We start from the raw sequence: 57,671 nt of genomic DNA, 5'->3' as shown, positions 1-57,671 counted from the left end.
GACCGGGTGCGGGCACGAAAAGTCATTCGCCTCCACCAGAAGTCGGCCGGTTGAATCCGCCTTCAGAATACGGACGTTTGATTGACATACTCGCGGCGCGCATACTCCTCCCGGAGCCTAAATCTCCCACTGGCTTAGACATTGGCCAAATGGTTGCTTGCCGTTGGAGCCGTTTGGCGGCCTTCGTCTTGGCAGTGCCGCGGCGACCTTTATCACCATGCAGCCCAAACCATAACCTACGATCTCGGGAAACATCTGTTGCTAATTCTGCATTAATTTGAACGGCTTTTGGCCGTTAGCTAGGGAGTGACCTCGCACACGCCGTACCCTATTAGCTTGACGTCCACACATCGCATGCATCCACGCCACATTCACACCTTCTATCACCATGATCAAAAATTTAAGCATTCGTGCCCGCCTAGCGTTGGCGATGGGTTTTCTTGGAATGCTGCTGGTCGTCGGTGGCATCATCGGTGTCGTTGGCGTGGCAATTGGCAACAACGATGTGAAGGAGCTGTATTCGAGCCGGCTGGCATCTTCAGAGGCTCTCGGTCAGGCAAACGTAGCACTCTCGAGAACCCGTCTATGGCTGTATCGCATCGCGCTTGATCCGGCCAGTCCAGATGTGCCCAAGGAAACGCAGACCGCCCGTGATCTGCTCACCGCATCGAAGACGGCGTGGGGCACGTATCGCACGCTGCCGTTTTCCAGCCCCGATGAAGCACACCGTGCGACCGACGCGAATACGAAGTTCGATGCATTCGTCGCAAATGGCCTGGAGCCGATGTTCAGCGCCATTGCCACTCATGATGCGGCGAAGATCCTCGAAGTCTGGCTGCATGTACCGCCGTCGTTGTTTATCGATGTGTCTGACGGCATGGATTCGCTCGAGCAGATTCAAGTCACGGCCGCGCGGGCGACGTTTGATGCCGCGCAAGCACGCTTCCACTGGTTCGTTGGTATAGCCATCGCCGGTAGTCTGGTAACGCTTGGTGCGGCGGCGCTCGCATGGTGGTCGCTGCAGCGGGCAATCGGCACGCCGCTAGCCCAAGCACTTGTCCACTTCAGGGCAATTGCCGACGGCGACCTGACCACGCTGGTCGAGGTCCACTCGGGGGACGAGATGGGGCAGCTGATGGCCGGCCTGCAGGCGATGCAAAGCAAGCTGGTTCAGACAATCGGTGTCGTGCGAGAGGGCTCGCGGTCGATCGATACCGCCGCACATGAAATTTCGGCTGGCAACATGGACCTGTCGCAACGGACCGAAGAACAGGCCGCGTCGCTGGAGGAAACCGCCTCGTCCATGGAAGAGCTGACTTCGACGGTTCGCCAGAACGCCGACAACGCGAAGCAGGTCAACCAGGTGGTGAGCAGTACGGCAATGCTGACCGAACAGGGCAATCAGGCGACGCAGGAAGTCGTGCAGACGATGCGGGGTCTGTCCGACTCTTCCGGCAAGATTGCCGAGATCACCGGCGTAATCGAAGGGATTGCGTTTCAGACCAATATCCTGTCGCTGAATGCGGCCGTCGAAGCGGCACGCGCAGGCGAGCAGGGCCGCGGGTTCGCGGTGGTCGCCAGCGAAGTGCGCTCTCTGGCCCAACGCAGCGCCACGGCGTCTAGGGAGATCAAGGCGCTCATTACGGATTCGCTGAGCCGAGTCGAAACCGGCGCGCAGCAGGCGGATCGCGCAACTCGGACGATGGCGGAAATCCTGACTTCTGTGCGAAAAGTCAGCGACCTGATCGGCGAAATTGCCGCCGCGTCCGAAGAACAGTCAAAGGGTATCGAACAGGTTAATCAAGCGGTTGCGCAAATGGATCAGGTAACCCAGCAGAACGCGGCGCTGGTCGAGCAGGCATCAGCGGCGGCGCTATCGCTCAAAGAGCAGGCGGGACAGCTGGAGACTACTGTCTCAGTATTTCGTGTCGATGCTGCCTAGGATTCCGAGGTTGGATCCGCCTCTAGAGTGAGTAGTTAGACGCCGCCGGAAGCTGGGGGCCTGCGAGACAATATGTCCCTCGAATGGCCGTTGTGCCTCGATCGTGTCGAAAAAGTCGTGGGACGCGTTTTTGCCCCGGCAAAAAAATCGACCTTCTCAGCTGGGCCTATAAGCTGCTCGCAGGCCTCATTAGAAAGTCGAACGTCCCATGAAAACCAGCCGATACGTACGGTCACGCATTTTTCAACATCATCCCTTGGAAACTGCCGCCGGAGCCGTGGTAGGTTAAACGGCGGAAACAGGACTGTTTATGCCTTCGCTTACCTGCTGGGATCAGAGATCGAGATCTGCATCGGACCGTCTCCGGCTAGCAATGGACATTCGGCCGTCCCGCCTCTCGGGCATTTTGATGTCGGCTCCCCAACGGCAAGCGGCCGTCCGATTGGCACAGACGAACGTTGCGTCGTCGCCATTTGCAGGCATTGCCCGATCATCGCGCTCACGGGCGAGCGATAAAACTTTTCATGTTTGAAGCCTGCGCGGATAGCGCGGGCTTGGCTTCGCGACGGTGTTATCCACGTTTTCATCCGCCCGCGCGCCGGAGAATTTCTTGATGTGATGTGCGCTACATTCGATCAGCGTTTGTCGGTAAAGACCAGTGACCCTGGAAGCCTTCGGATCGTTGCACCGGTCTTGAAGACATTAATACATTGGACGCGGCGGCGAACGCGGTGGCACGGACATTGGGTGGATAACCTGGAACCAGATTGACATGAATCAACGAGTCACCCGGGTTCACGCCGACAATGAGCTTTCACCGCGTCAAACCCGCGATCCCCTATTGGATTTGTGCGGCCTTTGACAACTGGAGCGAGAAATGAAACTCACCTATACACTTAAGTTTGTTAGCGCCGCATTAATCGTGGCCGCATCGATCAATGCGTGGCCCCAGACCACTGAATCAGCCGCTACATCGACAGCGCCGGCGGCCGAGGGAAGTGCAAAAGCCGCTAGACAGGCGAATCGCGCACTAAGCAAAAAAGTGCTTCGCGCTCTCTCGAAGGGCGGCGTCGCCACTTCCAGAATCAACATCATTGCAAAAGGCGGTGCAGTGACCCTCGCGGGTTCAGTCACCGACGCCAGTCATATCGACAAGGCGACCGAAATCGCGAAAACTGTTCCTGGCGTCACGTCGGTGAAAAATGCGCTGACATTGAAAGAAACGGGACAGTGATTCTCCGTGGGGTACTCGGCCCACGGAGCGCTGACTTCCCTTCGCACGCCGGTACCCGGCAACCTGAAGTATTTCCGGATCAAGTTGTACGCGGATGCCCACCAAGTCCTTGCCAGCGACCGACGGGCGAGACGGAGCATCGACTTCCTTGGCAGCGGACGTACTCACGTCCCAGACTCGGGGTCCTTCCAGCGATTGTTTAGGTAGATGAGCTGCAGGCCCCTGTGATCGGGCGAATGGCCGTTGTGCTTTGCAAGTTGCCGTCGAGTTGCTATTGGCCGAACGACGGCAAGAGGTCGTCTACAGCCGCAGCCGTTCAAAGAAAATTTGTGTCTGTCCGCTCATCAGTGAGCTTGAGCCGGTAGGTTTTCGTCGACATAGCACCACGCACTCTCAATGTCGCGCTGCTGTCAGACCAAGGTCCCATAGCACATCGCACGATTCCCTGCTAGGCTGAAGTTGCGCAAGGTCTCCTCACTGGATGCGGACTCATCGTTATATGGTCAACTCAGCCAAATCGTCGCTATAGTTGACGATGACGAGTCAACTGGCCGCGCCATTAAGTGTTTGCTGCGTGTCATCGGGATGGAGCCGGAGACGTTTTCCAGTGGCGAGGAATTTCTGGGCAGGCTTGCGTCGACAGCCTCGTACCGGCCCGCATGTGTAGTGTTGGACTTTCTGATGCCGGGAATCAACGGCCTGGAACTGATGGGTCGCCTTACCCCGAGTCGCGTACCCCAAATCTTCATCACCGCGCAAGTCAATCCCGCCGTTCGAGAGAAAGCTCTCGCGTCAGGCGCCGTAGCCTATCTCCGAAAACCATTCAGTGGAGCCAATCTGGTCGAGGCCGTGGCGATGGCGCTAGCTGCCAAGCCGATTCCCGTAGAGCGCGCTACCCCATAGAAGCCGAATGCTTGCTTCTACCCGTAAGCCAGCCACACAAGCGCAGAACATGGTGGTCCGAGGCGAGTCGAGAGCGATTCTTCAGGAAATTACAAGCGAGGGCCATGGCGTGGGCCGTCACGTATGGGCTTATCTGGCGGCGAGGAGGTGCTGCTGCATCACTGGGGGGGGCGTAGACGATCCGATGGCTGGAGCGGTTCTTCTACCAATGTGGCAGAGAATCATCACGTGATAGTCGATTCCATCACACATCCTTGAGTGTTTCGGGTTCGGTGTAGCGTGAGAGGCTGCCATGCTCAGCCGTTTGGCGTGCACATCTATAGCCTTTCTCTGATTCACTCGGGTCTTTGCTGCCTGAAATAAGAAATCGAGGTTCTATCGAAGAACCTCGGCATTAGTCTTCTCGCTTCTGCCTTGTCTCCTCGCCGATCGGTTGGCGAGTGCCGTTGCCAGCGGGGCATCTGCATTGACAACGGCGGCGGTTTCTACCGCGCAATGTCCTCCAATCATGCACGGTAGCTCACTGATAGATGGTTTTCGACCGCGTTCACGCTCGGAGCAGACCAAGCCGCCGCTTCCGCCTCGTCTCGTTCGGCCACAGATCTAACGGTCCCCTCCAGCGTCGCGGTGTGTTCACGCATTTTCACGGAAATATGGCTTGCGTCGATACGAGCGTTGCGCATGAGCGATTCGACTATCATGTCGCTGACATTCTTTGCGTCCGCGAGGTTTTTGACGACGATAGAATCGGTGACCCCTTTGACGCCATGCAAATATCGAACAGCTGCGGCCGCAGCCTCCTTCTGATAGTGCCACTGCACTGTACCCTCGAGGGTTACCCAGCCATTGCTGACGATGGGCCTTATCTTGTCCTTTGGAATGGCAACGTGCCACCTGAGAGAGTTCAACACCTTTTCCGTCAAATCGGTGTCATCGGGCTTTGCGCCGCTTAGGGTCACTTCCAGATTTTCCGCAATGCCCGTGACGCCCAAAATACGCTTGGCATCCTTAACTGCTTCCCATTTGTCAAAGTAGGTTGGCACCTCGCCGGTGAGCGTTACCACACCATTCTTGGCAAGCACTGCGATCTTACTGTGGTCGACTTGCGGATCCCACGCCAGTTGTCTCTCCACATCTTGGCGGAGTTCAAGATCTGTCTTCATAACAACTCCTGTTTCGAGTCCTTCGAGAATGGAGGACACTAAAACGTTAGTCTTCAGGGAGACTTGGGCGTTGATGCAGGTCAAATCATCGGAGTGGCACAAGTTCGCCCTAAGGCGACGTGGTTTAAGATCGCCACACCCATCATGCGTGACGGGTGCGGCCGAACGTCCAGAGGCCTTACGCAGCAAAGAGTGTCCCGACCTCTGCGTCTACTCATCGGGGCTAAGAATCACATCAAGCAACTGCAGATCGGCGTGCGTAACGAGACCGAATCTAAGGCAGCCCGACTCACTTTGGGCTGCTTTTTTTCGGAGTCGCGAGAAGGCTCAAAAAAGGCCGGCGGGTTCAGCAAGCTCGTCCCAACTGAAAATAATCACCTCCTTACGGGCCGCTTCTCTTCCGCCACCGCCCACGGTGTACTTGATGTCCACCGCCTCAATGTGGAAGCCGTCAAAGGCCTCACGAATTGCCCGATGATCATTCAGGCTAACGATCGCCCTGCCCTTCAAAGAGCGCAACCGGGCCGCCATGGCCACGTACTCTTCATAGGCAAACGGAACGCCGTAGCCTTCCGTCTCCCAGTACGGCGGATCCAGATAAAACAGCGTATGTGGCCGATCGTATCGGTCTATGCACGTCTTCCAGTCCAAGTGCTCGACGAACGTATTGGAAAGCCGGAGATGCGCGGCCGATAGGGTCTCCTCGAGCCGCAGTAGATTCAGGCCGGGCGGTGTCGTGGTTGCCGTCCCGAACGATTGCCCCTCGACTTTTGCACCAAAACAGTTGTGCTGCAGGTAATAGAAGCGCGCCGCTCGCTGGATATCGGTGAGCGATTCCGGGACCGTGTCCTGCAGCCATTTGAAAACCTGCCGGCTCGTAAGCGCCCATTTGAACTGGCGCACAAACTCCTCGAGGTGGTGCTGCACGACCCGATACAGATTGATGAGGTCTCCGTTGATATCGTTGATCACCTCGACCGCCGCCGGCGGCCGAAGAAAGTACAGCGCTGCTCCGCCCGCGAAAACTTCGACATAACACTCGTGTTTCGGGAAACGCGGAATGAGATGGTCTGCAAGCCGACGCTTGCCGCCGATCCAGGGAACGATGGGAGTTGCCATATGTGGAATCGCCTTTTCTTTTTCAGTTAGAATTCGGCCCGCCTACCGGTAGGTGTCAGGGCCTTGGCTAATTCACTGGCTGATTCAGTGGAAAGGCGACCGGGGACATGCGTCAACATGCCCCCGGTCGCCCTGTCTTTTCCCGTGCCAGGAGGCACATTCAAAGTGACTTTCTATTCGGAATGCATAAAATGCAATTCCAATCTTTGATCTGCATCAAAGATCTTTGATTCTCGTTTAGGTCATTTTTTGCAGGCGCACCGTACCAAATAGAATCGTCGAGCAGACGGTTGATCCCCGGATGCTTCGGCTCGTCCATCAGGACGGGCCATTTTTTTGTTGATCTCTTCCGCCAATAGTTTGTCCTGTCCCGCAGTTCCTGTTCTGGACGTTCTGCCATGGCCCTACACTTGCTCACCTCGGACCGTTTGAGGGAGACTTGGGTGGCGAACTCCATCCCTCAAATGCCTTAGGCCTGCCGGTGGTCCGCCGGCAGGCTGTTTTTTCATTTCTTCGCGCCCACACACGCGACCAGCAGCGCCTCAAGCTGCCCCTCCCATTGCTTGCGCTGCAGATGATCCCGCCACACCCTATCGACAGCCGAGCCATTGGGCGGTGCGAGCAACTCGCTATCAGGCAGGAAGCGAGGCGCATCCGGCACCGAGTCAATGCACGGCACTGGCACCTCGATTTCTGCCTGTACGGTTTCGGTATGCACCACCGGCGAAATCGGTGCCGGCAGCGACGTCCCACAACCGGGCACAACTAGCAGCGCGCTACAGAGCGCCGCGCAAACGATTGAATGCCGCATCGCATGTCTCCGACTGGTTGGATGGATCCTGAATCCGTTGAGAAAGTGCGTCGATCTGACGCTGGTATGACTGCGCCTGTGTCGCAGCCTTCGCCTGTGCCGCTGCTGCCGCCGCCCGAACGGCGAACGCCTCGGAGGCAGCCTGCGTCACCGAGGCCGAGCACGCCTGCACGCCGGAGGCCGCTTGTGCGAGATCTGCCTGCGACGTCGCGAGCTGCGATCGAAGCGTGCCGATCGACTGATCGTCCGCCTGCGCCTTCTGCAGTGCCGTAGCGAAGTCCGAGCGCGCGCTGCGCAACTCGAAAAACTCCACCGTGCATGCGATCGCCAGCACCACCGCGATCACGCCGACAACGACAAGCGCGATACGCCCAACAATGTCCGTCATGGTTTTTCTCCCTGAATGCGGCGAAGGCCGGCATCAAGCGCCTGATCCAGCACTCGTTTGCCGCCCCAGCTCGCCAACGTGATCACGAGTGCGGTGAGCGGCGCTGGCCACCCTCGCCACTCGCAAAAAAAGAAAGCGGACAATCCGGCAACTATCGATGCGGTGATCACACTGCCGATCTCGATCGCCGCCGAACGCGCCGGCGGATCGCTGGACGCGAAACGCTGGAACGTACTGGCCGTGCCGCCGATCAGTGCCAGCAGGATCGCCAGCACAAGCGACGCGCCCTGAATGCCTGCCAGGCCGTCAGCAAGTACCGTCTCGGTCTGCCGCACCATTGCGTACGCCGCTGCAGCCCACAGCAGCGCGCACCCTCCCCAACCCCACTGAATCAATCGGCGCACGTTATCCCCCGTTTTGCCTGCGTTTCCCGATAACCGAGCACCAGTCCGAACAGCGCCATGCCCACGTAAAAAAAGAACTGCGCCGCGTTGACGAAGTACGCGCTTGCCGCAAACAGCGGCGTGATGTAACAGGCCGCCGCTATCGCATACAGCCAGTGCCGGCGAGCCTGCGCCCAGCGGAATATGTATCTTTCCGGCAACCAGTCATTGATCGCGACATCGGCGACAACGACAAGGGCAAGCACAGCAGTCCCGGCCGTCACCGCGTAACCCCAGAAACCATCGCTCGTGAGCATCACCGACGTCGCCGAGCACGGCGCGGTAAATGCGGCCACGGCGATATAGACCGCCAGATACGCATAGATGAGTCTCGCAAGGGCATCGGTTTTCATGCGGCGACCCTCGCGTGATTTGCGCCGAGCTGGAACAGCACGCGCTCTGCTTCGCGGCGCTTGATCAACCCGGCCAGCACCTTGCCGCCCGCGAGATTCCAGCGCGCGAACTCGGCGATTGCGCCGTCCGTATCGCCGGCATTGAGCTTGCGCAAAAGCGTCGACGTGTCGAAGTTGCCGCTGCCGATATTGAATACGAGGTCAACGAGCGCGTCGTATTCCTCCTGATTCAAAGCAACTTTGACGTCGCGCTTGACCACGGCCTCGGCACTGCGCACGTCCGCACGCAGCCAGTCGACAGCCATGTCGCGGGTGATCACCATGCCGGGTCTGACGTCTGGCCCGGTATGGCCCCAGCCACCTGTCCACGGCGCACCGCTTAGCGACCCAAGCTCGAGAGGAATCGCACCACCGGCTAGCACCCGCTGCCACAGCCCTCGTGCCTGCAGGGCCTTGGCAAGCGGCGACGCTGGATCCGGATAAACGAAGAGCACCAACGTCTCCGCGTTCTCCGTGAGCGACATGCCCTGATCGGAATACTTAAGGTTTTCGTTCAAACGGTGCCCCCAATAAAAAAGGTCGCGCCGATATGCAATCGGTGCGGCCAAAAAAAAAACCGCCAGCCGGCGGTCCAGGAAACGTCTTTAAAGGATGTAGCTAACGTGTGAAACAGAGCAGCCCAACCAGACCGCCGGACAGCGTCGCTGCGAGATCCCACGCGGATACATCGCCGGCCGTGAAGTGGTCGAGCAGTTCCTTCAGGACTCCCACCAGAACCACAGCCGCAATGGCCAACTGCCACGTGACGAAGTGGATTGCCGCGAAGACAAGCACGCCGACAATGAAGTGCAGGCACTTGTCATGCGGGATCGCGCTCATGATTGCGGCTTCGATTGATTTCATGTTTGCCACCTGTATGGACGTATTCCGGATCACGCCGGACCGGCCGCCGCGATCTGCTCCTGAAGCTGCGCGATCGTTGCGTTCGCTGCCGCGAGTTGCGCCGTCAGCGGCGGCACAGCGTTTCCGAGCCACGTCGCGACCTCCGGGGATGCCAGATCAATATTTGTCGCATCTTCAAGCGAGACAGTGCCGCCAATCACCTGATCGCCGTCGACCAGGAAAGACGCGTACCAGACCGTCAAGGTTTTCAGTTCACCCGTCAGCGGATCGCCGGTCATCATGACCTGATGCAGTACCCGCTTCGTTTCAGTTGCCATATTTATTCTCCCAGTGAGTTCATCCAGGTACCCGCCTGGATCGTGACGGCCGCAGCGGTCGAGTTGAAAAGGTTATTGCGCACCGACCCACCCGCCGCGAGCGGCTTGGAGTCGATGAGAACACCGCCAACGTCTCCCGGCGGCGACAGAAGGGACTTCGCACCGAGTTGCGCGCCCGCTACGGCCACATCGAAGAAGATCCGTGTATTCGCCGGGACCGTCATGGCAAGTTGTGTCGAAGTGGCGGTGAGCTGCGTGCGGGGATCAACACTGGCACCCGCGCCGACGATGATGTCGCTCGGGTAGGTCGAGACCGAAACGATTTTCTTTGGACGTCGCGCGAGCGTGCCGCCACTGTTGAGCAACTGCAGCGTGCCGGGGATGGTGCTGGTCGACCGGTAGTCGGTGACAGTGTTAAAGCCCCACTCCGTATTGTTGATCCCATCCACAACATAGGGAGCACCGATCGTCAGCGTGTCCGAGACGTTCGTAACGTTGCCCACCGCATACGTCTTGTTTCCATCGACTTTCCATGACCTGACGTTATCGCCTGCCTGCAACCAGATGGCACGGCCCGCTCCACCATACATCTCGTTGTCGGTGATCGAGCCAGAACACGATCCGCTATTCGCAACGAAATTGGCCGTGACGATATGCGAGCCCTTATACGTCATCTGGGCAAGCGTCACAGAACCCCCAGCCTGCATCTGAGGATCGCGGCTTGTGTTGTGGTGTATGCGGGCATTGCCGCCACAGAAGATGCTTGTATTGTTGCAACGCTGTATATCGTTATCGTGGATGTTGATCGCCTCGTTACCTTCCGACACCCAGATACCCGCGAGCTGCGGAAACGGAGTATTCGAGTTCAGAGCGCAGTCCCACACCCAGTTGTGGTGGATAACAACTGACGTGTTGGAATTGTTCACGCCAAGCGCGCTATAGAACGGGTTTGCGGTTGCGCCGTCAGCGCCGAGTGGATCTACCGTGTTACGTGCCAGCTGGATGCCGATGGAGTTGGTGTACAGCACCCAGTTGTGATGCACCGAGCCGCCCATCATGCCGCCGCCGAAGATGCCGCGCTGCGCGCCGGTAATAAGCCGGTTGCAGTAGATATGCACGTCCCGCGAACGCTTGATGCCGTCGAGCAGGCCAACATACGAGGGATCATCCGCGGTGAACCATGTTACCGCGATCATGTCGTCGCCCGCGTTCTGCACCTGGTTGTCGTGGATTCTGATGTCGTAGCCACATCCCTGCATCGTGATCCCATCGGCGAGGGTGCCGCTCACGTTGCAATCGTGGATATGCACGTGATTCGAACGCCGAACCCATATACCTGCAGACCAGCTACCCTCGATTACGACATCGTGAATTTCCAGGCCATCTACACCGTCGGCGTAAATCGCGAAGTTGTTATCGACCCGCGCACCTGGCGCATTCACGAATTGAATCCTGACGTTGCAGATCCGGACATTGGCTGACGCACCAAACACGGTCGACAGCAACTGGAAGCCGTATGCCTGACTGGCACCCGTCGGAGCCGGCGCATCGATCAGCAGCGTCGCCCACTGAAAATCGATCGTTGTGTTTTTGAGGTCGGTCAGTCTCGTCAGGTTGCCGGGCTTGAAACGATACGTGGCACCGGCACGGCAGTAGACGTGCCGATTTGACACGCACGCACTGATGATTGCGTTCGTATCGTCCGCTACACCATCGCCCACAGCCCCCTTGTCCCGAAGGTTGTAGAAGTCCTGCAGCTTGTCCTGCGCGGTGCGCGCAACTGACCCCGCTCCGGATTGAAGGAAGCCGATCAACCCGGACCCGGAAGACGCCGCCAGTTCTTCGCGTGTCGCCCCCTGGTGGATCGTCAGCCGCCCCGCCGCCAGATCAGTCGGAACATCATTCGACACATAGGCCGCTGCGTTGACAGCAACGTATGCGATGCCGTTGTAGGTAACGACATCTTTCATCGCCAGCAGCATGCCGGCGGCCCACGCACCGCGGACATTAAATGCCTTCAGTGAGCTTATCGCTTTAGCCATGCTGTCGACATCGCCATTCGCGGTCGCCACTACCGTATTCGCATCGCCCTGCGCAACCGCGTGCAGAATGTCGGTTTCCACCGCCATAAGAGCCTGCGCATCACCGATCGCCTTGGCAATAGTAGGCACGGGACCGCCTTCGGTCTGAACGGTCGTGGTTTTGTCGCCGTGGGTAATCGTGTGGAGCAGATCGGCATCGGTCGATAGCCGGTCAATCTTCTGAATTGTGGAGAGTGCCATGCTTGCGTTCCCTTCAGGAATGTTAAAGGCCGCCCTCAGGCGGCCTTCCCCTACGTCCTCTACGCGTCTGCCAGTTATGCCGGACCACCGCCGTCACCGGGCCCAGTGCCACCATTGCCGCCCGGCGGAGTCGCCACCACCGCTGTGCCACGCGAGACACTCCCCCACGCGTTATATGCATAGGCGGTGTATGTCTCGCCATCCTGGCTGATCGAGCAACTGTCGGCCGCGCCGTCGTACACCACCGTACCGTCGGCATTGACGACGCGGTAACCGGCGACATCCGGATAACCCGTCACTGACATCGACAAAGTAACTGTGTCACCGCTTTCACTGGCATACACGGTCACTGTCGGCGCCGGCGGCGGCTCGCTCGTGACGGTAATCGCCCCCGGATTACCGAGACCGGCGATATTGCCGGCTGCCACCATGACGTCAAACGTCCCGGCGACGGCGCCATAGAGCTTTGCCTGATCCAGCGACCACGTGAAGTTCTGCGCCGTGATCGTCGCCTCATACTTGATGACGCCACCCACCACGACGTCGACAACAAAGTAGTCAACGTCCTGCAGTCGCTGGATTTCAACCGATAGCTGATTGCCTGAGAATGGCTCGCGCAATGTGAGCACTGGCGGTGCCGGCGGATACCTGAATTCGTCGACCGTCCCGGTCCACGTCGCGAACGGACCAGGCAGCCCGCTCGCGCCGTATGCGCGCACGCGAAATTCCCACGCGCCTAAAGCAATCGGCACGGTCAGGACGTTGCCCGCCGACGTGCCGAGCCTGGCCCACGTCGCGCCTGCGTCCAGGCTGCCTTGGTACTCATAAAGCAACGCGCCGGCGGCCGGCGACGCCGTGATCGACACGTACCCCGGCGTGATCTTCGAATTGGCGCTCACCTGCGCGATGATCGGCGCGTGGATCACGCCCGGCAGAAGCGATGGCGACACCGGCGCAGGCGGGCTCATGCCGGTCTCGGCCGTATGGGGGCTTTCCGCGTTGTTCACGAACGTCAGTTCGACCTGCCCATCGCGCGGTGTCGCCTTGATCAGCCGGACGTCCTGCGCGATCCTGTCGAGAGCAGGTCCGAACGAGAACCGTGTCGGCTCTTCCGAGTGTCCGTCGCTGAAGTCGAAAAGCTCCGGCAACGGATCCACCAACACCATCGACATGCCATCGTCTTCCACCGGTTGAGCAACCCTGAGCGCTGCAGTGGGCGCTCCGTTGCGCTGCGCAAAATACACGTAGTGCTGTGCGCCGGCCGTCCATTCGAGCTGCTCGCTGACGTCGACGCGTACACCATCGAAACCTTCAACAACGCCGGAAATACCCCACTTCGGCAGATCGTGTGAGATGCCGACCAGATCGCCATAGAGCGGGATCAGTCCGTCGAGCTCGGTGGTGATCATGACCGTCTTGCGCTGATCGCGGTTCGCATAGGCCATGTAAATGCCTTCACGCCACGCCTGTGCGCGCTTCGTCGGCCCGACCATCTGGATCCGCTTTTCGACGAGAGCCGGAGAACCCGTCGGAATGCACGCCACGTCCTGCCATGACCAGGTCGTCTCATCCATGTATTCGACCGTCACGTAGTCGGGCGAATCGACGCTGAAAAACCCGTAGTCGGCTTCGAAGGATCCCGCCACGATGTTCTGCGGCGTGTACATCGCCGTGCGCACCGTTTTGAGCTCGTCTCTCACGACGCTGATCACCCCGCCGAAGTACATCGGGATCGCGCGGCCGGCGCGGCAGATCGTCGTCAGCGCATCCCAGAACGATCCCTTCGTATCGAACACACCGTTGAATTCGTCACCACGCGAAGTCCACACTGCGTCGAGACGTTCAAGCGCATCGATGTCCAGCCGTTTATCCGCCAGGCCAAGACTGTAGTCAGCGTTACGGACCGCATCAGCGATCGCCCATGCGATGCTCTTTGTGGGCTGTGGATCGCTCCAGCCGCTGCCGGTCCATACCGGCAATTTCCGCGTCGCAATCACATGCACGTCGTGCGCGGTACTCGAATTCAGAGAATTCGTAGCGCGTGCGCGCATCGCCAGCAAAGTCACGTTGCCGTAATACCGCTCGCTCGGCAGGTAGGCGCGCAATGCCGCCCACTGGATCCGGTTCTGGGCACGCGTATCCGTATTGAGATTGGTCGTGCGCCGCATGCGAACCTCATAGCGACCCGGTGAGACGCTGTACCGGTACGAGATCATTTGCGGCTGGGATGTCGCCATGCTGAGCTCGCGCAGATCTATTTCGATCCAGTCGCCTGCCGCTGCGCCGGCAGCGTCGATAAGCCGCGCCTGCGCCTCAAACGTTAGCGATAGGTTCTGCAGCGATCCATCATCGGCCGCATAAAACAGCCCCGAAGGCAGCGTGACATCAATCCCGATGAAATTCGCCGCGCTCGCAGCCGGATTGGCAACGAATGGACCCACCCAGTCCCCGCTATCGTTCGGCGCCTGCAGCTCGATTCCGCTAACCGCATCACTCGTTACGACGTTATCGGGAAACAGCGTGACCGCCTGATTCGGCCCGACAACCTGATAGTCAATCTCGCTGAAATTGCCGATGTCCGTCGTGCCGATCAGGATCTGTTCGATCTCGATCTCGCCTTTCGAAATGCAGAACAGCTCGTACACGTACAGATCGTTACCGAGGTACTCGGTGTACGGGGTCGCGGCCAGATCAGGCGTAGTGTGTTGATAGGCACGCAAAACTGACCCACTTCAGCTAAAAGTTTGCATCGAAAATTGACCCACATGTTCAATACCTGCTTGGACGCCAGGCAGGAGAACCGGAGTGATTACGGTGAGCATGTTGGCCAAGATTCGGCGGATGCATTTCCGCGATGGCGTCCCGCTCAGGGACATATCACGACGTACGGGACTTTCCAGAAATACTATCCGTCGATGGTTGCGTGAACCATCCACTGGCGAGCCAAAGTACGCCAAACGTGTCGTTAATAGCGTCGTCGACCCATGGTCGGAGCAGCTCCGGCTGTGGCTGGTCGCCGATATGAGGCGCCCGAAGCGCGAGCGGCGCTCTGCCACGCAGATGCATGAGGATTTGCGTGCAGCTGGTTACGACGGCAGCTATGACCGCGTGTGCGCATTCGTGCGCAACTGGAAGCAAGAGCGCGATGCCGGAGCGCAGCGAGGCGCGTTTGTGCCGCTGGCGTTTGAGTACGGCGAAGCATTCCAGTTCGACTGGAGCTGCGAATACGTGTTTATCGGCGGTCTGCGGCGGCGCATCGAAGTCGCGCATATGAAGCTGGCGGCAAGTCGTGCGTTCTGGCTTGTCGCCTATCACACGCAAAGCCATGAGATGCTGTTCGACGCCCATGCGCGCGCGTTTGTGGCATTCGGTGGAATCCCGCGGCGCGGCATCTACGACAACATGAAGACGGCGGTCGATAAGGTGGGACCGGGTAAGGAGCGCGCTATCAACGCCCGCTTCCACGCGATGTGCAGTCACTACCTGTTCGAACCCGAGTTCTGCAATCGGGCAGCGGGTTGGGAGAAAGGCATCGTCGAGAAAAATGTCCAGGACCGGCGACGCCAGATATGGCACGAGGCAATTCGCACGCGATGGGAGTCGCTCGATGTGCTCAATGTCTGGCTGGCTGAGCGTTGCCGACAGGCGTGGCAGCAGCTGCATCATCCGCAGTGGCCTGAGCTGACCGTGGCGGATGCCTTGCAGGACGAGCGTCCCCGCCTGATGCAAACACCAAGGCCGTTCGATGGGTACATCGAGCAGCCATTGCGCGTTTCGCCGACCAGCCTAATTCACTTCCAGCGCAACCGCTATAGCGTACCGACTGAATACGCCCATCACATCGTCAGCCTGCGCACCTATCCGGCGTACCTCAGCGTTGTTGCTGACGGAGTAGAGATTGCGCGCCATTCGCGAAGCTTCGACCGCTATCAGACCATCTACGACTGGCGTCACTACATCAGCCTCGTCGCGCGTAAGCCCGGTTCATTGAGAAACGGTGCGCCATTCCACACGATGCCTGAGCCGATGCAGCGCCTGCAACGCCATCTGCTGAAGCAGGAAGGTGGAGACCGGGTGATGGTGCAGGTTCTCGCGGCGACACCCGTGCACGGTCTGGAAGCAGTACTGGTTGCCGTGGAGCTTGCGCTTGAGTCCGGTCGGCCGAGTGCTGACCACGTCCTGAACATACTCGCGAGGTTGAAGAGCCCTTCCGGCCGTTCAGGCGGTGTTGTTCGAACAGCGCTCACCCTGAATATCGAGCCACTGGCGAACGTGCACCGCTACGAGCAGCTTCGGATCCCACGCAATCAGGAGGACGGAAATGTCGAATGAGACTGCTGCCCAACTCAGGGGCTTGAAGCTGCACGGGATGGCTCAGGCGTGGCCTGAACTCGTCGCGCAGGCTCGCCATGACCAGTTCGAACCGGAGAGGTTTATGCAGATGCTGCTTAAAGCTGAGACCGCAGAGCGGCTGGTGCGGTCAATCAACTACCAGATGGGTGCCGCAAGGTTCCCTGCGCACCGCGACCTTGCCGGCTTCGACTTCGAACAGGCGCATACTGACGAGTCGCTCGTGCGTGAACTTCATACCGCCAGTTTCTGCGAATCGGCCCAGAACATCGTGTTCATCGGCGGTCCGGGTACCGGCAAGACGCACCTGGCCACGTCTATCGGCATTGAGGCCATTCAGCATCATGCGAAGCGGGTGCGCTTCTACACTACCGTCGAACTGGTGAATCAGCTGGAAGCCGAGAAGGCCGCTGGAAAGCCAGGGCAACTCGCCACCCGGCTCATGTACGTAGACATCGTCATACTTGATGAGCTGGGCTACCTGCCGTTCACCGAGACCGGCGGTGCGCTTCTGTTTCATCTGTTCTCGAAACTGTACGAGCGTACGAGCGTCATCGTGACCACCAATCTCAGCTTCACCGAATGGTCCAGCGTGTTCGGCGATGCCAAGATGACGACCGCGCTGCTCGACCGGTTCACGCACCATTGCCATATAGTTGAAACCGGTAACGACTCGTGGCGCTTCAGGAACAGCACGGCGGGGCAGCCCGCAAAGCGGGCTGCCCCCCGAAAACCCTCACCTAAACCAGCCAAAGAGGAAGAAATCGATACACCAGACTGACGTTTCAGCACATCAGGGGTGGGTCAATTTTAGATGCAAAAAGTGGGTCAGTTTCCAGCACAAATCAACAGCCCGGCACCATTGCTGGCGTGCACACGGCCCTGACGCCACACGCGGATCTGCTGGATCCCCTATCACCGACGCGTCGGAAACATCGGATCTCGAAACCGAACGCGCACGGTGTGTGCGTTGATCACGAAACAATCGTAAGCGGTAATTTCGGCTCATCTGGAACATGCGGGTGAGAGGGAACAAGATTGCGTCCGCAGCTTACACATTGCGGACGCAACTTATGACTGACCTACAAACTGACTTTGACTTCCTGCCCCTGCGGGTGATCGGCAAATCGGCCGACGGCAAGAACCGGTACGACCGTGAGGGCAAGCGCAAGCTGATCGAGGCGTGCCAAAAGCCTGGGGCCTCCGTGGCCGGGCTGGCGCTGAAGGCTGGAGTGAACGCCAACCAGCTTCGCAAATGGATTAGCCTGGCGCGCCAAAAGACACGTCCCCGACGTGCACGGCAGTCGGCGCCAGCCATGGCACCGGCATTCGTTCCTGTTCTGGAAGTGGTTGGTGCTGAGGCGATGCACTTGCCATCCAGGCCGGCGCTGCCCGACGCTGAGCCAGTTGCGGCACGGCGCGAGCCGATGCGGGCCTCACAACGCCCGCCGTTGCCTTCACGGCTGGTGGCGCAATTGCCCAACGGGGTAAGTCTTGAACTTGAATGTGCGCAACAGGACACGGCACTGCTCAGGGCGATGATCGACGCATTGAGGAGTCGCTGATGCTGCGCTTCGCCGATGACCTGCACGTCTACCTGTACCGCGAGCCGATCGATTTCCGTTGCGGCATCAACACCCTTGCCGCCCTGGTTGAGGAATCGATGCAGTTGGACCCGCTCGCCCGTGCCGTCTATGCATTCCACAACCGCAAATGCGATCGCATCAAGCTTCTGCTGTACGAGCGCACCGGTTTCTGGCTGCTGCTGCGTCGGCTCGAGGAAGACCGTTTCGTGTGGCCCCGGCGGAATCAGGAGGTGATCGAACTGACAACGCAGCAGCTTCACTGGTTGCTCGACGGCATCGACATCGACGGCATCGACATCGACGCGCTTCGTCGTCATCCCGTGCGCCATTACCAGCACGTCAGCTAGCCCGATGCGTTGCACGTAAACAACGGCAGGCGCGCCATTTACGAATTGACGTAAACCCACGGCGCACTGCGTTTCGCTATCCTGGAGTGCATGAAGAATGCACCCGACCTCAAACGCGTACCCAGGGCGGTCCAGGGCTATATCCACGCTCTCCAGGCACGTGTAGCCGGCGACGCGAAACATATCGGCGAACTGAACCAGCGCGTCGAGCAACTCGAGGAGCAGCTCCGCCTGCTGCAGGCCGAGCGTTTCGCACCGAAAAGCGAAAAACGCAAAGATCGCGTGTTCGACGAAGCCGAGCAGATTGCACGGACCGAACCGGGCGACGAAGACGATGACGGTGTCCAGCCTGAGCTGCCCGACACCGGATTGCCACCGGCCAGCCAGCCTGAACGACGCAAGGCCGGACGCAAGCCATTGCCGGCGTACCTGACGCGTGAACCAGTCGAATACGACCTGCCGGAGGACCAGCGCGGCTGCCCCTGTTGCGGCAATCAGCTGCATCGCATCGGCGAGGACGTCAGCGAACAGTTGCACGTCGAGGTCAAGTGGACAGTCCGCAAGAACGTGCGTTCCAAGTGGGCGTGCCGGCACTGCGAGCGGCACGCCGAACATACCCCGGTCGTGCTTGCGCCGATGCCGGTTCAGCCGATCCCGGGCAGCCATGCGGACGCATCGGTGATCGCGACGGTCGCGAGCGCGAAGTACGTCGACGGCATGCCGCTGTACCGGATGCAGGAGGCACTCGCGCGCTGGCAGATCCCGGTGAGTCGCGGCACGCTCGCCCACTGGATCATTCGCCCCAGCGAACTGCACTACAGCCGCCTGTATGATGCGCTGCATAAAACGTTGCTGTTGCAGCCGCTGATCCACGGCGATGAAACGACGGTTCAGGTACTCAAGGAACCCGGCAGATCCGCGCAGAGCAAGAGTTACATGTGGTGCTACCGCAGCGCCCAGGACTGCGCCGAGCCCGTGGTGCTGTTCGAGTACCAGCCGGGGCGTGGCCAGGAGCATCCGAAGAAGTTCCTCGGCGACTACAGCGGCATGCTGATGAGCGACGGCTACAGCGCCTGGCGCACCTTGAAAAAGGCAAAGCACTTCGGCTGCATGGCTCACGCCCGCAGGCTGTTCGTCAAGGCGGACAAGGCCGCCGCGAAAAAGACGGACTCCGGCAAGCAGAAGATGCCGAACGCTCGCGTGGCGAAGGCGCTTGAGTACTTCCAGGCCCTGTACCGTGTCGAGGCGCTGGCCAAAGGCGATCTGCCTACTGGCCTGACGCGAGCCGACTACACGTACGACCTGCGGCAAAAGCACAGTGTGCCGCTGCTTGAGTCCTTCAAGGCATGGCTCGATGAACTGGCGCCGAAGGTGGCGCCCCAGAGCCTGCTCGGCAAGGCGATTGCCTACACGCGCAACCAATGGGAATATCTCAGCCGCTACGTCACTGACGGTTGCGCCGCAATCGATAACAACGTGATCGAGCGCGATATCAGGCCGTTTGCTACTTCAAGAAAATCGTGGCTGTTCAGCGACACAGTTGATGGCGCAAAGGCCAGCGCCACGATCTACAGCCTGGTCCTCACATGCCGGGCCTGCGGCGTCGAGCCGTACGACTATCTGCTGCATGTACTCACGGAGCTGCCGCAGCGTGCGCCGGATGCCGACGTGACCGACCTGCTGCCGTTCAATTATGCGCGGCAACAACAGGCCAAGGCACAGACCGGCTGACGCACCGAACGCGCGCCGGTCATCATGACTGCGCGCGCTCCCATCACCCCGATGCAGACATCGCCGGTTGATTTTAACCGCCGAGGTGCGGCTACGCTCGGCCGTCACTTGCAAATGATTCTCGATTCGGCGTGCTAAATTCACCGCTTACAAACAATCAAGGCACCGATCTCGACGCGTCTCAAACTACATCCGGCCGAGATTCACCTGGCGCAGATCGCAGTCGGGAAGTGGATATCCTCAATTTCCTACCGCATGGGGAGCGGCTCCGGATCAAGCCCCTGCTCATGGCACGAAGGTGAGCCGACTTATCTGACGCGAGGCCAGGCGATCCGTGCAGCTGTAACCGTTTTTACCCGCAGGCTTCAGGATCCCCGCCTTGGGAAAACAAAGGAAGCGCCTGCCGTTCGTGCATGGCTCGACAAGCTATGGAGTGCACCCGATCCCGACTGGACCGAGGCAATGGCAACGGAGGTGACTAAATGATGGTTCGCCCGGCCACTTCTATCCCACATCGGCTGCCGCGTAAGCGGAAACACCGCAATAGGCGCTCACGCCATTCCCGCGCTGGCGCGGCCCTCTCGCGCGCATTGAGCGACGACGTGCAAGGCAGCGCTCTCCCGCCCCCCAAAACGATCCAGAAGGACGAAACGCCGCTCTCGCGGCACAAACCCATCAAGACGAACGAAGGCCAGTCGGATTCCCGACTGGCCATTACCGCGCGGCTCGCTTCCCTTCGCCTCGAGATCCGCCAACTGGTCGAGTGCATCGCCCTTCGCGCCGACATCGAGCTGCTCGACCTCATGCGGGACGAGTTAGGCAGCTATAGCCGGCACAAAGCCGCGCAGGAAGCCCGCACGTGGGCAGAACAGGCACGCTTGTCTATCGAAACCGGTTTGATGCAGCTTGACAGAGCACTGCACCCGTCGACATGAGAACGACCATGACAAAACAAGATTTGAGAGCGCAAGACTTCAAGGCCAACGAAATCGAGTTCGGATCGATATTAATCGAGCAGCTATGTGAACTGCCAGACCGCAACAGCCCCGCAGATGACCCTGATGCACTGGTTGCGACGCCAGCCGAGCTACGCGGCTGCATCGAGAAAGCACTCGCTAAATACTGCTTTGTCATTGCATGTGCTGGCGACGACGAGGTGCACTCATGAGCCGCGCGCCGATCAGCTCACGCCGCTATGTGCCCTTGATCATCAACGGCCAACGGCAATCGGCACGCGACCAAGTCACGTTGCACGAGAAGATTGTCGCGAGTTCGGCTTCCAGGGATCCTCGAAATGGCTAATACGAAAACCGCACTCGTCAAGCCGCTGTATCTCGATCTCGAAACTGTCTGCACGATCGTGTCTCTCGCGCCGGCAACTGTTCAGCTGCTGGTCCGTCAAGACCAGTTCCCAAAGCCGAGACTGCTGTCCGGTCGCCGCGTTGGCTGGCTGCTCAGGGAGATTGAAGATTGGGCAGAGCAGCGGCCGATCTCCGACTTGCTTCCGCCAGCGAACACCGGCGCCCGTCGAAAGAAGTCGGTTGCAGCGACTGTCAGCGACCTTCCGCCAGTTGCTCAAGCCTCTCGGACACCCGGGTAAGCCAGATTCGTCGCTCCGCATCGTAGGCGTGCCGGTTGTACACGCCTTTGATGCCTTCTTGCATGTGACCGATTACAGCCTCGCCCACTTCGTCCGGGCAGCCCATTGATGCCAGCATCGTTCGTATCGTGCGACGCAGATCGTGTGGCGCCCAGACCGTTACCGGCAGTCTCGGGCGCACCATCTCCGGCCGGGTCCTCGAATAGGGTTGATGATAGTGCACGGCTGTCTGCACAACCTTCTGCTCTATGTGCGCAGCCGATCCATTCGCCGGTGGGAACAGATAACCTTCGCCATAGACGCTCAGCCTACGTCGCACTACCGCTTCGGCGCGGCCAATAAGAGGCACTCGCAAATCGGTGGCATCTTCGTGCCGCTCGTTCTTAGTCTTCTCCTTCGGGATCGTCCACCACCAGCCGTCGCTTTCCTCAGTCACCTCGCGACCTTCCATGCTCACGATCTCGGCCCCACGTGTTGCGGTCCAGAGGTATAACGTCAATACGTCACAGACGCTTCGGCTAAAATTCGGCAGCCATGGAATCAGGGCCGTCAGTTCGGCATCTGTCAGCGTTCGCTTCTTCCCGACCCGCTTGCCCCCGATTGACTTGCCCTTGCTTTTCAGTTTGCCGCGCATGATCAGACGCCACCAATTTGGCGCGTCTTGCGACAGGCGGCCGGCATCGTGAGCATATTCCCATGCCGCTCCCAGTTCGGCACGCAGCTTCGCAGCCTGAACCGGAATATGGGCGTGCGACTCAAGAAGGTCGAACGCTTGGGCGCGAGTCAGCGTTTCGGCAGTCGCGTCGGCTAGCGGGCCGAGCATCGTGCGGAACATACGTGCAATCTCCTTCGCACCCCTCGTTTTGCGGTTGCGTTCGACGTGCCCCTCAAGGTAGTCACGGCACAGGATTCCCACCGTGTATTTCGACGTCTGCGGTACCATATCGCCGTTCGGGGCTTTACTCGATTGCCGTGACTTGGCAACGGGCTCTTGCCCCTCGTTACGCGCCTCACGAAGCTTTTCCCAAGCGACGGTTGCAGCAGCTGGTGACATCGCCGGCCACTCCCCGATTTTGGTTTGCTTCATGCGCCCGTCGACGGGCGACTTATAGCGATAGGTCCAGCTCTTCGTCCTCGTTGTCGCCACCAAGCGTAAGCCGGGACAATCGGCCACAGTGAGGTGTTGACCGGGCCCAAGTTGCTTTGCCGCGCGGGCATCAAAGTGCATGAGAGTCGGCGTAGGTTTTACCGGAAATCGGCGAAGCGACGCCGGCGTAGGTTAAAAGGAATTCTCGACGAGAAACCTACGCTAAGCACCCAAGTTTTGCAATGTGCTCTCGTACACAGGCGTACCTAGACAGAAACTCGCAAAAATGCCCCGCGCCTTGCTGGATATAGGATAGATGGAAGAAACGACCGCAAAACCTGACGTACCAAGCATCGACATTAGCAGTCACACGCCGATGATGCAGCAGTATGCTCCGCCATACGCACATTTTTCGCATAAACTCTGTACAAACAATACGTTGCAGAGTTTGATATAAAGCACGAAAAAAGTTATTTTCCACTTATTTTCCGCATTTCCACCAGACGATTTTTGGTGCATCGCACAAATACGTGAAGTTGGCGCAGAGTGACGCCCGACCTGAGCACGGCAACCCGCTCAAGAAAAAGCCCCGGACAAACCGGGGCTTTATTCATTCAGGGTGTGAGCGACAGACACTGATGCGTCATCAGCGTGTGCGGCTATCGTTCTCGTAGGCACCGAGCAGAAGACGATAGCGGGTGTCCATCGGTTCAGCGATTCCGTGACGCATGCAATACCGATGCGTGTCCACCGCCGCCAAGCCTTCCGCGAGAAAGCGTTTAAGTCCGCCCTCGATTTCGCGTATCGCCGTGCGCTCGAGAAAAAACTCGTAAGCGGCGAAGTCGTCTCGTTCCTCGGTCATCTTTTGCACCACCACTGTATTTTTATACAGTATAGGCGACCTTCGCCGAAAACACGACCAACAAGAAGCAAAAAGCCCCCGGGGTTACCGAGGGCAGTGTCAGCGTTGCATCGCCTGATGCTCAGGCTTCGTCAGTGACCGGGTCCGTTTGGCGGGTCAGTCCCAGTGCCTTGTCGACGGCGGACTTGTCAGCCGAAGTGAGGCGCTTCGTGAACTTCGCAAAGTCACCGTCTGCTTCAAAAAACGAACGCAGCACTTCCTCGATAAGTTCGCCCTTGTCGACGGGATGGCCGTACGCTTGTGCATAAAACAGGCGGTACTGCTCAATCGCGGTACGTGTGGAAAGTTTGAGGCTAATGTTCAGGCGGTCAGTAGGGTCGATGACAGTAAATTGCTTCAGAGCGGGCATTTTGGCACCTTTGAGAGAGTGTAGTTGTGGTGTGCTGGCTGGCGCGCGTTGCGTTCACCTTGTACACATAACTTATAGTCACCACGAAAAAACTGCCCTCCCCGACCATGCACGGGTCCCGTGTTTTCCATGAAGCAGAAAGGCGCGCAACGTGCGCGCCTAAATTCTCCGCTGCAAGGAGAGCTGCTTGCGCAGCTCCGCTGCGCTTGTTTTCAGCTCACGTCGACCGCCGCGCTCAATTCAGACTCAGCCGCGAACAGCTCGAGTAGCGTCAGCTCGGCGCGCAGTGCGCACAGCAGCGCGCGGTCGTGCCGTGCGGCGGTGACCCCTTTAGCCGTGCGGGCGTAGTCAATGGTGCCCGAGTACGTGCTGCACAGATTGCGGAACTCAGCCAGGCTCACTTCCGCGGCCGTGATGCAGCCGGCACGCGCGGAGTCGAGACGCTCGATAGCAACGCCAATCGGGGGTGTCTGCCGTGATGCAGAGGGTTTCAAAGAGTGCGCAACGGATGTCGCCGGTATCGAGCGCGTGGCCTTCGCCATGAATAACGAAGAAAGCGCGTTCGAGTGCGTCGAGAGCGGAAGAGAACATTGTCGAGCCTTTGCGAGAGAGTGGTGTATTTAGCACCCCGCAGGCCGTTCTGATGACGTGCTCATTTCGGGTATGAAGCCTATAGCTATAAGTTTTATATGGCCCCGGCTAAATACACCGCTCACAGCTCAACCCGCAGCGCCCGAGCGCTGCAACTCTTCCCTGCTTCAGGAACAGCTTGGGCACGGCAACCACACGGGGCGGCCGGCGCCGCCCTGCTATCAATAGGCGCGCACCGCGCGCCAACCCCACACCCTTTCTGCTTCCAATTAACCCCAACCCCCACCCCGCACGAGCGCTTCTTGCTGTTCGGCCGGACTGATGTAAGAACACTCACCGGCGGGTTACACCCGCTCCGCTGTTGTCATTTGCCCCGCCTACGCTCACCCCCATTTTGATATCAAGCACAGGAACAACGGGCTCCCTTATTGCGATACAAACACGCTCGCTGGCCGCTCGCTTTTACTGCGATAGGAAGCACCTGTCTTCCGCGCAACGGCTCAACCCTTCAGTGCGTGAGCAAGCTTCTTATCGAGGTAGCTGAAGACAGCGGCTGCGCCGCTTATTGTTTGCAAAAATGCCGGGAAAGAAAGGTCCCTTACTGCGATAAAAAGGAAACCCACGCACTGCGCTAAGGAGCTGCTTTGCTTCTACCAAGCACTGCGCTACGGAGCCTGCTTGCTCACTGCGCTACGAGGCTCATGGACGATGCCAAGTCACTGCGCTACGAGGCCCCATGCCTTGCTCACAAAGTGGTCCGTATCTGGAGGGGCGTGGCACGGGTAGGAACACCGGGTATCGCGCGGGCATACCGGCTTTTCACGGCGAGCTGCGGTGTGCGCCGCTACGCATACCCCGTGCACTTGAGACACCGCCCCCGGCGCAAATCGCAGCGAGCACCGCTCGCTGCCAACAAAAAAGCCCGCGTGAGCGGGCGATGTTGACGTTGCACGAGACCGAGTTCAGTGTACGGCGCGGTCTCGCAGTGGCAGTGCTTCGACGGCGGCCGCGGCGCGGTGCAAATCGGCGGCAATCTGCCGTGCTCCGTCCACCGTTAGCGGCATGTACACCGTTTCGCCTTTGACTTCGCCTTGCAGGTACACCCCGGACGTCGAGCCTGCTTTAACCAGCAGCGTGTCAATGTAGATTTTTGAGGACATTTGAGAGAGAGCCTTTTATATGTCTTGTGTTTGCAGGTAGCGGCACGCGTTGGTGCCGCGTTTGTGTAATCAGCTGCGCATTACGCGGCGGCCGCCGCTGTTTTCAGTTGCTCGATGCGTTCATCCAGCGCAAGGCGCACAGCCAGCGAGCGCGTCACACCGAGGCGGGGTTTTGCCGACAGCGCAGCTTCGTTGAGCTGCGTACGAAAAGCGAGCGGGTCGCCACCCATACGGCGCACATAGTCGGTGTACAGCTCCGTCGGAATCGAGACACTGGTTCGCGTACCGTCGCTGAGCACGACGGGCATGTGTTTGTGCGCAACGGTGGAAATAGCCTGGTTCATTCGTGGTGTTCCCTCGGTTCAAAAATTTAATTGCAAGGCGAGTTCGAAAAGTGCTTCATATTTCCTATATAGCAACCCCGTTTGAGTTGCCTTTGGGATTGCTCGCACGAAGGATGTGTCTAGCTATCAGTTTTATAAGGACGGGCTAAATACACCGGGCGTGGGAAAGAGGCGCAGTTGGGGGTTAAATGAAAACAAGGGGTGGGTGTGGCTTGGCTTTAGGTGTGCGGGGTAAATTGAAAACAAGGGAGGGCCGCTCAGGTCCGACGTTGTCCCGTGCCAGAAAGCGTAGTTCCCTCCCCGGCCGCTGAGCCGAAGGAGTGGCTCGGAGCGCGCAAGGGAATATACCCACAGGCGCCATGTGTGAAGGCGCGGCGAGCAGTGGTAGCAAGCGGAGGCTGTAGGAAGCCCCTGTTTAGGTCGTTTTAACAGCCAAATAAACAGGGGGTCTGGTCCAGCGGCGCTGGTCCCGCTGGTAGCGGGTAAGCGGCAGACACGCGGAGGGCTCGTGGTCCCTCCGGAGGGTGGCTTCAGGTGCGCTCTGCCCTGCGGGGCAAAATACACCGCGCGTGGCTTTTAGTTTTGCGTGTACTGCCCGCACTGGAAGAGCGAGCATTCGGCCGCGCGGCGGTGCACGAGGCCTGGCGAAACCACCCCGCCTGCCTTGTTCCACGCCGCGAATTGAGCGGCCCCGCCGGCGTAATCGCCTGCGTTAAGTTCGCGCAAAAGCGTGCTCGAACGGAACGCGCAGAGGCCGACGTTGTAAATAAAAATCGCGAGCGCGTCGAACTGGAACTGCGACAAGGCCACTACGACATTCGCGTTAATTGCATTGGTCACGGGCAACAGGTCCTGTGCAAGCTGCGCTTTTCCCTGGTCGAGCGTCAGGGATTGGATGGTAATTCCGTTGGGCATGGCCGATGCCGATGGTCCAAATGCCAGCGCTGTCGCGATAAGGCGTTTGACGAAACGATTTCCACGACGCGCGCATGTCGACGCCTGCGTCGGATACGGTGTGTGTAGCAGTGAATGGCAAAGAAAAACCCCGGTGTATTTAACCCGGGGTCTAGTGCATGGCTGCCGCCGCGATGCGATTACGAGGCCGGACGCTGCCACGCAAAGGTGCAAGAGGCGGTCCCTCCAGTAGGGCTCACGCCCTTGAGGGTGCACTGCATGACGAGTACGCCGGCGGGGATAGCGTTCGTAATTGCGAAGCTGCCGGACGTCGTCGTGTACGTAGTGGGCAGGCTCTTGAGCGACCCACTGCCGGGGGTGTAATTCGCCACCGGTGCGTACTGCACAGTCGCCGTGACCGTCGAACAGGGCTCAAGCCCGAGGCCCGTCTGGCAGCCCTGCACTGCCGATGTGATGAGCCGGTTTCGGCCCGTGGCCGATGCAATCGACTTCGTCTTGCCGGTCGCCTCCGTCACCGGGATAACTTCGCCGCCCAGGCCGAGCGCTAAGTTGTCTTCGGTAATGTCGCGAAGGTCAATTGACACAGTCGCCGTCGGCGTCAACTGAATCGACTGAATCACGTCACCCTTTGCCGATTTCAATTGCTTCGTGTCGGCGGTCAAGGCGGCCTTAAAAGCCGTCGACAGGCCGATATCGCGCAGCTCGCCAACGACGCCGGTGTCAGGGTCACGCGCGCCGATGAGGATGGACGACGCGTCGACAATGGTAATGTTTGTGTTTGCCACGGTTTCGGTTTAAGAGGGGAAGGTGTGGCGTGTAGTGCGAAGCTGCCGCTGCGGAATTGAGGCGCGAGGGATATGCGGCAGGGCGCGCGGTGAGCGCGCAGGAACGGGCCTGCGTAGCGGAGGGCGAGGTGTCGTGCCAGCCCTTCCCTGCCGTTGGCTGCCGGCGCGCTATGCACACCACAAACGCCCGTCTCTGCGCGGGCCCTTCAAACCCTCTCCCATGCAGCCCAGGAAGAAAGCCCCACTGGAGTACGAAGCCCTCTTCTCTTTCTTAAAGCTAAAGGGTTGCGCGCGGTGTGCACCCTTGCGTACCAAAGCTTTTACAAGGGATAAAGAGGAGGCTTCCTTGGACGGGCTAAAGGCCCGGCCCTCCTTAACTGTTATCTGTTATATGTTAAGGAGGAGTTACGTCGTTGATTTTATTGAGTGTATTTCGCCGTCAATACACCGGTCAGTACACCGGTCTTTACACTGGTCATTACACCGTGAGCGGGCAAAATACACCGGCCTTGGCTTGCCTGTAACCGGGCAAAAATACACCGCCCTCACTTGGGCAGAAGCGGCTTACGGCTGTCTGCAGCGGCTCATCAGTGCCCTCGTGGCCTTGATTGACCCAAAACTCGCGCTTCACGCCGCCACCCGCCTGGCCTGAAAAACAAAACCTCACGCTCCGAAAAACGTGGGGTTCGTCAGCAGTCTGAAGGCCCCGGTGAGGGGCCTATTTATTAGAGGCCGGCGGTCTCGAGTTCGCGGGCAGCGCGCTTCGTCGTCAGACCTTCCAGCACGTAAGCTTTCAGTCCGTTGCGGCTTGCGCTTGCCTTCAGCGCCCAGCCCTTAATGAAGCAGGCTTTTTTCAGGTCGTCATGTGCGTCCTTGAGCGTCTCGCGGAAAGTATCGCGGCTGCCTTGCGCGCCGAGATACTCGACGAGGTCATCGAAAGTGAAATCGTACGAACCGTCGTGCGACTGGTAAAACAGAAACAGACGCTTACCCATATCTGACAGCTCGCGATAGATGCTCTCGCTGTACCAGCTGCTCAACTTCTGACCAAAGAACACGCGAGCGTAGCGGCTGATTTCGGTAGAAAACTCAACGGTGTTACCTTTTTCCGTCTTCGTCTCCACGAGGTCGCCGAGCAGCTTAAAGGACACCTTCACGCCTGCCACGCCGGCGCGCTTGAAAAGCTGCTCGTCCGGAAACAGGGCGCACCAGCTTTCGATTACAGCCTTGTCCGATGTCCACAGTTGAATCTCCGCATTCCGCAGACGCTGCAGCTGCTCCACGAGGGACCGCAGCGCCGGCGTGCTTTTGTCGCGGCCGATTTTGCGCAGCAGGTCGAGAACCTTGACTGTCGGCAGACGCTGGCCCAGCGGCACGGTGGCTGCAAGGCGCAGGATGTGCGCGTAGGTTTCCATGTCCGAGGTGCGCAGTTCTTCGCCGATGTACAACATCTCGACGGTGCCAGATTTAAAGCCGGACACGCGGTCAATGCGCATGGGCGCCTCTTTCGTGTATTTCGTCCGCTTCGCATTGCGGGCACCCGTGAAAATCAACGGGCTCCGCATAATGATGTGCGGCAGTGTGAGATGCGTCGGCCGCGCTGTCGGCAGGAACAGGTCCGCAACGCTCTTGTGCTGCGCGAGCTGCTCCGAGCCTTCCAGTAAATCCTCGGACGGTATGTCCTCAAGGTCGAAGGCAGCAGCTTGCACCGGTTGGCGCTCTTCGCGCACAGGGGCCGGAGCCGGTGCTGGCGGCATCGGGTCAAAGTCGTCGTCGACGTCGACAGCTTCACAGACTAGCGTGCCCGGTGCGTTGCGCGCTTCCGCACGCAGGAACCGGGCGCATTTGCGAGCACGCTCGCCGGATGCTTCAGCAGCTGTTGCTTCCTCGGCCTTGCGCTCAGCTTCCTTGTCAACAGGGGGCGCGATTTCACCGATAAGAGGACGGTCGAGGTCGAATCCCTGAATGCCTGCGTCAACCAAGTCCGACAGCGTGTATAGCCAGCTGTACGCGGTCAATTTGTCGGCAAAGCCGGTCCACTCCTGCTTCTCGTCGTGTCCAACGCAACGGCTGGCCCAGTCGCGCAGCGTGTCGCGAAGCTGAATGCGGGCAAACATGCTCTTGTTTGCTTTCACCCACGCCCGCACGTTCGCCGGCGTGAAGGCGGAGAAAAAGTCTGCGTCCAGCTCGAACATGTCGGCGATGTCGCCGGCCGGGAACGTTGCGAACTGCGCGGCGGTGTAGGTGTACTGGGTGTTCATTTGAGAGCGTCCGTTGAGAGCGGGTTATAGCTTCTATAGCGACCTCAAAAAAAACAGCACCCGGCAAAATACGCACACGCTGTCACATGATGCGTGCGACGCCCAGCGGGCTTTTGCCTTTGCTGCACAGGAAAAAAGCTCTGTCGTGCATTGGGAAACCATTGAAATCGTCGGCAACGAACGCGAAAATGGGCCAGCGGCATCGCATTTCAAAGAAACGCCTGCGGCGGTTCGAATGCAGCTTCAAGGGTCCGGACGGTTTCGTGGACAGCGACATTTTCGAAACGCGCGAGGTGGTGCACGCAAAAATGGTCGCGTGTCGCCTGGCGCGCGAACGCGGCGCTAAGCCGCTGCTGGACACCTTCCGCGCAGCGTCAGCCTAAAGTCTGCTTTACACAGCGGAATAAGAAGCCCGGCGAACCGGGCTTTGGAATCAAAATCAGGGGGTCAGTGCTTTGCGGCCTTCGCGCGCTCCGCTGCTGCAAACATGGCCTGCCACTGTGTGCGCATCGCGGCGCGACGTGCTGCCAAAATGGCTGCCGTGCGTCGGATGCCACCGGCGGTAATCAGACCCAGCAGTGCTGCGAAACCACCGAAGGACGCGCCGATGATGCCGCCGATTTGGTACGTAACGAGCATCGCGCACAGGGTCACTATCGCCGTCGGTGCTGCTTTTAAGAAGCCCTGACGATGGAGTGTGATGACTTCTCGCGTTGTGTGCTGCATGGCCACGATGACGAGAACCAGAATCGCGACTTTCGCTGCCAACGGCAGTGCTGCCAGATTTGCTGCTTGCATGTCTTGCCTCTCCGGGGATGCCCTTATGTGCCCCGCCCTTCGGCGGAGCGACCGAAGGGCGGTTGGTTATCGATGCCGTCGCACCGACGTAGCCCTGTCGGCAGCTACGTACTAAGTCTAGCAAGCAGACTTTTGCCGACGAGTTGCTTCCGCGGCAGAAGATATTTTTATGGTTGCGCCCCCGTCACCAGCAGGAATCCACGAATCACGGATAAACGAAAGCCCCGCGCGTGGCGGGGCGTATTGACAGCAAGACGCGGTTAGCGGCTTTCGCGCTCGAGCTGCTTATAGAATTCCGCATTGCCATTGCCGAAGGTCTCCGGAAACAGCAGCCCAAACATTAGTGTGCAGAAGCCCAGAACGATGAGCAGGTCACGGTTTTCGATTACGATTTGTAGCATGGCATGCGGCAGCACAGTAGTGATAATTTATATAGTACTACTGTTTTATTTGCCTGACAATTCTCTGCTCCATAGACTTCGCGAACGGCTGAGGCGCGCCTGTCGACCGCGACCGAAGAAAAGCGGCCGCTGCATCGGCCGCCAAACAAGCACCCAGGACTGCATGTCGAACGGAATGGATTCGCCGGATGCAGCCGGGAATTATCTTATATAGCGCCGCAACCAGCGCCATGCCAACTGGGGTTGCCTCATTACTTACCAAACGACATTATGTTCGTTGGCGCGACCGGTCCAACTCCCGAAAGGCCAGCAATCTTAGATGCTTACCTATCGTGCGGTAGCTGCCTCTTCCAAGTTCGAGCCTCACATTCCTCAACCCCATCCGACGGCGCTGCTTTCGCAACGCAACGCACGCACGCACCACATCCGCCGGCGTAATACCCTCACGACCCATTTTGAATGACCTCACGAATTGGCCCAGCCGCCACGACCGAACTCATCTCGTGTAGTCACCCGTCGGAATTTGGTAACAAAAACTGCGTGCAAATCCTGCGCCGCTAAGCCATCCTGCGACCGTCAGCTAAACGACGGAGGTCATTCGGAATATGGAAACAGCCTGCCTTGACACCAACTCTCCCGGCATTCGAACGGTTCTGCATATGTCACCAGCAGTCATGGCGGCAGCAATCGTGTCGGCACAAACGTGCGGACTTAGCCTGCGTGAGTGGCTCGACCGCGCTGTCGCCAATCTCATCGCCGACGACCATCCGGAAGGCGCGGCGCCGTGGTCAGTTCAGGCAGCCGACCTGTTCGCAAATGTGGCCAGCTGTTCGCCCGAGCTGCTGCACGACCGGTGGGCGCTGCTTTACGAGCAGGTGCAACTGGAGCGAGAGCTGTGGCATCAACCGGCGCCGACGGCCGGAGAAATGGAAGACGGCGAGGTGCCGCCGGGGGCTCCATATATAGTGCCCGCGCGGTTGCGGAAGGCGTGGCCGAGACTGGTGGCAGGGGTATTTTGCCTTTGAACTCGACTGCCTTATGGGCAAACAGCCACATACCCCCGTGACAGTTCTTCGAGCGCAATGCCCTTCCCGGTTTCTCACCAACGACCAACTGAGCGGGCATCCGCTTCGCGTTGTTCGGCCGCAATATTGGCAACCAACGACGCTTTGAAGGATTTCACCCAATGTCTCACCGGCTTCAATCGATAGTTGTCGAACTCATCAAGTATCGCGATAAGGTTTTGCCAAAATGGGGTCCTCGGCCCCCATGAAACACCTGACATCAGGTTGCTGGTAACCGAAGCGAGTACTTCGGCGTTCCGGCCGAACTCCTCTATAAAAAGACGACCGAACCTCGTCCATTGAAGCGCATCGCCGTTCGCCTCGACGAGACGAACCATTCGAGCCGCCCTTTCAGCGGCGCCGGCATTCTCGCGAAGCCAGTTCTCCAGGACGCCTTCATCAAGACTGGCGAGCGGAAACGCCTCGTCTGTTGCACTGCCCCGCATTCCGCGACCAAGAAACCTGCTCAGGTTCCATGCCTGCATCGCGTCTTCCCCGAGTAACGCGGATGCGAAAACAGGCCATGCCGTTTCTGCATGAGAACGCAGTAAAGTAGTTGCCACGACTTCGGGCAAATCGAATGCGGATACTCCCTCAGCCGCCGAGGACACAAGTTGCCGGGACAGAAAGAGAGCGAACTCCTCGTCGTTGTCCTCCAGTAGTTTCAACACGGTTTGTTCCCACGTGTGGATGTCACGGCTTCGGCGCTCTTTGGCAAGCTTCAGGTGCCCGCTTAGGAGAAGCGTTCGCATGGCCTCACGAAGCCCTGGCCACATGGTTTCTACCCGCCCGAAGAACGACATGTAGCCAATTTCCAAGGCCACCCATGCGGCTTCGTCACTCAAACCGCCGAGTGCGACTATCAACTGCGATATATCACTTGCCGATAGATGTTGCAATGAACGGCCAAAAGCGAGTCGCTGCAATGAGGATGCATCTACCTCACCATCCTTAACCAACCGGACCAGCCTCATCAGGGTATTTAAGTTCGGCGATACGCTACTGAGGATATCCACCGCGTACCGCTGAATGTCATGGTCTGAAAGGAACTGCTCCACCATCCATTCCGTCCACGAACGGTCCACATCTGAGGTCGCCTGCGCAAACCCACAGAGCAAGCTAATATTTGTCGTGGTGTCGTTTGCCTCCTTCAGTATTCGCAGCACAAACTCTAGGAATGCATTGCGCTCACACTTTGCCAATATGGGAGCCAAATACGTTCCAAACGCAAAACCGAGTCGCTGCTCGCCGTGGAAGAGACCGTCGAGATATGGCATCCAATTGGCAAAGTCGCTCGCACACAGTTCGGCCAGTTCACGGACTTTGCGTTGCGTGGGGCCCGTTTGATTCTCCGTCGTGTCCGTAAGCTCTGAAGTAACGTCTGACCATGCGGGATGGCTAACGTACAGCAGTAGCTGCCCGGGAATGTCATTGTTAGCAGGTACCAGGTCTGCTATCCATGAGTTAAGCATGGCAATGCGGGCAGCCTCTGCTTCTGCAACGTCATACCGCAACGCGTCTCGTACGGAGTCAATTCCCGCCTCCCAAGGGCGAACGCCCCAGTCCTTCACCATACTAATAATCGCCCCTGCCAGGCCATCCGAGCCAGCTCGAACGAAACCTCGTATGTGACTAGCAAAGACAGGGAGTGCCAGCTCTTTAGTGCAGCGGCCATTCGCAACCGATGCTGAGATACTGGCGAGCACACGTCGCCAGTAGCTGCAAACTTCGTCAAACGATGTGGGTTCGTAATCAACTAAAGGTGGACCGCTGCCCTGGTCTTCCGCCCCACCCGTTCGAGTCAGGTATTCGCCGCGCAAGGCGCGGTCCGCAGCAGATAGCGCGAGCTCTATAGTCAAAGGCTCGTCCGATGCGAAGAGCTCCTCCAGAAGAATCGCGCGCTCTTCCAGCGTCGCCTCCGTTCCCGGCAAAGCGACCTGAAAAGTTTGCACAAGAGTTCCGGTCGCATTATTCGAGAAGCTTTCGTTTTCGGCGAGCGCGAGCCTTAGTAAGGTATCCGCCGCGAGCGAATAAGTTTCTCGATGGAAAATGAGTTTGGTGAGTGCCCAGACCCATTCGCGGCGCGGGGCACGGTCCTCTCGCAACATTTCGAGCGAGGATGCCTCTATGATGTCATGGAGGCTACGGCAAGCACTCTCGGGGTTGACTTCGGCCAATGCGCGGAAAATGCGAGCGCCCCGGACGCTATAGAGCACTTCCGCTTGCCCAAAAGGGGCTGCTGCTTCGCAAAGCTTTGCGGTGACCTCCCTCGCCTCGGGCAGCGTGTTCAGCATGCGAAGTCGCTCGCAAAGAGCATCGACCATCGTCTCCGGAATGGCGTTAAATATCTCTAGCGCTCTTTTGGGTAATACGCCCTGCCACCAGTTTCGGCACAATCGCAACGCGAGTGGATGAGGCCTTACGCGAATGAACCGGCCCGTCTGCTCGATAATACCGCGCTGAACAAAGCCTTGAACATATCGATAAAACCCATCGGCTTCTACCTTCGATATCTCGACGACTGACGCTGCCTCGCCGGTCTCGCCATCATGGAAATCCACGCTCTCAAATATGGAGCACGCCTCGATAGCCCGTAATGCTTCGTCATTCGGGGCACCCTCCACTCCCCACAGAAACCTTAGCAACTCGTCTGGCCTAACGAGCACATCATCGAGGCCTTGGCGCTTGGAATATGCGTCACAGAGCAGATAGACAAAAAATATGAAGCCACCTGACAGGTGGGCAATCTTGTTCGCATCGGAATCCTGCATTCCTGCTGTGTGCGCCTTGGCGACCTCGGCAAGCTCAGGTTCGGAACACGGCCTCAGGATTAGCTGCGTGGTATCTCTCAATTCCTCAGACGGGTTTGAGAAGATTGTCAGCATGCTGAGCTTTGAAGTCGGCGCCAAAATCTCGTTCTGGAGCGTTCGGTGAATGTCAGGACGGCAATTGTCGACTACCAAGATACCTGACCGCCCATGCCTGACCCACTCGAACACGTGCTTCGTCAATTCCGTCTGCGCGTATTCCGCGTCATAGTAGACAATCTTCGGCGCCAATCCCGGCCCGTCGTCGTACGGTCCGAGGGCCTCTAGCGCCAGCCGTGTCTTCCCCAAGCCGGGCAGGCCGTTCAGCCGAATTGCATTTCGAGGTACAGCAAGCGTCCTTCGAAGCGCTCCAATGAAATCGTCGGAGGTACGTGTTGAATGATACGGCCATTGCCGGGCTACGGTCGAATTCCATTCGGTCCATGTCTTTAAGCCCGGGAGCAAAGTGAATCCGGTAACGGCCTGCACGTATACGATAGCTGGCAGGTAAGCGTTTGCCCATCTCGCTATGTCCTCCGAACTCCAGACGAACAAGCGAGCCGTCGGCGCATTCGGATGCCCGAGTTCCACCAACTTCGCTCGCATGGCCGCAATACGGTCTCTCTTCTGCCTCTCGTTAGCTGTGTCAGTCGTGAATAAGACATATAGCGCACCGTCTGCAAGCGACGCAGCCACTAACGGTTTCAACGTGCCACTCGTCGTCACGAGTTCGGCCGCACATTTTGCGGGTCCCATCGCTTCCGCCTTGCACTGAAACACGACATGCGCCGCCGGGAGAAAGCGAGTCATTGGTAGCTCGCCCTCCCATCGGATGGACGCGTCAACGCCGCCATCTCCTGTGCGTATGTTCAAACCTACTTCGATATTGTTGACAGGGATTGCATGAGCCTCTGCTTCAAGAATTAGAAGCCGGTTGAGCAGGCTCGTAAGTTGTCCATCGGTCAGGCGGCCGACTTGCTCCGAACTAATCTCAAAGATATGCATTTGGTTTTCTTATACCCACTGTCAGCTAGATGAATAATGATGAGATGTCGTCTGAAGAACAATGGCCGCGGCTCCTCCGCCGGGGCTACAAGGTCCAGAGCGCCCCCCGTTTGCGATTCAAGGTACCGCTGGCGTACCTTCTGAGCGCGCACGTAAAGCCTCATAAAGCTGAGCAGGTCCCAAGAGAATTTCTGTCAGGCCTTCCTGCACGCGCACCGAACCAAGTGCCTGCGTACTCATTGCGCTATGTGCCTCGAACGCGTCCATGATTGCATGTACAAGCGCTTGCCGAAGGTCGGGAGAGTTGGCAAATTGCTCCTTGCTGTTACTCATCGCTTGCTGCATGAGCGTGTCATTTTCCAGCAGTTTTCCCTTCAGCACGCCGTTGACATAGACGAGTTGGTCGCCGTCCGACAGTTCACCCTCGAACAGACCGTTAACTTTCTGGATTATTTGTTCCAATAGCGCTTTTTCCTTTTCCTGCACGGCTCCACTACCGACGGCGTCCATTGGCGGCAACTTCGGAGTTTCACCCTGACCGAGGCTCAATGTTTGCCGGCCGATGTTTTTCAGGTTGTGGTGCGTCAACACGACCTTCGACAGGTCGACCGTATCGCGTTCGCGGCCGAATTCCAGCAATGGGAGCAGGCGCTTGTAGAACAGAAAGCGCTTTTCAATATCCGTGTTGCCGTAGTCGAAGATTTGCGACAGGAACGCATAGAGACGCGTGAACGCGCCCATGTCGTTCTTGAATAGCACCAGCGCGTCCAGCGTGTCTTTGGCGGTCTGTGCAGCCTTGTGGTCATGCTGCGCTTCCGCCGTTATCTTGTCTTGCTGCGCAGCCTTGTACCGTTTGAGGAGCCTGTCTGCGACGGGCGCAATCGCTGCGCTCAGTTGCGCCTGCGTCCCCTGCGGGCCCATCTCAACCTTTGCCACGCGGTCGACCTCAAAGTCGTCATAGTGGCCGCTGGCGTCAAGCTTGGCGCGCAGGTCGAAGACGTGGTTTGGGTCGGTGGTGGCTTCGAGCTGGGCGGTCTCGTGGTAGGTCTTGAACGCCTTCAGAACCTCGGCGGCATCGTTGACAAAATCGAGGATGTAGGTCGTATCCTTGCCGGGGTGGGCGCGGTTCAGACGAGACAGCGTTTGCACCGCCTGGATACCCCCGAGCATCTTGTCCACGTACATTCCGCACAGCAAGGGCTGGTCGAAACCGGTCTGAAATTTGTTGGCCACCAGCAGCAGGTGATAGTTCGGCTCGGCAAATGCGTCGCGGATATCACGCCCCTTCAGGCCCGGATTCAGTTCCTTACTGGTTTCCGTAACGGGCGTCGGAAAGCTCTCCGCGTCGTCGATTTCCCCGGAGAACGCCACCAGTACCCCAAGCGGGTAGTTCTGCTTTTCGATGTACGCGCGAATCGCCTTTTGCCAGCGCACGGCCTCTTTGCGACTGCCGACGACGACCATTGCCTTCGCCTTGCCCTCAAGCAGTGGCTGCACGTTTTCGCGGTAGTGCTCGACGACGATGCGCACCTTCTGCGAGATGTTGTACGGATGCAGGCGGACCCATTGCATGATGCCTTTCATCGCCGCACTGCGTTCAACCTCCTTCTCGTCGTATTCCTGGCCGTTGTTGGCAAGCCGGAACGCGAGCTTGTAGGTGGTGTAGTTTTTCAGCACGTCGAGGATGAAACCCTCTTCGATGGCCTGGCGCATGCCGTAAACATGGAACGGCTGCGGCAGACCGTCAGCACCGGGGCGACCGAACAGCTCCAGCGTCTTCTGCTTGGGCGTCGCGGTAAATGCCACGTAAGTCAGCCCTTCGCGGCCGGTGCGTGCGCCCATCTGCGCGGCAAGCAGCACTTCGGTGTCGATTTCGCCGCCGTCCTGCAACTCCGCCCATTCCTCGGCCGACAGCAACTGTTTGAGCTTGGCCGCTGCCTCACCGGTCTGTGAACTGTGCGCCTCGTCGGCAATGACCGCAAAGCGTTTGCCTTCCGTTGCCGCAAGTTCTTGCACTGCCTGCAAGGCAAACGGGAAGGTCTGGATGGTGCAGACGATGATTTTCTTGCCGTCCTTCAGCGCCTGCGACAACTGTGCGCTCTTGCTGCCATGTTCGTTCGTGATGGTTGCGACCACGCCGGTGGTGCGCTCGAAATCGAAGATGGCTTCCCGTAACTGCGCATCCAGCACGTTGCGGTCCGACACCACCAGGACGCTGTCGAACATCTTTTTGTGTTCGTCATTATGGAGGTCCGCGAGAAAGTGCGCGGTCCAGGCAATCGAGTTGGTCTTGCCTGACCCGGCCGAGTGCTGAATCAGGTAGCGCTGGCCGGAACCCTGGGTCAGTACGTCCGCCACCAGCTCGCGGGTGACGTCGAGTTGGTGATAGCGCGGGAAGATAACATTCTTGGGCTGCTTCTTGTCATCACGTTTGCCGATGAGATACCGGCCCAGAATCTCGAGCCAGCTATCGCGCGCCCAAACCTCTTCCCACAGGTAGGCCGTGGCGAAGCCATCGGGATTCGGCACGTTACCGGCCGCACCCTGATTGCCCCGGTTGAACGGCAGAAAGACTGTGGACAGGCCCGCAAGCCGCGTGCACATCATAACTTCGCCCTGGCTCACCGCGAAATGCACCAGCGCACCACCGGGAAAACTCAACAACGGTTCAACGAGCCCGCCCTTCGGATGCGGATTGCGGTCGAAGCGGTATTGATTCACCGCATCCTGAACACTCTGGGTGAAATCAGACTTCAGCTCCGCCGTTGCGACGGGGATGCCGTTAACGAACAACACTAGGTCCACTGCGTCCTGCGGATTGTTCGGCGAATGACGTACCTGCCGGACCACGCGAAGACGGTTGGCCGCATAGTGCTGCTGGATGACAGGATTGATGGCAAGCGCCGGTTTGAACTGCACCAGCGACAGAGGCTTTACCAGCCCAAGCATTTCGACGCCACGCCGCAACACGTCGAGCGTGCCACGCTCGTTCATGCTCTTGCGGACCCGCTCGGCCACCCGCTCGCACACGGCCGTACCATGGGTCTTGGTCAGGCGCTGCCAAGTGTCGGGCTGGGTGGTCTCAATCCATGCCAGCAGGTCGGGCAGGAAAAGCGCGTTGCTCCGGTCGTACTGCGCCGCATCGCCTTCGGCATAGAGCCACCCGTGGGCTGCTAAGTGAGCGCAGATTTCGCCCTCGAAGTGGACTTCCTGGTGCAGCGACATCAGGCCCCCCGTGCTTCACGCGTTAGTTGCTGTGGGTCCCAGACCCGGTCTGCCAACTGGCGATAGAGCCGCTGGCGAGCCTCCATCTCCTCCTTGCGGAACTGGGGCAAGGCCTCGAAAAGCAGACTGTGCTCCCGGATATAAGCCAAGAACCCCGGATGTCGCTCGTAGCATTGCTCGTGCAGCGAGCGGGCCAGCAGGTTCTGACTCACGTAGTGTTGCCGCTTCTCGGCGTATGGCAGGTCGCTGTAGCTGGCATTGAAGGTCTTGGGCAGCAGCAGAAGGCCACCGAATCGGTTGCGCCATTCGGCGAACTCCGCCGGCGAGGCACACTCGTCAGCGTGACGTTCGGGATGGTCCGCCCATATATGCTCGATTTCGAAGCGGCCACGACCCTCTACCAAGAAATCGCTTGTCTGGCTGCGTACGCCAGAGGCCGCCTCCAGGAAGGCTGTCATGCGCGCAAGCAGCACTTTGATATAACGCATCGACCATTGGTTGAGCCCGAACCCGGCGAAGCCGTTACGCTTGCGGTCGCTAGTACCGTCGAAGTCGCACCCCTGTTCTTCGAGCCTTGCCAGAAGGACACTCACCAATTCACCCAGACCTTTGCCGCGAATGTCGCGCAGGATGAGGAACACAGCGTACGACATAGCCCCATAAGTCATGCTCAGGTAGTTCACCGCACGGCGCGCGAGCAGGATGTCTAGGAAGGTGGCCACGGCGCGCACCTTGCGTATCACCATCTCAGGCGAATCGGTCACGCGCAGCGGCGCCAATAGCAACGGGTACTGCAGGCTAAAGTTGAAGCAGGCGACGTGGTACACAGGCTCCAAGCCCTCCTCGGGCTTGAGCGAGGCCTTGCGGATGCGTTCGTACTGGCGCGTGTAGAAAACGAAGTCTTCGCACAGGAAGCGGACATAGTCCGCGCTGTTGTGCAGCCCGAGCGCCTCGGCATGCTCGCCCACCCAGCGATGAAACTCGGTACCGATGCGCTCGAAGTCCTTATTCTCTGCCCCACTCTTGCGTTCGCGCACGCTGTTTGCATAGCAGGCACGCAGCCAAGCTTTCACTGCGTCTGTGTCCTCGTCTTTCCCGAGCTTACGGAGCGCCTCCACCCGTTCGCGCCAAAGCCTCGCCGCCTCGTTGCGCTGGCTAACATCGCTTATGTTGGCCAGCAAATAGCCCTTAAGCATGTCCAGCGGCGAGAGCGACAGGCCCCGGTCATTCATCGTCTCGAAAATAGTATATGCATCCTCGTCGGAGGCGGCACGAATCTCGATGAGGTACACCTTCTCGCTCAGCCAGTCGCAGAAGTAGGGCAATGCTTCGTCATCGAGGTCTTCGCCGAGTTCGTCGAACAGTTCCTCTAGGTCGGCGTAGCGCGCGACGATGGTCTGCACCGACTCTGACGCCTCGCTGGTGTCGGGAACCTCGCCATTGAACAGCGCCATCATGATGGCACGGCGGTCTTCAACTGCGATGTTGAATGCGCGTTCGCCGAAGCGCTCCGAGTAAATCAGGTCTTCCAGGTGCACGCGGTCCGGACGCTCGCCTTGACGGCGGTGTAGCAGCAAAAGCAGCAGAGTTAGCGTAGTCAGGCGTTGCTGACCATCCACAATGAACAGTTGCCCGTCCCGTTCACTAAGGATGATTGAGCCTAGAAAATAGTTGCCGTACTGCGCGACCGCGCCACGTGCATTGCCAGCGCGGTGCGACTGCAGGAACTGGCCGGTCAGGTCATCAATGAGTTCCTTGGCCTGCTTGCGCTGCCACCGATATTCGCGCTGATAGTAGTCGATGCCGTAGCGCTTGCCCTTGAGAACCTCGCTGACTGTGCGGGCTTTGCCATCGATGGTCTTCATGCGGCGAGTTCCTCACCTTTGTTGGCAGACGATGCCACTGCACCGCGCACGTCGATTTTGCCGGTGACGGCGGCGGCAATCAGGGCGTTACGGTGCTCCTTGAGCAGTTCGATGGCGCGTTGGGCCTCGACTTTGAGCTTGTCAAGCTTCGCGGTTTCCGCATCAAGAAAATCGACGATGCATGTTTGTTCGGTTCGTGGTGGAAGAACAATCAATGCTTCCCGCACATTCTCCAAACTTAAACCTTGCTTCAGCCCGTATTGCGATAGTTCAAATTGCGTTTGGCCAATCGCACTTTTTAGCGACGTCCCCAGAAATAATGGCAGCACTTCGGGGCTTGGGCGTATAAGACACAAATGCTGATTCACATACGCAGGTTCTGGAACGCGTGCGCATACCGCAACGTTTCCAGTCTTCGCCCCAGTAATGCAAACGACAACATCACCATCGGCCAGCCGAGTTCGCTCGGCCTCGGCGTCAAGGCCGACACTTACGCGTTTTGTACTCGCGAATTCAACGCCCAAGACATCATTTAGGTCACCGCTTTGGACGAAAATACTTCCTTCGTTGCTGATGCGCTCCGACCAACCACGCGGTCCGCTAGTTGTGAAGACGCTGACTGACTTCACACGCCGAATTTCCCAATGTGCCGGCACTTCCCCAAGCCACGCCACGCCGGTCTCCTTCGTGGGCGCATCGGGGTTGAGGCCACGAGTCACGGCGCGCGCTATGGTGGATTGGCGCTTTTCTGCCAGCAGGGTGAGAAGTTGTTCCTGCCCAGCAATCAGTGCATCAATCTTGCCAGTCTCGCGTTCGAGGAAGGCGGCGATATCGGTTTGTTCCTCCAGTGGTGGGCACGCAATCAAATGGGCGTTGAGCGCGCTCTTCGTCATGCTTGGGAGCGCAGTGTTCGTTGAGTAGTAGTTGAATGGAATTGTGAGCGCGGTATAGTAAGCAAATTTCCCGCAGGCACCGGGTTGGATTTTTGACCAGTACATCGTGTCGACGGTCCAAAACTTGCCCGTGACATATAGTGGTTTGTCAATTGTCCCTTTGCGACCAAGCAGTACGGCTTCGCCGTCATACAGATAGTCTGATGCAAAGGCAAACGGACCTCCGGAACCGATGACTGGAAACCCCTCTGCCTGTTCAACGGCTTTGTGGTCTGCTCCGTTTTGAATGTCTACAAGGCGCTTGAATGGCGAGATACTCCAATGCGACGGTACCTCGCCAAGCCATTCGACCCCACTGTTCGTGTATTGCGGATAAGTCGACACGCTCATTCCGCCAGCTCCTCAAGCATCTTCATGATGTTGGCCGACACCGTCTTCAGTTCCTCATCAATCGTGTGCAGGTCGCGCGGCGGCTCGAATACGTAGAAGTGGCGGTTGAACGAAATTTCGTAGCCGACCTTGCTCTTCTCTTCATCAATCCAGGCGTCCGGCGCGTGTGGCAGAACTTCCCTTTCGAAGTAGGTAGCGATGTCCTCGGAGAGCGGCACATTCTCGGTATCACGTAACGCGCTGTCCGGTTGCGGCTTGCCTTTCTGCTTACCCTTCATGCCGAGCATGACGTTCCCACCGTCGTCGCGCAGCGGCCGCTCAACAGTAATGGCGGTGTAGCCGAAGTCTTCGTTCTTGAATATCCGCGAAATCGGTACCGATTTCACCTTTCCGCCCGTTGGCACTTCCGGAACATGCCCGCCTGCAGGCGCGACCCAGCGGGAGAGCTCTTTGCCGTCGGCGTCGAACACGGTTGCCAGTTCGGCCTCTACGAAATCTCCGAAGAGCCGGGTGACCGTCGCAATCTGCTCGTCCGACATCTCCTTTCGCTTGCTGCCCAAGCTCTTGCGCATCTTTTGCCAAAAGCTAGACGCGTCGATAAGCTGCACGCGACCCTTTCGATTCTGCGGTTTTTTATTCGACAGAATCCACACGTAGGTCGCGATGCCTGTGTTGTAAAACATGTCGGTCGGCAGCCCAATGATTGCTTCCAGTAGGTCGTTCTCCAACACGTAGCGGCGGATTTCGGATTCGCCCGACCCGGCTCCGCCAGTGAAGAGCGGTGAACCGTTCAGCACGATGCCGAAGCGACTGCCACCATCCTGCGCCGGACGCATCTTTGAAAGCAGGTGCATCAGAAAAAGCATCGAGCCGTCGGACACGCGCGGAAGACCTGGCCCGAAGCGGCCATCGAAGCCCTTTTCCTCATGCTCCTTGCGAACAGCTTTCTCGACCTTCTTCCATTCGACGCCAAACGGTGGATTGGACAGCATGTAGTCAAATTTCCGGCCACCATGACCGTCGTCCGAGAGCGTGTTGCCGACGATAATATTGGCGACATCCTGCCCTTTGATGAGCATGTCCGCCTTACAGATGGCGTACGACTCGTCATTCAGCTCCTGTCCGAACATGGTGAGCCGCGCGGCCGGATTGTGTTCAAGCAGATACTCGCCCGCCACTGACAGCATTCCGCCCGTACCGGCTGTCGGGTCATAGATGGTCCGCACCACGGCGTTGCCGGGAGCCAGGACATCGTCGTCCTCAATGAACAACAGGTTGACCATCAGGCGGATAACCTCCCGCGGGGTGAAGTGCTCCCCGGCGGTCTCGTTCGAGATTTCCGCAAATTTACGAATGAGCTCCTCGAACACCAACCCCATCTGGGCGTTGTCGACGGCGGACGGATGCAGGTCGATATTCGCGAATTTCTCAGTGACCAGGTAAAGCAGATTGGCCTTCGCCAGTCGCTCCACCTGCGTGTAGAAATCGAAGCGCTCGAAAATGTCGCGTGCGGCAGGGGAAAACGCTTGGATATATGCGTAAAGGTTCTGCCGGATATGGTCCTGGTCGCCGAGCAGCTTGACGAGGTCAAGCGGTGATGTGTTGTAGAACGACTGCCCGGCTTTTCGGGTGAGGAAGGGGTCCGGATTCAGCCCGGCTTTGGTCTTGGCATCAAATTCAGCAAGTACCACCGCCTTGGTCGGCTCCAGTACGCAATCGAGACGGCGCAGCACGGTGAACGGCAGGATGACGCGTCCGTACTCCGACTGCTTGTAATCCCCACGTAGCAAGTCAGCTACGGACCAGATGAAGGATGAGAGGGCTTGCTGGTTCATTTTTTCGGAGCCTATACCCGCTGCAAGTTGCTTGTATGCCGGCCGCCCGACGGGGACGGTGCTTTTGGCGTTGCCGTAACTATCGGCACAGAACGTCGGAGATTTTACATCTCGACCTGGTAAATTGAAGGCAGATATTCACCCTCCGCGAAAACGTCCCTGCGCGCGGGTATAAGTGTGCAGCCGGCGCCATTTGGATATTCAACGCGCCGCAGGTACTGTGTTTCTGGGGGAAGTAGTGTTTAGTCAAGACCAAGCCCGCCGTCCGCGACCATTCCGCCTCGGGCCAGCTTCAGGGACACGATACTTTCGTGGCCTCGTCGTAGGACGGCGCGATGTACCCTCAATGCGGCCGGTACGTATGCAGCCTCGCTTTGCCGCCTACAGGTAGAATTGCCGGCAGAATCCGCTGTTACAAAACTATTCTGGGGGCAGTTGTGGATATCGTCGAAAACGCATCCGGCGACGCATCGGTTAAAAAGCCGGGCAGGATTGAGCCTGGAATGCTCGCATTCCGTAAGCCGGGCTCCGAACGGTGGCTGCCACTGGACGAGCGAGCGCTGAAGTCGTGTCGTATCGAAGCAGGAGGAGCTCTGAGCGCCGAGGAACAGGAAGCTCTGAGCAAAAACCGAACACAGCTCGCCGATGCATTGACGAGCGGACTGCAGATGCCCAATCCCATTGTCCTCGCCGGAAGTGGCACCTCCCTCAAGGGGGGTGTAAATGGCCCCAGCATGGGCGACCTGTGGGTTGCAACTATGTGCAAGCAAAGCGGCCAACAAGTTGAACTGACCGCGGAAGCCAATGCTATCTGCGAAAAGGTGGGTTTTGCTTTTGACAACGCGAACATTGAGCATTTCTTATCGCGCTGTGACGCCTACCTCAGCATTTACGATGACGAGCAGGTTAGCAATTTTATAGTGCGCTGCAAGGCCACTATACTAGGGATGTGTTCGGAGTTTGTCGAAAAGGCGAATCTGAGTGGTCACGAAGTTTTCCTGCAAAAAATTGCTCGCAGAAGAACTAGAGATGCGCGTCTAAAAATTTTCACAACCAACTACGACCTCTGTTTCGAAGTGGCAGCGTCGAATCTAGGAATGATGGTTGTTGATGGGTTCTCTTACGGACGTCATCGAAGATTTGACCCTAGCTATTTTCAATACGACTTTGTCCGACGCAGTGACGAATCACAGGAATTTCTAGAAGGTGTGATTCATCTTGCTAAGCTGCATGGCTCGGTCAGTTGGGAACGAGATTCAAAGGGTGACGTGCATGAAAAGCCTGCGCCCGACCCGGCGCATGCGTGCTTAATTTATCCGACCAAGGGCAAGTACCAGCAGGCCTTCGTCCAGCCTCATCTCGAACTTCTGTCAAGATTCCTCGACAGCCTGAGGAAGCCAAACACCTGCGTCGTAATTTCTGGTTTCGGATTCAACGATGACCATCTATCTGAACCGCTCGTCTCAGCCATCAAGAGTAACCCCAGTCTGAAAGTATTCGTCGCTGACTTTTGCGCGGTTGACCACACCGACAGCGACTACATGCGCGAAAACTATTGGCACGAGCTGTCCGACCTCGCCAAGAAGGGTCTGCCCGTCTACTTCATCAATGCCTCGTTCCAAGATTTTGCGGGACTCATTCCCGACCTGAAAGCGCTCACGCCGGCCGAACAGATGGCTAACGCTGTACGACGAGTTCGAGGCTGAGTATGACTAGGGCGTACGACCAACTATGTTCAACCGGGCTGCTTTGGCCGAACCTGCACCTAGGCGTTGTAGTTTCCGTCTCGGCACAAGGTGTTAAGCTAAACCTCAGCAACGCGGGTGATACGAGCGGAGCTTACTTCGGAGCGTCGCGTTACGGCCGAGGCGAGGTCGGAGAACTCGTACTCATTGAGGGGCAACAAAGGATTCTGTTGGGTAGGGTCATGGAAGTCCGTCTTCCGGAGCGTGACCGCAGCGAGGTGACCCAGGACTACTCGGGGGCACGCGGCTTGGACGCCGTCGGACACATCCAACTACTTGGTTCGATACGTCCTCACGACCTTCGGGTCGAATCTGGCGTCGACGCATACCCTCGACTGGGAGACCGGGCATACTCGGCTCCAGGAGAATTCATATCGCTATTGCCGGAACTGACCAGCAGAAATCCTGGCGTTCAGAGCCGCGTGCTTCTGGAGTTGGGCACCTCGACCTCGGATGGTGAGCATCCCGTCCGCGTCACTCCGGAAGTGCTGTTCGGACGACACTGTGCGGTTCTTGGTGCGACTGGTGGAGGAAAGAGTTGGACGACCGCACGCCTACTCGAAGAGTGTCTGCGATACGACTCGAAAGTCATTCTTCTGGACGCTACGGGCGAATATCGAGATATAGCAGATGCAAACGCCGCTCACATCCACCTAGGCAGTCCGCGAATAACAAGCGTTGGTTCATCCCCCGTGTGGCTGCCGGCGGAGAATTTCACGGAGTCAGACTTCCTTGCGCTATTCGAGCCGTCAGGGAAAGTACAGGGACCTAAGCTCAAAGAGGCGATTCGTAGTCTTCGGCTTGCCAAGCTCGAGCCTCGGATGTTCCCCAAGGGCTTTATCGAGAAAATTGGTCAAGCAAAGGCTAGCTATGGCACCGCGCTCTCGGCTGGCGCAAACGCTGAAAAACTGGATGACCCGCGACAGCCGTTCGACGTGCGCCTCCTGCCCGAACAATTGGAACAGGAATGCGTCTATCCAGAAGCCTTCGGCAGGGGGCCCGGCGTGAAGGACCCGACTAGGTGGGGCGGAGAAAGTGGCGAGTTCTCGTTTTGCATTCCTTTAACCACGCGAATTCGTGCCGTGTTAGGTTCACCGTCCCTGTCATGTGTCTTCAATAGAAAACGCGCGACGTCATCGGTGCTCGACGAGATTGAGTCGTTTCTTAGGGGGCCGTCACGCCTCTTGCGCATCGATTTAAGTGATGTCGGCTTTGAATTTTACGCGCGCGAGGTCGTCGCGAACGCCATTGGCCGTCAGATTCTCGGCCTTGCTCGCAGCGGCGCTTTCTACCGGAAACCGGCTGTTGCTTTCGTCGACGAGGCTCACAATTTTCTTGGAAAGAGGGTCGGTTCTGACGATTTCGCTGCAAAGCTTGATGCTTTCGAGCTTGTCGCAAAAGAGGGGCGAAAGTATGGGTTGAATATCTGCCTTGCGACGCAGCGGCCACGCGATATTACCGAGGGAGTCCTTAGCCAGATGGGCACGCTCATTGTTCATCGGCTAACTAACGACCGTGACCGGGAGGTTGTGGAACGTGCGTGCGGTGAAATTGACAAGTCGTCGTCTGCGTTCTTGCCTAGCCTGAAACAGGGAGAGGCAGTGCTTATCGGTGTCGACTTCCCAATCCCAATCACGATTCAGGTAGCTCCACCTACCGCAAAACCAAAGTCGGACGGCGGCCAGTTTCAAAACGCTTGGTAACGGGTCAACGAAATTGACACGGCACTTCGCCGCGGTTCGGCGCCGATTTTCGCGCCGCGCGGCTACGAAGCGTCAACGGAAGTGCTGGAAACTGAGTCCGACCGAATTTCGGCGTGTGGGTCAAATTCGTGTCTGCGACAACATGTCGATGGCCGCAGCGTCTCTCGATAGCGTCGGCCACCGACGTGCATCGGCTCCCCTTCCATGGGAAACTTACGGATTCAACGAGTTCGGCACGGTTCATCGTTGCCGCCGGGCCAGCGTCTAGAACGGGATGTCATCATCACTTGGTGCCGAGGCTCTTGCCTGCATCGCGACCGGTTCTGCACTACCGACCCCTGCTCCACTAAGCGCTTGCTCGAGAGCCATCTCGACCGCATCAATGCGCTCCTTGCAGACCTTATATGCGGCAACCGACTCCGTAACGATAGTCAGCAGGTCGTCGATGTTTGGCTCCTGTTGATTACGCAGAGTTTCGGCGTGCTTTTGCAGCACCCCGTACGCTTGCTTGAAAGATTTCTCACTCATCTGTTCGCAATCCTTATTTGACCTTGACGGCTACACGCCCGTTCCTGAACTCGATTTCCAGCCCATCACCTGATTTTGCATCGGTTGCAGACGTAACAGGCTTACCCTGCTCACCTCGCACAATTGCAAAACCGCGCCCCAACGTTTTCTCAGGTCCCTGCCCAGCCACTTCACGAAAAAGCGCCGTCGCGGCCGTTAGCGCGCCAACAACTATTTGTCGTGCCGACAGCGAGACATCCTGCAGGCCTTGCTCAACCGATTCCCGGCTTCTACGAACATCCAACGATGTACGGTCATGAATTGCCTCAAGCCGGGTCGTCGCGAGTGCTCGCGCCGTTCTCACAACATTGCTGGCCTCCGCTCTTATTTCGGAGAACATGCCTGGCACCTCGCGCTTTGCCATCGCCAGCAACTGATGGGCGTCATGCCGAACATCCATCACCAGTTTTCTGGCATCGTGTTTTGCGTTATGCACCGTCATGGTTGCCTCGAGTTGAAGCTCACCCATCAATTCGGACGCGGTCTGTCTCGCAGTGGCAATCTGCTTTAAAGCACCGGCCTGCATGGCTGTGAAGTCCTTATCGAGCAGACCTTTTGTGGCGTTTGCAACTCTTGTTACCTGCGTAGCCAACAGTTCGAAATTTGCTTTGGCTTCGTCAACTCGTTTTTTGATAACCTGCTCTATGCCCGCAGCTACCTTACTGGGCGTGTCGAACCGGATATTTGCCACCTCATCGAGAATAGTGCTGTCACGCTCATGGCCCACCCCGGTCACGACAGGAATTTTCAGACTGCAGATGCACTTGGCCAACTCATAATCGTTCAGCCAAGCCAGGTCATTGACGGCTCCCCCGCCCCGGATGATAGCCACAGCATCAGGACGTGGATTATCAGGGTCGTTCCAGCTCTTCAGAGCATCTAGAAGTGCAGCGCGTATTTCCAGAGCGGCCCCTTCGCCCTGGAAGCGACTAAAGGCGTAGACAAACCGACAGATGCCGAAGTGCTCAAGGCGATTGGCTTCGGCCTGGAAGTCACCCAGCCCAGCAGCCCCCTTCGGAGCAACGACAAGAACAGCGTTGAAATCCCACGGCACTGGCAGCTTTTTGTTGGCGTCGAAAATTCCTTCTTGCTGAAGGCGCGTTCGAATTTCCCTTTTTCTGGCCTCGAGGTCGCCCAGCGTGTACTCTGGGTCGATGGCATCAATCTCGATACTGAAGCCGTACTGCGGCTTAAAGACCGGCTTTGCCCTAACCAGAAGTTTAATGCCGGAAGCGATGCTGGCACCTGTGGCTCGTTCGAACTCAGGGAGAATTTTGTTGGCGACATTGGCCCAGATGGTCGCTCTGGCTGATGCTAATACACTGCCCTCAGGCGTGCGCTCAGAAAGCTCAAGATAGACGTGGCCGTTTTTGGTTCGGGCCTCAACAACTTCCACGATGGTCCAGACGCCGGACTTGAATGCCTGAGCAACCGCTTGTGCGACGCCGGCGAGTAGCTGTGAAAGCGTGACGCCCTTCTTCGGAAACGCGACCTCCCGACCAGCAACCTCGACGGCAGGCGTCAGCTCAGACGAAAAGACGGAAACAAGACTTGCAGACCTCAATGACGCAGGCAACCAGGCACTGAACGCCGCAACTTCCGTACCCTCGGGTACATACCACTTGCGAGCACCCGCATCCCATCTGGCGCCAAGCGCCTTGGCTTCATCTTTCTCTTTGAAAGGAACGTCTAGATATGTTGTCACAAGATTACAGACGATGCTCTATAGGTTTCGTCGAAATACGTGCCAGCTCAATCCTCAATCTTACCGCGTTCGTGCCGCCATTCCGCGAGACTAGATGCTGAGAGACAGAATCTGTTCCCCTCGACCGAAATACGGTACTTCACGTGTCACGACTGGGGCTCTGACTCCTTCGTCCTTTCCGGTTCAGCCCCAGCCACGCTCGCATCCTCTTGCTCAAGCAGCCCCAACGCTGCTGCCAAATCCCCTTCCGGCACCCGACACTCCGGGCAAAAGACGGCGATTTCCTTCTCGTCGAGTATGCGCATTGATGCCCATTATTCAACACTGTTACGATGCCCTCCAGTCTTGATGAAGCAATTCTGCGTGTTCTGCCTACCGAGCGCGACGCCGTTTCGCGGATATCCACACCGGAGGCTCGTCGCCGCTTCGAGGCTAGAGGTCGCCGCGTCGGGTACACGAAAAAGGTCCAGCGACACCGCGCCTCGCTCGAGAATGACGCGCGGGTCATCTCGACGGTAAGCGGTCGCGAACTGCTCTGGCAACGCAAACCGTGGCTGCATGGACTCCAGGAAGGCGTGGGGTTAATGAGCGCATCCGCGGCGGTGGCTTTCCACATCCTGCAGCGCTTCGCCGGAAACAAATTGCCGGATGCAGTGATAAAAGACATCGAGCCGTTGTTCAAGGCGGCAGAGGCCCGGCTTTCGCAGGAGAAGGCAGACAGCCTGCTCTATCGGTCCTGGGCCGACAAGGTAGACTCGGTCGATGGAGCATTCGCGCTGATTCGGCCGAAGCTGCGCCCGGAAGTCTTCCAGACTGTTGTGACCGCAACGTTCTTCGAGCGGGAGCTGCTTGTGCAATACGGTCCTGCTTACAAGGGAAACAGGGCGGAAGAGCCGAAGGTAAAGCCACTGTGGCCGCTGGCGCTCGTCGAGTCGGGTGGCATCATGTACATGGTGGCGCAGGACCCGGCTCACGCACCGCAGCCCGAAAAGGGAAAACCCGGATGGCTCCGCACGCTTTACCGGCTCGACCGGATTGGCTCCGCGACCGAATCGGGAAAGACTTTCGCCTACCCGCAGGACTTCAAGCTACGCACCTATATTGAAGCGGAACAAGCGTTCGATTTCCTTCCGGAAGAGCCCGCACGGCTCGAATTGGCCTTCGACGGGAACGCCGGAAACCACTTGAAAGAGACGCCGATGGCTCGGGACCAGGAAATCGAGACGCTGGCCGATGGGCGCATGAAGGTGTCGGGTACGGTGGTGCCGAGCCTCAAGCTGCGGTGGTGGCTCCGCTCGATTGGACCCGACGTGGAAATCCTGGCGCCGAAGTCGCTTCGCGAAGAGTTTGCGGAGGACTATGCCAGGCTCGCGAAACGGTATCGTTTGCCAAACGGATAACCAGAAGTTGCTTTCCTGCTGCCGACGCTCCCTCCCCGGCCTTGGCGACCGAACGAACTCATGCACGCAGGCATTAGCCGAAATGACGAACGCCAGTTACCGATTGTTCATTGATGACCTCCGCACCCCCGTGTCGACGTCGTGGGTGATAGCTCGCACGTCCGCAGAAGCAATCACCCTGCTAGAAACTCGCGGATGTCCGCGCGAGATATCTTTCGACCACGACCTTGGAGGCGACGATATAGCGATGATAGTGGTCAAGCGACTAATAGAAATGGACCTAGACGCCGACGGTCACTTCATTCCCAACGACTTTATTTTCTCCGTGCACAGTGCCAATCCGGTCGGAAAGGCGAACATCACGGGGCTGTTGCATTCGTATCTACGGCATCGGCCGCGATGAGACTGAATTCAGGACGACCACCTTGGCTGGTCAGAAACCAGCCTTGCAACGGAGCGACTTCGGCAAATGGCCTTCTTACGCAGTCTGAGACGGATAGACGCGACACATGGATAATCAGGTGACGTACACCCGGGCGCTTAACTGGCTGCGTCAATTCGATGGACAACTGATTGCGACCAGCGCCGGCGAGGGCGTCGACTCAGCCCTACATCGCATAGAGCAAACAATCGGGAACAACCCAAAGGCGCCCGCAAATGTCCACTGTCTACCATCCGAAGCCCGATGACGCAGACAAATCCGTCGTGCAGCAGGGTCAAACATTGCCACGTTGCGCCTCCGCTTTGATAGGCAAAAGCTGACGGTGCTGCAAGCAACGATTGCCGGCGTCACACGCCGCGTCAGCTGCGCATTCACAATGAACATCCTCGACCAACCGTGATACGTGCACGTGGACTTCATGGTTCATCGGGCACCTCCAGCGACATGCTCAGCAAGCCATGCTTCCACATCGCACTCACGCCACCGCAGCAGTCGGGTACCAGGAATGTATAGACGTGGCGGCACTGCCGCGGGATTGCGGCGAAGGACCTTCTTAATGGTTTCGGGGCTGCGTCCAAGCAGCGCAGCGAGTTCATCGAGGTCAAGTAGTTTCACGGTTTTCTGGTCCCCAAAGAAACGGTTTTCCGGGACACGCGAGAGCGGTTGAGGCCAGCACGTGCTGTTACGTGCCATGAGGCGACGTGACGGAAGCGTGTAGAACGGTGCATTTATATATATCTACCGGAGTGATGACTCGAAATTGACTGACGGCGCTAGACAACAGAGGAAGGCGCTCGTCGCGACAGTCAGCGGTACGCGTGGGGACATGAAACGATGCACTGGCGACGCCTAACTAACTCAAAGGGGGGTACGGCGACCGCACGTGACTCGCCAGTCGAGATGCTCATGCGACTCAACCGGGTTCTTGAATTCGAGCAAAGGCAGCGCCCGGAGAACCGCCTCCGGTGCCGACGTCCCGGCCGTGCCAATCCCTTGGTCGTCATTGAGCTGGTGCGCGCCCGGCCCGTACGAGCCAATCAGCTTGATAAGCCACGCCTCCCAGACCAGTACGTCCTTGGCTGGCGCATTGCACACAAGCGTCGCGACAATCCGATGGCCCTTACTGCTCGCAAGGCATAGTCCGTGGTGCACGCTACGGTATACATCTGGCCTGCCGTCCAGATATCTGTCGAGCTTGCCGCGATAGTGTCGCCAGGGCCGGTCCGAGTTTGTGGCTTTTCCAACGTACTTGGCCCACGGCACGCCGTCAGCGTCGAAGGACTGGAAGAGGTACAGAAGCGTCGAGCTGGTGTCTACGCCGAGGTTTCGCGTCTCAAACACGTACGGCTCACAAGCTTTCCCTCTTAGCCATACTGGCGGAGGCGCTGGCTGATGCTTCGTCGCCGTGGTTCCTTTGCGGTTGTCCATTGCAAGGCAACTTTGCGCTGGCACTAGCCTGCTATGCGATGCAGTCTTTGACGAGAAGTCCTCTTTCGCTTTCGCGACTTCGGCATCGAGTCCTGAGAGAAGCTGTTCTTTCGTTCCGATGAAACGGCTGGTGGGCGCGTTCGTCACGGGCCATCTGACCTGTGCACTGCTTGCGAGCGGCTTGACGCGCAGAACGCGCCTCTCACCTCTACCGTCTGGGTGCGGCCAATACCAAGTTTCACAACCGTCGGTCCGGTCGGTCTTGTGAGTGAGGTCCGGCCGTTGGTCGGCCAGAAGTTGACGAATCTGCTCAAGGGTCATCGCTTACGCTGAGACAAAAACCCCTATCGTAATGCCCGATATAGCCTAATGAAAGCGCCAATAGCGAAAAAACCGTATAGATAGACCGGTTGGCACACAGCGACTGGAGGGGCCACGGCTTCACAAGCCCATCTTGCACTCACAGCCGCTCTGGTGGCTGTCTCGGCCTTCGTCTCAGCGTAGTCCAGCTGCTCCGCTTCGACCTTTCACGCGCCCATTCCTGCAGACGCTGCCGAGAGCCTCCTTCTCGTATACATCTTCCACGCAACTACAACGCCGCTCCAAGGTACGAATTGGCATCGTAAGATTTGGACGAACTCGAAATATCCTGCGTCCGATGCAGCATGGCAAACAACCTCGACTTTCGAATCCGTTCGCGTATGCCGGCATACTGTCAACCTTGCCGACTTCGCCGCCCCGACCACTGAGCACGATGTTGCGCGCCGCATGCTCGACTTCATCGCGACAAAATGAATGATTAGCCTTCAGGCCAGACTATCCCGTTTAGCGCGACCGCCGTTGCCTTCAGAGCAAGGACTTCTCCCGCGAGATTCCGACGTAGCAGGTAAGTCTGAGCATGTTTTTCGTCGTCTCGCCGAAGTTGTTTCTAGAAAGAGAGCTGCAGTCGACCGCCCTTGCACCGGGCATCAGTCTCCGTATCTTGCCCTCTTCATGATTTCGTACAAGAACTCCAATTTTCGCCTCGTGGGCTCTTCTTTGCGCAACCATCGGACTTCGATACCAGGATACCCCGCCCAGTGAACGCCGCGTGTGAAGTCCTTCCACTTATCGTTCTTCGCGGATAGCTCGATGTACTTGTTGACGAGGAGGTACTGATGGGCTCCGGCGCAGTATTTTGCCATGTCGAAGCCTTCCTTTATGAATGGATAGGCCTCTTCGTAGTTCCCTCGGCGATAGTGGTACGTGCCTAGAAGCCATGGCGTTAACCACGGGAGGGTCGTTGTAAGCCCTCTAGCCTCGAGCTGAATCCGATGGGCCTCAATCTTCGCCAAGTCAAGGTCTTGGGATTTCTGCAAATCGAGACCTGCCATCAGAAGCTCTACGAAGCCGTCCGGGAACGTCCGCTCGGGAGAAAAGAACTCGAAGTGTTCAAATTGGAAGCCAGCAAAATGTCCGAACTCCCGGCCGGCTGCGACAGCTTCTTGACTATTGATTTGACCGTCGTGGAGCGCGCGGACAATGGCAATCTGTCTATCCGCAAGCTGGTCCCAGTAATCGGACACCACATCGAACCAGACTGCCGGCCAACCTTGTTCAGGAATCTTCTCGCGGGCGATAAGCTGTTCCACATATGTCCGGATGTCTTTTGTGTCTTGAGCGAGGGGCGCCCCGGCCAATCGGATACGCTCGCAAAACTTGCGCAACGTCTCGTCTCCAAATTGCTTCTGGACAAGCGTTGAGATGTGGGTCGCCGCCCTAGCTAAGAACAGGGCGGTCCGTACGCTCGACATCTCCCTTTCGGTAAGGACAGGCAGTCCCTGCTTCGCTCGGGATGTTTCGAGCGCCTTGAACGAATCGTCGAAGTTTTTTTGGAGTGACGTCCAAGACGGGGGGTTCTGTTCGGCGAGCCACTTCTTTGCGCTATCGAGATTCTTATTCAAAAGCTCTAAATCTGAGTCGTCGGGGCAATGGAAACGCTGAATCGAGGTTCCGGCCAGTTCGTAAGCCCAGCGCATGACGCGTTCGAGAGGCCATCGCCATTTCTGTCCATCGTGAAGGGGCAGATACCAGAACGAATCGTTCGGGACGAGCAGGCCGTCCGCGGTAACATCGTATCGTTGGAGGTGCTTGGCGATTGAGACAGGAAGTCTCGTGGCGACCGCCGTCAGCATGAGGTGTTCGACAGTTTCCGCTTTCGGCACGTAGGTGCCCTCGGTTTTCAGTACGTGCCGATAGGTATCGAACAGGTCAAAAAATACGTCTCCGAAGGCAAAGAACGCGCGCGGCGGGAGTACGCCTGCGAGGAGGTAGCTGAACGTGATGAGCAATTTACCGAGATTCGGGTCGAGTTGACCGACTTCCGCAGCCAGGCGCGTCAGCGCCGTTTGTGTCGATTTTTTTCTTGTCTCGTCAAAGCTCTCGTCTCGCTCGTGTTTTCGAGGCAAGACACCAAATGCGTCAAAGGCGAACTGCAGTACTTCGCCCTGGGTGGGAAAGCCAACAACACTCATTGTAGGGACTGGTGGAATTGACGAAAAACACCCCGCTGCCGCGGGGCGATGGAGCTTACTTGTTTTTCTGGTTCGGGTTCAACTGCTTCCCCTTGTTGCCGTGCACCTTCGCATTGGTTGGGTTAGTTCCGCTCGTACCCTTATTACCGTTCAGGGCGTCCGAACGTTGGTCTCGTTGCTGCTTAGTCTGTGCCGTCATGGTGAGCTCCGTGTCTTTGAAAGGAGTTCTCATGCTAGGTATTGTCCTGTTTAACGGCCAGTGGAAGTTTGGCGACGAAGTTTTCGTGTCGAGTTGGTCCCCAGTAGCCGACCGCCGGTGGCCGGTTTCGCCGTTGCCGCGGCTTGGTCCTGCACTGAAAACCAAAACGGGCGCCCGTTGCTCTCCGTCAACCTCGCACCCTGGCCCACCCTTTTTCCTGCAGCGCCTTGAGCAGGCTGTCTTTCCCTGAATCCACCGCTTCACCGATGCTGCGCCAGCGCTTATAAACATTCGTGTCGCGCACATTGCCAGCAGGCGCAGTACCGTAATGACCCGCCTTCACTGCGGTAGTTGCAGATACGACAGCAGCACGGACCGCGTCGAGCGGGTCCGGTTGCAGCTTTGCCGTTGTCGCCAAACCCTCAAGTGCGTCACGCAGAACCTTGACCTTGCCGGCTTCGACACGGGTGTCCCCTTGAGAAGCCAATTTTGCTACTTCTGCAAGCAAGCGCAGCGCATCGTCAACGCGCCATCGCGGGTCACGTTCGCGAAATTCCTGTGCGCGGCGCTCCTCCTCGGCCACGCGGCGCGATTGCTCCACGGCCCGCCGTGCCGGCAGCACGACCTTGTTTTCAACATACTCACGCTCCTCCGGCGAAAGCTTCCCGAACAGTTCGACAGGAATATCGAGAGCTTCGGCGGGCAAACTGCCGACAAATTCCTGCGCGGCATAGCCATGCGAGTTGCCCATGGCGCCCTTGCGAACGTACTGCGAGCGGTACAGCGAGAAGCGGCCATTTCGTTTTTTTGCGTGCATTTCATGTCTCCACGAGAGTGATGGATACACGGTATAGGCACGCGTGATAAAGCGGTTGATGACACGGAGTGCGCCGGTGGCGCATCCTGCGACCAACGCGGCGGCGGCCGCGTGGGCACGCGTTCCCTCGAATATGTGCGTCACCGGGAGACGAGACGGGAGCACGCTCAGCATCGGTCAGTGCATCACTTGCAGACGCCCGGCCTGACGACACCGAACACGTGCTCGTTGACGGAACGAGCAGACGGACGGCGCGGCGTACATTTTTGTTTCCGACCGCTATGGGTACGTCGGCAAACCCAGGAGTAGTTATCTGGAATCGACAATACGCTCGTTAAAATTTTAGAGCGTGAAATCTAAAACGGATTTAGCTATATGTGAGACCAGCCTGCTGGTCAACCTCTACCCCCAAAGGACCTGACATGTACGCAATTCAACAAATCCTCGAACCCACGACGCAAAACTCGAAACTCAAGCGTTTCGCCTGGACAGCATGGACGCTCGACGCTGCCGGCAAAAAGGAAATCCAATTTCGAGGTAATTCGACCATCGACCTCGAGAATGGTTGTAGCTTTGCGGAGGCTTACGCCGAACCGACAACCATGGAGCAAAGCCGAAATCCGCAATGGTTTGAGAAGACAGCTCCGCTTGAAATTGATGTCGCTGCATATGTCACGGAGCGTATCTCCCAATGTCTCGACAGCTCGGTTCCAGAGCTCCGCGACCGGATGACCACCATTGACGACGAGGATTTCGAAGAATTCACTTGCTGACACCCACGCCCCGCAAGCGGGGCTTTTTTTCGCGTTGTCGATAAAATACTCACAACCTTCGGCTGGCGAGTTTCCGCAATTCCACACGCGCCAGTCGGAACCGACTCGTCGGCTTCTTATTACAACGAGGACTTTCGCCGGAGCTCCGGCCGCCGCCTATACCCGGCCCCGTATTGCGCCACAAGCGCCACCTTCCGCGTAGTGTCACCG

Annotated in this window: 52 protein-coding genes and 1 pseudogene; 18 read left to right on the top strand and 35 right to left on the bottom strand. The window is 58.1% G+C overall.

All coding sequences use genetic code 11. The features are described 5' to 3' along the window. Window positions 1–388: 388 nt before the first annotated feature. The 3 genes from BLW71_RS03590 to BLW71_RS03580 all read left to right on the top strand — a co-directional run bounded on the left by BLW71_RS03590 (window position 389) and on the right by BLW71_RS03580 (window position 4,079). Window positions 389–1,942 (top strand): methyl-accepting chemotaxis protein, encoded by a 1,554-nt coding sequence (locus tag BLW71_RS03590; RefSeq protein ID WP_091793233.1) that lies wholly within the window; start codon window positions 389–391, stop codon window positions 1,940–1,942. A gap of 877 nt (window positions 1,943–2,819) precedes the next feature. Next, window positions 2,820–3,176 carry a BON domain-containing protein gene (locus BLW71_RS03585; protein WP_091793231.1) on the top strand — a complete coding sequence of 119 codons (357 nt, stop codon included), beginning with the start codon at window positions 2,820–2,822 and terminating at the stop codon, window positions 3,174–3,176. Between the two features lie 459 nt (window positions 3,177–3,635). Further along, window positions 3,636–4,079 (top strand): response regulator transcription factor, encoded by a 444-nt coding sequence (locus BLW71_RS03580; RefSeq protein WP_353615883.1) that lies wholly within the window; start codon window positions 3,636–3,638, stop codon window positions 4,077–4,079. Between the two features lie 506 nt (window positions 4,080–4,585). Here BLW71_RS03580 and BLW71_RS03575 read toward each other — a convergent pair. From BLW71_RS03575 to BLW71_RS03520, 11 genes are all read right to left on the bottom strand, one after another. Then, window positions 4,586–5,242: a BON domain-containing protein gene (locus BLW71_RS03575; protein WP_091793229.1), complete on the bottom strand. Its 657-nt coding sequence runs from the start codon at window positions 5,240–5,242 to the stop codon at window positions 4,586–4,588. Between the two features lie 327 nt (window positions 5,243–5,569). Continuing rightward, window positions 5,570–6,361: a DNA adenine methylase gene (locus BLW71_RS03570; protein ID WP_091793227.1), complete on the bottom strand. Its 792-nt coding sequence runs from the start codon at window positions 6,359–6,361 to the stop codon at window positions 5,570–5,572. Window positions 6,362–6,866: 505 nt separating this feature from the next. Next, window positions 6,867–7,172, bottom strand: coding sequence for a hypothetical protein (locus BLW71_RS03560; protein WP_143048295.1), 306 nt, complete (start codon window positions 7,170–7,172; stop codon window positions 6,867–6,869). Next, window positions 7,138–7,560, bottom strand: coding sequence for a hypothetical protein (locus BLW71_RS03555; RefSeq protein WP_091793222.1), 423 nt, complete (start codon window positions 7,558–7,560; stop codon window positions 7,138–7,140). Before BLW71_RS03555 ends, BLW71_RS03560 begins: the two co-directional genes overlap by 35 nt. Beyond that, the gene (locus BLW71_RS03550; protein WP_143048294.1) at window positions 7,557–7,964 is read right to left on the bottom strand and encodes a phage holin family protein; all 408 of its coding nucleotides are present in this window, start codon (window positions 7,962–7,964) and stop codon (window positions 7,557–7,559) included. The genes BLW71_RS03555 and BLW71_RS03550 overlap by 4 nt, the downstream gene beginning before the upstream one ends. Further along, a complete protein-coding gene (locus BLW71_RS03545; protein ID WP_091793218.1) occupies window positions 7,952–8,356 on the bottom strand; it encodes a hypothetical protein in 405 nt (134 codons plus the stop codon). Before BLW71_RS03545 ends, BLW71_RS03550 begins: the two co-directional genes overlap by 13 nt. Beyond that, entirely contained in the window at window positions 8,353–8,913 is a 561-nt protein-coding gene (locus BLW71_RS03540; RefSeq protein ID WP_143048293.1) for a lysozyme, read from the bottom strand. The genes BLW71_RS03545 and BLW71_RS03540 overlap by 4 nt, the downstream gene beginning before the upstream one ends. A gap of 100 nt (window positions 8,914–9,013) precedes the next feature. Next, the gene (locus BLW71_RS03535; RefSeq protein WP_091793214.1) at window positions 9,014–9,259 is read right to left on the bottom strand and encodes a hypothetical protein; all 246 of its coding nucleotides are present in this window, start codon (window positions 9,257–9,259) and stop codon (window positions 9,014–9,016) included. Window positions 9,260–9,288: 29 nt separating this feature from the next. Then, window positions 9,289–9,540, bottom strand: coding sequence for a hypothetical protein (locus BLW71_RS03530; RefSeq protein ID WP_143048292.1), 252 nt, complete (start codon window positions 9,538–9,540; stop codon window positions 9,289–9,291). Window positions 9,541–9,578: 38 nt separating this feature from the next. Continuing rightward, on the bottom strand, window positions 9,579–11,858 hold the full coding sequence (locus tag BLW71_RS03525) for a right-handed parallel beta-helix repeat-containing protein (RefSeq protein ID WP_091793210.1): 2,280 nt from the start codon (window positions 11,856–11,858) through the stop codon (window positions 9,579–9,581). 74 nt (window positions 11,859–11,932) lie between these two features. Continuing rightward, entirely contained in the window at window positions 11,933–14,578 is a 2,646-nt protein-coding gene (locus BLW71_RS03520) for a host specificity factor TipJ family phage tail protein (protein ID WP_091793208.1), read from the bottom strand. Window positions 14,579–14,672: 94 nt separating this feature from the next. Here BLW71_RS03520 and istA point away from each other — a divergent pair, with 94 nt between their 5' ends. The 8 genes from istA to BLW71_RS03480 all read left to right on the top strand — a co-directional run bounded on the left by istA (window position 14,673) and on the right by BLW71_RS03480 (window position 21,472). Continuing rightward, window positions 14,673–16,190: an IS21 family transposase gene (gene istA / locus BLW71_RS03515; protein WP_091800342.1), complete on the top strand. Its 1,518-nt coding sequence runs from the start codon at window positions 14,673–14,675 to the stop codon at window positions 16,188–16,190. Beyond that, window positions 16,180–16,989, top strand: a complete 810-nt coding sequence (gene istB, locus BLW71_RS03510) for an IS21-like element helper ATPase IstB (protein WP_091793206.1) — start codon at window positions 16,180–16,182, stop codon at window positions 16,987–16,989. The genes istA and istB overlap by 11 nt, the downstream gene beginning before the upstream one ends. 292 nt (window positions 16,990–17,281) lie before the next feature. After that, window positions 17,282–17,773 carry an IS66-like element accessory protein TnpA gene (gene tnpA / locus BLW71_RS03505; RefSeq protein WP_091800339.1) on the top strand — a complete coding sequence of 164 codons (492 nt, stop codon included), beginning with the start codon at window positions 17,282–17,284 and terminating at the stop codon, window positions 17,771–17,773. Then, complete coding sequence (gene tnpB, locus BLW71_RS03500; protein ID WP_177204968.1) at window positions 17,773–18,141, top strand: IS66 family insertion sequence element accessory protein TnpB; 369 nt, start codon at window positions 17,773–17,775, stop codon at window positions 18,139–18,141. Before tnpA ends, tnpB begins: the two co-directional genes overlap by 1 nt. A gap of 90 nt (window positions 18,142–18,231) precedes the next feature. Then, a complete protein-coding gene (gene tnpC / locus BLW71_RS03495; protein WP_091793202.1) occupies window positions 18,232–19,872 on the top strand; it encodes an IS66 family transposase in 1,641 nt (546 codons plus the stop codon). A 590-nt stretch (window positions 19,873–20,462) separates the two neighbouring features. Then, window positions 20,463–20,807 carry a hypothetical protein gene (locus BLW71_RS03490; protein ID WP_286161925.1) on the top strand — a complete coding sequence of 115 codons (345 nt, stop codon included), beginning with the start codon at window positions 20,463–20,465 and terminating at the stop codon, window positions 20,805–20,807. An 8-nt stretch (window positions 20,808–20,815) separates the two neighbouring features. Next, window positions 20,816–21,040: a hypothetical protein gene (locus BLW71_RS03485; protein ID WP_091793196.1), complete on the top strand. Its 225-nt coding sequence runs from the start codon at window positions 20,816–20,818 to the stop codon at window positions 21,038–21,040. Window positions 21,041–21,166: 126 nt separating this feature from the next. Beyond that, complete coding sequence (locus BLW71_RS03480; protein ID WP_091793194.1) at window positions 21,167–21,472, top strand: helix-turn-helix transcriptional regulator; 306 nt, start codon at window positions 21,167–21,169, stop codon at window positions 21,470–21,472. On the opposite strand, the gene BLW71_RS03475 is transcribed toward BLW71_RS03480, so the two are convergent. From BLW71_RS03475 to BLW71_RS03435, 10 genes and pseudogenes are all read right to left on the bottom strand, one after another. Next, the gene (locus tag BLW71_RS03475) at window positions 21,426–22,700 is read right to left on the bottom strand and encodes a tyrosine-type recombinase/integrase (protein ID WP_091793192.1); all 1,275 of its coding nucleotides are present in this window, start codon (window positions 22,698–22,700) and stop codon (window positions 21,426–21,428) included. The two genes, BLW71_RS03480 and BLW71_RS03475, sit on opposite strands and share 47 nt — an antisense overlap. 505 nt (window positions 22,701–23,205) lie before the next feature. Continuing rightward, a complete protein-coding gene (locus BLW71_RS03470; RefSeq protein ID WP_143048291.1) occupies window positions 23,206–23,421 on the bottom strand; it encodes a hypothetical protein in 216 nt (71 codons plus the stop codon). 121 nt (window positions 23,422–23,542) lie between these two features. Next, the gene (locus BLW71_RS03465; protein ID WP_091793188.1) at window positions 23,543–23,830 is read right to left on the bottom strand and encodes a DUF2274 domain-containing protein; all 288 of its coding nucleotides are present in this window, start codon (window positions 23,828–23,830) and stop codon (window positions 23,543–23,545) included. A 212-nt stretch (window positions 23,831–24,042) separates the two neighbouring features. Next, window positions 24,043–24,372: a hypothetical protein gene (locus BLW71_RS03460; protein ID WP_091793186.1), complete on the bottom strand. Its 330-nt coding sequence runs from the start codon at window positions 24,370–24,372 to the stop codon at window positions 24,043–24,045. A gap of 1,011 nt (window positions 24,373–25,383) precedes the next feature. Next, window positions 25,384–25,581, bottom strand: coding sequence for a hypothetical protein (locus BLW71_RS03455; protein WP_091793184.1), 198 nt, complete (start codon window positions 25,579–25,581; stop codon window positions 25,384–25,386). A gap of 80 nt (window positions 25,582–25,661) precedes the next feature. Beyond that, complete coding sequence (locus BLW71_RS03450) at window positions 25,662–25,925, bottom strand: hypothetical protein (protein ID WP_091793182.1); 264 nt, start codon at window positions 25,923–25,925, stop codon at window positions 25,662–25,664. Between the two features lie 576 nt (window positions 25,926–26,501). Next, a complete protein-coding gene (locus tag BLW71_RS03445) occupies window positions 26,502–26,840 on the bottom strand; it encodes a lysozyme (RefSeq protein WP_091793180.1) in 339 nt (112 codons plus the stop codon). Between the two features lie 22 nt (window positions 26,841–26,862). Beyond that, window positions 26,863–26,916: pseudogene (locus tag BLW71_RS42905) on the bottom strand (hypothetical protein); the annotation flags it as partial. 103 nt (window positions 26,917–27,019) lie between these two features. Further along, the gene (locus BLW71_RS03440; RefSeq protein WP_091793178.1) at window positions 27,020–27,625 is read right to left on the bottom strand and encodes a hypothetical protein; all 606 of its coding nucleotides are present in this window, start codon (window positions 27,623–27,625) and stop codon (window positions 27,020–27,022) included. 725 nt (window positions 27,626–28,350) lie between these two features. After that, complete coding sequence (locus tag BLW71_RS03435) at window positions 28,351–29,886, bottom strand: hypothetical protein (RefSeq protein WP_091793177.1); 1,536 nt, start codon at window positions 29,884–29,886, stop codon at window positions 28,351–28,353. 86 nt (window positions 29,887–29,972) lie between these two features. On the opposite strand from BLW71_RS03435, the gene BLW71_RS03430 reads away from it, so the two are divergent. Further along, window positions 29,973–30,269, top strand: coding sequence for a hypothetical protein (locus tag BLW71_RS03430; RefSeq protein WP_143048290.1), 297 nt, complete (start codon window positions 29,973–29,975; stop codon window positions 30,267–30,269). 64 nt (window positions 30,270–30,333) lie between these two features. Here BLW71_RS03430 and BLW71_RS03425 read toward each other — a convergent pair whose 3' ends face one another. The 3 genes from BLW71_RS03425 to BLW71_RS42755 all read right to left on the bottom strand — a co-directional run bounded on the left by BLW71_RS03425 (window position 30,334) and on the right by BLW71_RS42755 (window position 31,539). Continuing rightward, window positions 30,334–30,684, bottom strand: coding sequence for a hypothetical protein (locus tag BLW71_RS03425; RefSeq protein ID WP_091793173.1), 351 nt, complete (start codon window positions 30,682–30,684; stop codon window positions 30,334–30,336). A 260-nt stretch (window positions 30,685–30,944) separates the two neighbouring features. Next, window positions 30,945–31,085 carry a hypothetical protein gene (locus BLW71_RS41540; protein ID WP_177204967.1) on the bottom strand — a complete coding sequence of 47 codons (141 nt, stop codon included), beginning with the start codon at window positions 31,083–31,085 and terminating at the stop codon, window positions 30,945–30,947. Window positions 31,086–31,353: 268 nt separating this feature from the next. Continuing rightward, window positions 31,354–31,539, bottom strand: a complete 186-nt coding sequence (locus BLW71_RS42755; RefSeq protein WP_091793171.1) for a DNA-binding protein — start codon at window positions 31,537–31,539, stop codon at window positions 31,354–31,356. 220 nt (window positions 31,540–31,759) lie between these two features. On the opposite strand from BLW71_RS42755, the gene BLW71_RS03415 reads away from it, so the two are divergent. Then, window positions 31,760–32,110 carry a hypothetical protein gene (locus BLW71_RS03415; protein ID WP_091793169.1) on the top strand — a complete coding sequence of 117 codons (351 nt, stop codon included), beginning with the start codon at window positions 31,760–31,762 and terminating at the stop codon, window positions 32,108–32,110. A 74-nt stretch (window positions 32,111–32,184) separates the two neighbouring features. Here the strand turns inward: BLW71_RS03415 and BLW71_RS03410 are convergent, their stop codons facing one another. From BLW71_RS03410 to BLW71_RS03390, 5 genes are all read right to left on the bottom strand, one after another. Next, complete coding sequence (locus tag BLW71_RS03410; protein WP_091793167.1) at window positions 32,185–35,961, bottom strand: hypothetical protein; 3,777 nt, start codon at window positions 35,959–35,961, stop codon at window positions 32,185–32,187. Window positions 35,962–36,078: 117 nt separating this feature from the next. Continuing rightward, window positions 36,079–39,189: a type I restriction endonuclease subunit R gene (locus BLW71_RS03405; protein WP_091793165.1), complete on the bottom strand. Its 3,111-nt coding sequence runs from the start codon at window positions 39,187–39,189 to the stop codon at window positions 36,079–36,081. Beyond that, a complete protein-coding gene (locus BLW71_RS03400; protein WP_091793163.1) occupies window positions 39,186–41,051 on the bottom strand; it encodes a DUF262 domain-containing protein in 1,866 nt (621 codons plus the stop codon). Before BLW71_RS03400 ends, BLW71_RS03405 begins: the two co-directional genes overlap by 4 nt. Further along, complete coding sequence (locus BLW71_RS41535; RefSeq protein WP_091793161.1) at window positions 41,048–42,334, bottom strand: restriction endonuclease subunit S; 1,287 nt, start codon at window positions 42,332–42,334, stop codon at window positions 41,048–41,050. The genes BLW71_RS03400 and BLW71_RS41535 overlap by 4 nt, the downstream gene beginning before the upstream one ends. After that, complete coding sequence (locus BLW71_RS03390; protein ID WP_091793159.1) at window positions 42,331–44,169, bottom strand: type I restriction-modification system subunit M; 1,839 nt, start codon at window positions 44,167–44,169, stop codon at window positions 42,331–42,333. Before BLW71_RS03390 ends, BLW71_RS41535 begins: the two co-directional genes overlap by 4 nt. Before the next feature lie 437 nt (window positions 44,170–44,606). On the opposite strand from BLW71_RS03390, the gene BLW71_RS03385 reads away from it, so the two are divergent. Both BLW71_RS03385 and BLW71_RS03380 read left to right on the top strand, forming a co-directional pair. Beyond that, window positions 44,607–45,875 (top strand): SIR2 family protein, encoded by a 1,269-nt coding sequence (locus tag BLW71_RS03385; RefSeq protein WP_218157112.1) that lies wholly within the window; start codon window positions 44,607–44,609, stop codon window positions 45,873–45,875. Between the two features lie 2 nt (window positions 45,876–45,877). Continuing rightward, entirely contained in the window at window positions 45,878–47,617 is a 1,740-nt protein-coding gene (locus tag BLW71_RS03380; protein ID WP_091793155.1) for an ATP-binding protein, read from the top strand. Window positions 47,618–47,881: 264 nt separating this feature from the next. Here BLW71_RS03380 and xseB read toward each other — a convergent pair whose 3' ends face one another. Both xseB and xseA read right to left on the bottom strand, forming a co-directional pair. Then, a complete protein-coding gene (xseB, locus tag BLW71_RS03375; protein WP_091793153.1) occupies window positions 47,882–48,145 on the bottom strand; it encodes an exodeoxyribonuclease VII small subunit in 264 nt (87 codons plus the stop codon). 13 nt (window positions 48,146–48,158) lie between these two features. After that, a complete protein-coding gene (xseA, locus tag BLW71_RS03370) occupies window positions 48,159–49,889 on the bottom strand; it encodes an exodeoxyribonuclease VII large subunit (protein ID WP_286161923.1) in 1,731 nt (576 codons plus the stop codon). 332 nt (window positions 49,890–50,221) lie between these two features. Between xseA and BLW71_RS03365 the strand changes: the two genes are divergently transcribed. Then, the gene (locus BLW71_RS03365) at window positions 50,222–51,289 is read left to right on the top strand and encodes a helix-turn-helix transcriptional regulator (protein ID WP_091793150.1); all 1,068 of its coding nucleotides are present in this window, start codon (window positions 50,222–50,224) and stop codon (window positions 51,287–51,289) included. Beyond that, complete coding sequence (locus tag BLW71_RS42750; protein WP_353615882.1) at window positions 51,249–51,692, top strand: cyclic-phosphate processing receiver domain-containing protein; 444 nt, start codon at window positions 51,249–51,251, stop codon at window positions 51,690–51,692. Before BLW71_RS03365 ends, BLW71_RS42750 begins: the two co-directional genes overlap by 41 nt. Window positions 51,693–52,589: 897 nt before the next feature. On the opposite strand, the gene BLW71_RS03350 is transcribed toward BLW71_RS42750, so the two are convergent. The 4 genes from BLW71_RS03350 to BLW71_RS03335 all read right to left on the bottom strand — a co-directional run bounded on the left by BLW71_RS03350 (window position 52,590) and on the right by BLW71_RS03335 (window position 56,688). Then, a complete protein-coding gene (locus tag BLW71_RS03350) occupies window positions 52,590–53,306 on the bottom strand; it encodes a hypothetical protein (RefSeq protein WP_143048289.1) in 717 nt (238 codons plus the stop codon). 821 nt (window positions 53,307–54,127) lie between these two features. Beyond that, entirely contained in the window at window positions 54,128–55,672 is a 1,545-nt protein-coding gene (locus BLW71_RS03345; protein WP_091793144.1) for a hypothetical protein, read from the bottom strand. 55 nt (window positions 55,673–55,727) lie between these two features. Beyond that, window positions 55,728–55,871 carry a hypothetical protein gene (locus tag BLW71_RS41530; protein ID WP_091800333.1) on the bottom strand — a complete coding sequence of 48 codons (144 nt, stop codon included), beginning with the start codon at window positions 55,869–55,871 and terminating at the stop codon, window positions 55,728–55,730. Between the two features lie 187 nt (window positions 55,872–56,058). After that, window positions 56,059–56,688: a hypothetical protein gene (locus BLW71_RS03335; RefSeq protein WP_091800330.1), complete on the bottom strand. Its 630-nt coding sequence runs from the start codon at window positions 56,686–56,688 to the stop codon at window positions 56,059–56,061. Between the two features lie 422 nt (window positions 56,689–57,110). On the opposite strand from BLW71_RS03335, the gene BLW71_RS03330 reads away from it, so the two are divergent. Further along, window positions 57,111–57,461 (top strand): hypothetical protein, encoded by a 351-nt coding sequence (locus BLW71_RS03330; RefSeq protein WP_091793142.1) that lies wholly within the window; start codon window positions 57,111–57,113, stop codon window positions 57,459–57,461. Window positions 57,462–57,671: the final 210 nt, after the last annotated feature.

Origin of the sequence: Burkholderia sp. WP9 (genome assembly GCF_900104795.1) — a bacterium.
In the GTDB taxonomy this organism is placed as follows: Bacteria; Pseudomonadota; Gammaproteobacteria; order Burkholderiales; family Burkholderiaceae; genus Paraburkholderia.
Note: the sequence above shows the minus strand (reverse complement) of the source record. Positions and strands in the feature narration are given on the sequence as shown.

Excerpts from the sequence above, each read along its gene's own strand:
- BLW71_RS03465 (WP_091793188.1), bottom strand. The coding sequence starts at position 23,830 with ATGCCCGCTCTGAAGCAATTTACTGTCATCGACCCTACTGACCGCCTG.
- BLW71_RS03560 (WP_143048295.1), bottom strand. The coding sequence starts at position 7,172 with ATGCGGCATTCAATCGTTTGCGCGGCGCTCTGTAGCGCGCTGCTAGTT.
- BLW71_RS41535 (WP_091793161.1), bottom strand. The coding sequence starts at position 42,334 with ATGAGCGTGTCGACTTATCCGCAATACACGAACAGTGGGGTCGAATGG.
- istB (WP_091793206.1), top strand. The coding sequence starts at position 16,180 with ATGTCGAATGAGACTGCTGCCCAACTCAGGGGCTTGAAGCTGCACGGG.
- BLW71_RS03435 (WP_091793177.1), bottom strand. The coding sequence starts at position 29,886 with ATGAACACCCAGTACACCTACACCGCCGCGCAGTTCGCAACGTTCCCG.
- BLW71_RS03415 (WP_091793169.1), top strand. The coding sequence starts at position 31,760 with ATGGCGGCAGCAATCGTGTCGGCACAAACGTGCGGACTTAGCCTGCGT.
- BLW71_RS03570 (WP_091793227.1), bottom strand. The coding sequence starts at position 6,361 with ATGGCAACTCCCATCGTTCCCTGGATCGGCGGCAAGCGTCGGCTTGCA.
- BLW71_RS03330 (WP_091793142.1), top strand. The coding sequence starts at position 57,111 with ATGTACGCAATTCAACAAATCCTCGAACCCACGACGCAAAACTCGAAA.
- BLW71_RS03480 (WP_091793194.1), top strand. The coding sequence starts at position 21,167 with ATGGCTAATACGAAAACCGCACTCGTCAAGCCGCTGTATCTCGATCTC.
- BLW71_RS03525 (WP_091793210.1), bottom strand. The coding sequence starts at position 11,858 with ATGGCACTCTCCACAATTCAGAAGATTGACCGGCTATCGACCGATGCC.
- BLW71_RS03380 (WP_091793155.1), top strand. The coding sequence starts at position 45,878 with ATGACTAGGGCGTACGACCAACTATGTTCAACCGGGCTGCTTTGGCCG.
- BLW71_RS03460 (WP_091793186.1), bottom strand. The coding sequence starts at position 24,372 with ATGGCGAAGGCCACGCGCTCGATACCGGCGACATCCGTTGCGCACTCT.
- BLW71_RS03430 (WP_143048290.1), top strand. The coding sequence starts at position 29,973 with ATGATGCGTGCGACGCCCAGCGGGCTTTTGCCTTTGCTGCACAGGAAA.
- BLW71_RS03345 (WP_091793144.1), bottom strand. The coding sequence starts at position 55,672 with ATGAGTGTTGTTGGCTTTCCCACCCAGGGCGAAGTACTGCAGTTCGCC.
- BLW71_RS03475 (WP_091793192.1), bottom strand. The coding sequence starts at position 22,700 with ATGCACTTTGATGCCCGCGCGGCAAAGCAACTTGGGCCCGGTCAACAC.
- BLW71_RS41530 (WP_091800333.1), bottom strand. The coding sequence starts at position 55,871 with ATGACGGCACAGACTAAGCAGCAACGAGACCAACGTTCGGACGCCCTG.
- BLW71_RS03445 (WP_091793180.1), bottom strand. The coding sequence starts at position 26,840 with ATGCCCAACGGAATTACCATCCAATCCCTGACGCTCGACCAGGGAAAA.
- xseB (WP_091793153.1), bottom strand. The coding sequence starts at position 48,145 with ATGAGTGAGAAATCTTTCAAGCAAGCGTACGGGGTGCTGCAAAAGCAC.
- BLW71_RS03575 (WP_091793229.1), bottom strand. The coding sequence starts at position 5,242 with ATGAAGACAGATCTTGAACTCCGCCAAGATGTGGAGAGACAACTGGCG.
- BLW71_RS03530 (WP_143048292.1), bottom strand. The coding sequence starts at position 9,540 with ATGATGACCGGCGATCCGCTGACGGGTGAACTGAAAACCTTGACGGTC.
- BLW71_RS41540 (WP_177204967.1), bottom strand. The coding sequence starts at position 31,085 with ATGCTACAAATCGTAATCGAAAACCGTGACCTGCTCATCGTTCTGGGC.
- tnpC (WP_091793202.1), top strand. The coding sequence starts at position 18,232 with ATGAAGAATGCACCCGACCTCAAACGCGTACCCAGGGCGGTCCAGGGC.
- BLW71_RS03590 (WP_091793233.1), top strand. The coding sequence starts at position 389 with ATGATCAAAAATTTAAGCATTCGTGCCCGCCTAGCGTTGGCGATGGGT.
- BLW71_RS03425 (WP_091793173.1), bottom strand. The coding sequence starts at position 30,684 with ATGCAAGCAGCAAATCTGGCAGCACTGCCGTTGGCAGCGAAAGTCGCG.
- tnpB (WP_177204968.1), top strand. The coding sequence starts at position 17,773 with ATGCTGCGCTTCGCCGATGACCTGCACGTCTACCTGTACCGCGAGCCG.
- tnpA (WP_091800339.1), top strand. The coding sequence starts at position 17,282 with ATGACTGACCTACAAACTGACTTTGACTTCCTGCCCCTGCGGGTGATC.
- BLW71_RS03470 (WP_143048291.1), bottom strand. The coding sequence starts at position 23,421 with ATGACCGAGGAACGAGACGACTTCGCCGCTTACGAGTTTTTTCTCGAG.
- BLW71_RS03535 (WP_091793214.1), bottom strand. The coding sequence starts at position 9,259 with ATGAAATCAATCGAAGCCGCAATCATGAGCGCGATCCCGCATGACAAG.
- BLW71_RS03545 (WP_091793218.1), bottom strand. The coding sequence starts at position 8,356 with ATGAAAACCGATGCCCTTGCGAGACTCATCTATGCGTATCTGGCGGTC.
- BLW71_RS03410 (WP_091793167.1), bottom strand. The coding sequence starts at position 35,961 with ATGCATATCTTTGAGATTAGTTCGGAGCAAGTCGGCCGCCTGACCGAT.
- BLW71_RS03390 (WP_091793159.1), bottom strand. The coding sequence starts at position 44,169 with ATGAACCAGCAAGCCCTCTCATCCTTCATCTGGTCCGTAGCTGACTTG.
- BLW71_RS03555 (WP_091793222.1), bottom strand. The coding sequence starts at position 7,560 with ATGACGGACATTGTTGGGCGTATCGCGCTTGTCGTTGTCGGCGTGATC.
- BLW71_RS42750 (WP_353615882.1), top strand. The coding sequence starts at position 51,249 with ATGCCAGGCTCGCGAAACGGTATCGTTTGCCAAACGGATAACCAGAAG.
- BLW71_RS03485 (WP_091793196.1), top strand. The coding sequence starts at position 20,816 with ATGACAAAACAAGATTTGAGAGCGCAAGACTTCAAGGCCAACGAAATC.
- BLW71_RS03455 (WP_091793184.1), bottom strand. The coding sequence starts at position 25,581 with ATGTCCTCAAAAATCTACATTGACACGCTGCTGGTTAAAGCAGGCTCG.
- BLW71_RS03335 (WP_091800330.1), bottom strand. The coding sequence starts at position 56,688 with ATGCACGCAAAAAAACGAAATGGCCGCTTCTCGCTGTACCGCTCGCAG.
- BLW71_RS03365 (WP_091793150.1), top strand. The coding sequence starts at position 50,222 with ATGCCCTCCAGTCTTGATGAAGCAATTCTGCGTGTTCTGCCTACCGAG.
- BLW71_RS03585 (WP_091793231.1), top strand. The coding sequence starts at position 2,820 with ATGAAACTCACCTATACACTTAAGTTTGTTAGCGCCGCATTAATCGTG.
- BLW71_RS03450 (WP_091793182.1), bottom strand. The coding sequence starts at position 25,925 with ATGAACCAGGCTATTTCCACCGTTGCGCACAAACACATGCCCGTCGTG.
- BLW71_RS03400 (WP_091793163.1), bottom strand. The coding sequence starts at position 41,051 with ATGAAGACCATCGATGGCAAAGCCCGCACAGTCAGCGAGGTTCTCAAG.
- BLW71_RS42755 (WP_091793171.1), bottom strand. The coding sequence starts at position 31,539 with ATGGGTCGTGAGGGTATTACGCCGGCGGATGTGGTGCGTGCGTGCGTT.